The sequence below is a fragment of the Mesorhizobium metallidurans STM 2683 genome (assembly GCF_000350085.1).
Classification (GTDB): Bacteria; Pseudomonadota; Alphaproteobacteria; order Rhizobiales; family Rhizobiaceae; genus Mesorhizobium; species Mesorhizobium metallidurans.
In genome coordinates, this window is sequence record NZ_CAUM01000032.1 from 1 (window position 1) to 55,433 (window position 55,433).

Consider the following 55,433-nt stretch of genomic DNA (forward strand, 5'->3'; position numbering starts at 1 on the left):
GTGCCGCTCAATCCCCCAGCGGTTCCATTTCCTTGCCTGTCCTGTGGATCTGGGCGTTGTATTTGATGCGGCGGACCGTTTCGCGGGCCGAGCCGTCGAGCTTGTAGGCGCAAGCCACCGCCATCAGGTCGATCGCCGCCAGGAAGGCGAAGCGCGACGCTGTCGGCTTCAGCGTGTCGGGATATTCCGGCACCGCCACCGTCAGCCGGACGTCGCAGGCGCGCGCGAGGTCGGTGTCGGGCGCGGTGATGCCGATAGCATTGGCGCGGTAGTGCTTGGCGAGTTCGACCGCCTCGATCACTTCGCGCGTGCGCCCTGTCGCCGAGATGGCGATCACCAGATCGCCGGGCTTCAGGGTCGAGGCGGTCATCCGCATCAGATAGGGGTCGCATTGGGCGCTGACGGTGACGCCGTAGCGGAACAGCCGGTACTGGGTTTCCTGCGCCAGCGCCGACGAACTGCCGCCGAGGCCGAACACGGTGACCTGGCGCGCCCTGGCGATGAGCTCGGCCGCCTTGACGAGCTGCGCCGGATCGAGCTGCCGCTCGGCCTCCTGCAGCGCCTGGCGCGCCTCGCCGAACACGGCATTCCAGAACGGCATGCCATTGTCGGCGCTCGTGGGCTGCGGCTTGCTCAGATAGAGGGCGCCGACGACGAGGCTCTGCGCCAGCTTCAGCTTGAAGTCGCGCACGCCGTCGCAGCCGATGGCGCGGCAGAAGCGGGTCACCGTCGGTTCGCTGACGCCGGCGCGCTGGGCAAGTGCGGCGTTGGAGGCATCGACCGCGTATCTGACGTCGTCGAGCACGACATCGGCGACGCGACGCTCGGCCGGGCGCAGCTCGGCGTAGGAATCCTTGATCAGCGAGATGATGTCGGGGATGCGCCTGACATGATCGCGTTCGTCGGGGTCGCGCCCGCCGGGATCGTCGCTTGAGGTCCGCCCATCAGCTTCGGTCATTGAGCCTTCCCCCAACCGTTCGTGGAGCTGGAATCTCTACCATGTCTGCATGCGGTCATCACGTCTGCAATGCGGGGTGCGGATGTTGCGCTTGCCTGCCGACCGCCGGAGCCACCTTTCACGAGTATGTAGGAAAGCAACATTCTTTTCAAGCAGCAGAAAATATAATAAAAACAATATAATACTGATCGATCGCGCAAACAGTCATGTCACGTACCGCTCTTCGCTTGACAGCAAAGTAGGATAGTTACAGACTGATTTTGGCGCGATGACCCACTGGCTCATCGCGCAATCTCCGAGGGGCGCATGAACGCGGGCAGTGCAACCACCCCGAAGCTTGGCGTGCAGGCCGCGACCAAGGTCTATTACACGGCTTCCGGCGACCTTCTGGCGCTGGACCGCTGCAGCCTCGACGTTCACGCCAATGAGATCGTTTCGATCGTCGGTCCGTCCGGCTGCGGCAAGACCACGCTGCTGTGGTCGATGTCCGGACTGCACCGGCTGACCAGCGGCGGGGTGCGGCTCGACGGCAAGGAGATCAGCGGTCCGCATCCCGATATCGGCATCGTCTTCCAGGAAGCCAATCTCCTGCCCTGGCGCAATCTCGACGCCAACATCCATTTCCCGTTCGAGATCAAGGGCGAAAAGCCGGACCGAGCCTGGATCGCGCATCTCATCAACCGCGTCGGGCTCGACGGCTTCGGCGGCAAGTTTCCGCGCGAGCTGTCGGGCGGCATGCAGCAGCGTGCGGCGATCGTGCGGGCGCTGGCGCTGAAACCGTCGGTGCTGCTGATGGACGAGCCGTTCGGCGCGCTCGATAGTTTTACCCGCGAGGAGATGAACCGGCTCGTCGAGGAGATCTGGCTCGACACCAAGACCACCATCGTCTTCATCACCCACAGCATCGAGGAGGCGATCTTCCTCTCCGACCGGGTGGTGGTGCTGAGCGCGCGGCCGGGCCGCGTCGCCAAGGAATACCGCGTACCGTTCGCGCGCCCGCGCTCGCTGGAGATCATGGCGACCAAGGAGGTCTTCGACCTCACCAACAAGATCAAGATGGACATTGTCGGCGAGCGTTCCCGGCCGAAGGCGCCGGATCGGCCCACCGCCGAAATCGTGAGGATCAGGCCGTGAGCGGAGGCGACGCCATCCCGGAATTCTCGAAGGCCAAGGCCGGCGATGGGCACGATGTCAGCCTGACCAATCTTTCTGCCTTTGCCAGCGGTCCCGGCATCAGGTCGGGCAAGGAGGTGGCGGCCATCCTCATTGTGGCCGTGATCATCATCGGCGGCATCGAACTGGCGCTGCGCCTGTTCCAGGTACCGCTCTACATCATGCCGCCGCCAAGCTCGATCGCCTACGCGCTGTTCGACGAATTCCCGCTGATCGCGCCGCATCTCGGCTATACGCTGGTCGAACTGATATCCGGCTTTGCCATCGGCGCGGTCATCGGGCTGGTGCTGGCGGCCGTGATCACGCAGTTCCCCTTCGCCGAGAAGATCGTCGCGCCCTACATCCTGCTCCTGGTCACCACGCCGATGCTGGCGCTGGTGCCGCTTTTGATCCTGCGTTTCGGCTTCGGCTACACGCCGCGCATCATCGCGGTGGCGCTTGCCGCGGGGCCGATGGTGATGATCAATGCCGCCACCGGCTTTCGCCGCGTCGACAGCGCCAAGATCGCGCTGGCGCGCTCCTATGGCGCCAGCACCTTGCAGATCTTCTGGAAGATCCGCGCGCCGATGGCGCTGCCGATGATCCTGGTCGGGCTGATGATCGGCGCGATCTTCGGGCTGCTGACCGCGGTCGGCGCCGAGATGGTCGGCGGCGGCTTCGGCCTCGGCAACCGGTTGACCACCTATTCGTCGATGATCCAGATGCCGCAATTCTTCGCGGTGGTGCTGATCCTCTCGACGCTCGGCATCCTGATCTACGTGCTGTTCTTCCTGATCGGCAAGAAATGGGCGAGCTGGGAGGCGTGAGAAACTGACAGTGACGGCGCCCGGGAGGCGGGTGGAGGCAAGCGACCATCAATCAACAAAAAGGGGAATGCCATGACCAAAGAAAGTTCGATCAGCCATAGCGCGGGGATCAGCCGCCGCACTTTCCTGCAGGTGACCGGCGCCGGCCTGGTGACGGCGACCGCGCTCGGTGCTTCCGGCCTCAGGGCCAAGGCCGAGGCCTATGGAAAATTCACCTGGATCTCGCCGCGCGGCACGCTCGAAGTGCTCGACGACTATCCCTATTGGGCGGCCAAGAAAGCCGGCTATTTCGGCGACCTCGACACCGACATGCAGCCGGGGCCGTCGGACGGCACGGCGACGGTGAAGTTCGTCGATGTCGGCCAGGCCGATATGGGCTTTCCTTCGCCCGGCGTGTTTTCCTTCGCCATCCAGAACGGCATGAAGCTGAAATCCGTGTTCCACATGGGCGCGCGCGACACGTTCAGCATCGCCTTCCGCAAGGGCGAGGGCACGAACGACCTGAAGACGCTCGAAGGCAAGACCATCCTGCTCGGCTCCGCCGCCTGGCAGTCGATCACCGACCCGCTGCTTGCGGCGCAAGGCGTCGACATCAAGAAGGTCAAGTATGTCGAAGCCGGCTGGCCGACCTGGGGCACCGCGCTTGCCGGCGGCCAGGGCGATGCCGCCTTGTCATGGGAGGGCTTGCGCGCCGAATGGATCGCCAAGGGGCTCGACTTCGAATACTGGCTCGGCGTGCGGAACTCGAAACTGCCGGCCAACACCTTCGTCGTGCGCACCGTCGATCTCGAGGATCCGGACCGCAAGGCGTTCCTGGAAAAGTACCTGCGCGGCTGGGCGATGGGTCTGGAATTCGGCTACCAGAATCCGCGTGCCGCCGTCGAAGCGGTGTTCGAGCAATTCCCGACATTGGCCAAGAATCTCGGGCCGGAACTCGGCACCACCTCGATCCTGCAGCAGATCAACGTCTTCCGCGGCGACATGGACAAGCGTGGCGGCTGGGGTTCGCACGACATGGCGAGCTGGCAGGGTTTCTTCGATGAGATCCACAAGATCGGCCAGATCACCAATCCGGTGAAGGCCGAGGATGTCTGCACCAACGACCTGATCGGGCCGGCCAATACCTTCGACAAGGCCAAGGTCAAGGCCGATGCCGATGGCTACAAACTGTCGGAAGGCTTTGCCGCGCTCGATGTCGAGAAGATCAAGGCGCATCTGTTCGACTCGGCGGTGAAATAAGGGTGCAGAAAGAGGTCATGCTGTTCATTGCCCTGCCTTGGCTCCTTTCCTCTCCCTCCGGAGGGGGGAGAGGTGGCGCCGCGAAGCGGCGACGGAGTGGGGGAAGGCGTTCGCCAAACGCGTAATCGCTGCAAGACAGGCACAATCTGGCGAGCAAGAAACCTCAGGCGCGCGGCGAAGGTCGACCCCCCCTCCGTCGAGCTTCGCTCGACACCTCTCCCCCGATCGACGGGGGAGAGGAAGGGGCCGGGTAATGAGCGGCGGCGCTGACCTAAGGTGGTTGTCCCGGATAGACACACGAGCGGCGATCGATCACTGCCAATGATTGAATCAAGAAATTAGGGAGGCTGACATGGCCGACAGGGTCAAAATACTGGTGGTTGGGCTGGGCAATATGGGCGCGTCGCATGCCAGCGCCTACCATCGCTCTGACGGCTTCGAGATCGTCGGCATCATGAGCCGCTCGATCAAGAGCAACAAGAAAATCCCGGCCGAACTCGCCGGCTACCCGCTTTACGAGGATTTCGACCAGGCGCTGAAGGAGACAAAGCCGGATGCCGTCTCCATCAACAGCTGGCCGAATACGCATGCCGAATACGCACTGAAGGCGATCGCCGCCAATTGCCATGTGTTCATGGAAAAGCCGCTCGCCACCAATATCGAGGACGCCGAGAAGGTGGTCGCCGCGGCGCGGGCGAAAAACCGCAAGCTGGTGCTCGGCTATATCCTGCGCGTGCATCCCTCATGGATCAAGTTCATCGAGGTCGGCAAGACGCTCGGCAAGCCGCTGGTCATGCGCCTCAACCTCAACCAGCAGAGCAGCGGCAGCGCCTGGCACTGGCACAAGAACCTGATCGATTCGCTGATCCCGATCGTCGATTGCGGCGTGCACTATGTCGACGTCATGTGCCAGCTGACCGGCGCCAGGCCGGTGCGCGTGCATGGTATCGGCGCCAAATTGTGGGCGGAAGCCGACAAGCAGAATTACGGCCACCTGCATGTCACCTTCGATGACGGTTCGGTCGGCTGGTACGAAGCCGGCTGGGGCCCGATGATGAGCGAGACGGCCTATTTCGTGAAGGATGTGGTCGGCCCCAAGGGCGCGGTCTCGATCGTCGCCGGCCAGACGGCAGGCAGCGCGGCCGACACCGCCGAAGTCTCGAACTCCGCCGATATCGACCGCCACACCAAGACCGATGCGCTGAAGATCCATTATGCGCAGGTCGACGGCGACAAGAACTTCAAGAAGCCGGACGAGATCGTCAGCATGGAGGACGAACCCGGTCACCAGGAGCTTTGCGACCGCGAGCAGGCGTTCTTCCTGCGCGCCATCCGCGAGGATCTCGACCTCACCGAGCAGATGGATGCCGCCGTCAACAGCCTGCGCATCGTGCTTGCCGCCGAGCAGAGCATCGAGCTGGGGCGGACCGTCGAGCTGGCGTGAGGCCGCGGAAGTTGACGCCGTCGCCGAAGCTGCCGATCTCCCCCGTTGCGGGGGAGATGTCCGGCAGGACAGAGGGGGTGGGAAGGAATGAGACGCCCGTTCCAGACCGCGGCTGTGCGCGGCACTCAGGCAGCCATCACTCCGCCGCCTCTTCGATCTTCTCCATATCGTCGTCCGACAGGCCGAAATGGTGGCCGATCTCGTGGATCAGCACATGGGTGACGATGTCGCCCAGCGTCTCCTCGTTCTCCGACCAATAATCGAGGATGGCGCGGCGGTAGAGCGTGATGCGGTTCGGCCCCTCGCCGGTCTGCGGGTTCCAGCGCTCGGCGATGCCGCGCCCCTCGAACAGGCCGAGCAGGTCGAACGGCGTTTCCAGCGACAGATCGTCCATGATCTCGTCGGTCGGAAATTCGGCGATCTGGATGACGATCTCGCCGGTCAGCTTGCGGAAATCCTCCGGCAGATGGGCATAGGCCTCCAGCGCCAGGAACTCGATTTCCTCCATCGACGGCGAAAGCTCGGCGTGCCAGGTGCGGGTCTTGTAGATGCGGGCCATGCTTTGTCCTTTCCCGGGCATATAAGCTTTCGCGCCGGGCGAGGCAAATGGCCGGGACGCTCCGTGGGCAGGCGCAGGACAGGAATAAATTCCCAATTATATACTTGACGTACCACGCGGATTTTGCGATAACGAATCCAAGGAGTTACCGCAATGGTCGATCTTACCGCCGCAATTTACCACGACGCCGACAAGGCTCGCGAGCATTTGGAGGCTATCCATTGGCCCCACGGCCCGTTCTGCCCTCATTGCGGCAACGCCAATCCAGAGCGCATTACCAAGCTGGCGGGCAAGTCCACGCGCCCCGGCGTCTATAAATGCAACGAATGCCGCGCGCCGTTCTCGGTCACTGTCGGCACCGTCTTCGAACGCTCCAAGATCGGCCTGCACAAGTGGGTGCTGGCTTCGCATCTCTATGCCTCATCCAAGAAAGGCATGAGCGCTCACCAACTGCACCGTATGCTTGGCGTCACCTACAAGACCGCTTGGTTTATGGCGCATCGCATCCGCGAAGCAATGAAGGAAGATGTTAAGTCGAACGGCCCGCTTGGCGGTGAAGGCAAGACAATTGAAGCCGACGAAACATATTATGGCCGCCGCGAAGATGGCTACGTTTCCCCGCTTCGCCGTGGCCAGCCCTATCTCAAGCGCAAGAAGCCCATGAAGAACGCCGTCATCGGTCTGGTGGAGCGCGGCGGCAAAGCCCGTATGTTCCATGTCCAGCACGCCACCAAGGCCGCTGTGCGCGATATCTTGGTGCGCAACGCCGACCGTCAATCGACGCTCTACACCGACGAAAGCGCGCTCTATCCGGTTACGGGCAAAGAGTTCGCCAAGCATGACACTGTGAAGCATTCCGCCCGCGAATATGCGCGCGGCGACACCCACACCAATACCATCGAAAGCGTGTTCTCGGTCTTCAAGCGTGGCATGGTCGGCGTCTATCAGCATTGCGGCGAAGCTCACTTGCATCGCTATCTTGCCGAGTTCGATTTCCGCTATAACCGCCGCACTGCCTTGAACGTTTCGGATACGGAACGCTCGGAAGACTTGCTTCGCAATGCCCGCGACAAGCGCCTTATCTATCGGCGGATTGGTGAAGCCGATCACGCTTAAGCAGAAAGCCCGTAAATTGTTACGGAAGCGAAAGAAAAAGTCCCTGTGAATACTGGGTGTTAGCAAACATTAGGACTTGCTAAGTCCGTTCTCTTTACGTTCGAATGCAAACGGCGGCGAATCGGAAGTTCGCCGCCGTCAATGCAACCAAGCCACAGGACGGCTAGGCACATGAGAACGATCACCAAACTAAACCTACCGGTGAATCCGTCAAGCCGTCCTGTGGCCACACACAGGAAAAATACCTATGACCGGTACATTCCAAGTCACATGCCATAAACCCGATAACGCCGACAAGGACCGCCGAATGCAAGGGCTCGGCGGCCCGAGCGGCTGGTATCGAGACATTGATACGCTCATAAACAACATCGAAAATGAAAATGAAAAATACTGGACGGTAGCGCCAACCGGTGAATCGGTATGGGTTGTCGTCCGTCAGCGTCCGAACGGAAGGAAGTATCTCAAGACCGAGCCGGATGGCGTTGAGCCGAACAACCTGCTGGCTCTCCCTCACTGTCCTTAGATCCGTCTGGAGCTACAGGCTGCTTGCCCTTCCCGGTCCTATGATCGGGAGGGGTTTTCAGCAAGCGGCGTAATACCTCGTCGCCCTTTTCCTGGTCTTTGTCTTTGAGGGGTTCTGGCATGGAAGACGACCATTTCCGCAATCTGGATTTTGATCCGAAGAATATACCGCTTCGTCACCTTCAGACAATTGGGCTCGCCTGTGCCGCCTATGCGCAGACCGAAGACCATCTGCAAATGGCGATTGCCGGATGCCTTGGCGTTGATGCTGAACTTGGATGGGCTGTCACCAGCCACATGACAGCACCCCTAAGGGAGGATGTCTTAAAGTCTGTCGCGGAAATCAAACTGGACGATTTGGACGATTTAGACAGGCTCGACGAACTGATATCTGTCATCAAGCAAGCCGCAGATAAGCGGAACAACATCACACACAATCTTTGGTGCATTGATGCACACACCCGCGAAGTCTTTGTCGTTAAGACAAGCGCAAGAGGTACCGTTCGCGCCGATGTCATCCCAATGCCACTACCCAAGCTACGGGAGGACGCGGACTTCATTTACCAAGCGGGAATAGAACTGTTCCGTTTTCTCTCGGCCAAAAATCTTCTCCCTGCGCTGCCGCCTAGCGACCGCCCCGCGCTACCACAAGACCAAGGCTGCGCGAAAGAAGCGCGTTAAACAATAGCTGCTCATCGATGCCGGCCTGTCGCGAATCACTAGGCATTTTTTCCTCTGGTACGTCAAGTATATAATTGGGAATAAATTCCCCATGACTCCGCTTGACTCTTCAGTCGCCCTCTGGAATCTATAAGAACATAACAGGAACAATTGTGAGTGGAAGCTGACCGTCATGGCGATGACCGCCGTGGCGCGGGAGACTGTTTTTGCCCTGCGCCGCCAGATCGCGAAGATCGAGGGAACGCTGCCCGACCGCCTGCAGGCGCCGGCCGGCACGGCCCCGGCTGGCTCGCCGCCTGATGCCGATGTCACCTCCCGGAACCTGACCATTGTCCGGCGCGGTCTTGCCGTGGTGCCGTCCGATGCCTTCCTGCGCACCGGCGCCGAGCCTCTCGATGCCGCGCTCGGCGGCGGCCTGCCGAAAGCGGCACTGACCGAGATCCATGGCACTGAAACCCGCGATGCCGGAGCCGTCGCCGGCTTTGCCCTTGCGCTTGTCAGCCTGATCCTGAAGCAGCAACAGCCTCGATTGCCCGTTCTCTGGATCGGCACATCGGAGATTTTTCGCGAGGCCGGCTTTCCCTATGCCAGGGGGCTTCATGGCCTGTTCGGCATCGAACCCGGAGAATTGCTGTTTTCCGAGGCGCCGAGGCTTGTCGATGCTTTGTGGGTCGCCGAGGAGGCCGCCCGGATGACGGCGCTCGCCGCCGTCATCCTTGAAATCCGCGGCAGCCCGCAGCGGCTCGACCTCACCGCGACGCGGCGCCTGCACGCCCGGGCACAAAATGCCGGCCGGCCGGTGTTCCTGCTGCGCCAGGCCGGCGAGGCCGAACCGACGGCGGCACCCGTGCGCCTCATTGTATCGGCGGCGTCTTCCGCAAGCCGCGCGACGATCGCCGGGCCGCTCGCCGGTTCGATCGGCCGGCCTGCCTTCACCGTCAGCATTGGCAAGAGCCGCACCGCCTTGCCTGGCCAATTCACACTGGAGTGGAACCCCGATGAGCATGTTTTCGAGCAAAGAAGGGCCGGGGGGGCAAAGAATCCTGTCCCTGTGGTTCCCGCATCTCGCCGCCGAAAGGATCCTGCGCCAGCGTCTGGGGCGGTCCTGGCGTTCGCGGCCGTCGGATCACCTGCCGCCATCTCACCCACCGCTCGTGATCAGCCATCGCGACCGCAACGCCCAGCGCATATCGGCCCTCGACGAGCGGGCTGAGGCGCTTCACCTGAAGCGTGGCATGGGCATTGCCGATGCCCGCGCCATGCATCCCTCGATCGAAATCGTCGAGGCCGATCCGGAGGCTGACCGCCGCCTGCTTGAAGGCCTTGCCGACTGGTGCGACCGCTACACCCCGCTGGTGGCGATCGACGGGATCGACGGCCTGTTCCTCGACGTCACCGGCTGCACCCATCTGTTCGGCGGCGAACGCGCGATGCTGGACGACATACTGTCGCGCTTTTTCCATCAGGGTTTTGACGTCCGTGCCGGCCTTGCCGCCACGCCGGGCGCCGCCTGGGCGGCGGCGCGGTTCGCCGGCGACCACATCGTCCAGAGCGGCGAGGAGGAGGCGCTTCTGGTCCCCCTGCCGCTGGCCGCACTTCGCATCGAGCCCGAAATCCGCGCCAGCCTGGAAAGCGTCGGCCTGCGCACGGCGGGCGCCGTCATGGCCGCACCCCGCGCCCCGCTTGCCCGCCGCTTCGGCGCAACCCTGCTCTTGCGCCTCGACCAGGCGCTTGGCCGTCTCGACGAGGCCGTCTCGCCGCGCCTGCCGGTGGCGCCGCTTTCGGTCGAACGCCACCTCGCCGAACCCATCATGCTGACCGACGACATAGAGCGGCTGGTGAGCCTGCTGGCGACGACGTTGAAGGCCGATCTCGAGCGTCGCGGCGAGGGCGCGAGACGGCTGGCGCTGCTGCTTTTCCGCGTCGACGGCGCCGTCAGCCGCATCGCTGTCGGCACCTCGCGTCCCCTGCGCGAACCGCTGCTGATCCAGAAATTGTTCCACGAAAGGCTGGCCGCGCTCGAACAGGATATCGATGCCGGCTATGGCTTCGACCTCGTGCGTCTCTCGGTGCTGTCGGCCGCCGCCTTCGACATGCAGCAGGCGGATCTGACCGGCGAGACGGATGATTGCGACGCCGATATCGCGCTGTTCGCCGACCGCATCCGCGCCCGCCTCGGCGAAGGCGCGGTTTTGCGATCGGTCACTGTCGAAAGCCATCTGCCGGAGCGCGCCGTCGCCACTGTGCCTTTCTCGGAAGTCCCGCAAAGGACCTCGCCGCCGAGGAGGCCGGTCAGAAATCCGCCCATGACGATCTATCCGCCGGCCACGATCTACCCACGGGAACGCCCGATCCGGCTGTTCCGTTCGCCCGAGCCGATCGAGGTGCCGGCTACCGAAATGCCTGAGGGACCGCCGATGAATTTTCGCTGGCGGCGGGCCTTGTATCGCGTCGCGCGCGCCGAAGGGCCCGAACGCATCGCGCCGGAATGGTGGCGGGGGCAGGGCGGCGAAGACGCACCGACCCGGGATTATTTCCGCATCGAGGACAGCGACGGCCGCCGCTACTGGCTCTACCGCCAGGGCCTTTACGGCGCCTCGCAGGCTTCGCCGCGCTGGTTCATGCATGGGGTTTTCGCATGAACGCGCTGACCGTCGTTCCCTATGCCGAATTCGGCATCCAGTCGAATTTCTCCTTCCTGCGCGGCGCCTCCAAGCCGGAAGAACTGGTGGTCGCGGCCAAGTTCCTCGGCTTCGCGTCGATCGGCCTTGCCGACCGCAACACGGTGGCCGGCGTCGTGCGCGCCTGGCAGCAGGCCAGGGTCGAGAAGCTGCCTTACCATCCCGGCTGCCGCCTGGTTTTTTGCGACGGCACGCCTGATATTCTCGCCTATCCGCAGGACCGCAAGGGCTGGGGTCACCTCTGCCGCATGCTGACGCAAGCCAATCTGCGCGACGAAAACGAGAAGGGCGCCGCCCTTTTGAAGCGAAGCGACCTTCTCGAATGGGGCGATCTGCTGTCGCTGGCCGTCCTGCCCGAATTGACGGCAGGCGCGGAGGACCGTCTCGCATTGCTTAGCCAGCTTCGGGATCGCTTCGGCGGGAACCTGCGGCTTGCCGTTGCGCCGGATTATCGCGGCAATGACCGCTTCCGCATCGAGCAGGCGGCGGCGATGGCCGAGGCATCAGGCATTCCGCTGATGGCGACCAACGACATTCTCTATCACAGCGCCGAGCGGCGGCCGCTGCAGGACGTGCTGACGGCGATCCGCCTCAATATGCCTGTCGGCGAGGTCGGGCTGGAGCTGGCGGCCAATGCCGAGCGTCATCTGAAGCCGCCGGTCGAGATGGCCCGCCTGTTCCACAGGCATCCGCGGGCGCTGGCGGAGACGCTGCGCTTTGCCGGCGAACTGACCTTCTCGCTCAGCGACCTCCAGTACAATTATCCCGACGAGCCGACGGAATCGGGCCTCGGGCCACAGGCCGAGCTCGAACGATTGGCCAGGGAGGGGGCCGCCACGCGCTATCCGGCGGGCGTCCCCGCTTCCGTAATGCAGCGCATCAGCGAAGAGCTCGCCTTGATCGAGCGCCTGAACTACGCGCGCTATTTCCTGACCGTCCATGACATCGTCAAATTCGCCCGCAGCCAGGACATTCTCTGCCAGGGGCGCGGCTCCGCCGCCAATTCGATCGTCTGCTTCTGCATCGGCATCACCGAAGTCGGCCCCGACAGGATCGACACGCTGTTCGAGCGTTTCATTTCCGAGGAAAGGAACGAGCCGCCCGACATCGATGTCGACTTCGAGCATGAGCGGCGCGAGGAGGTGATCCAGTATATCTATACGAAATACAGCGCCAAGCGCACCGCGCTGGCGGCTGCCGTCATCAGCTATCGCGGCCGCTCGGCGCTGCGCGAAGTGGCCAAGGCGATGGGCCTGTCCGAGGATGTCCGCAGCGCACTGTCCAGCTCGATCTGGGGCTGGTCGACCTCGGAGCTCGGCGAGAAGGAGGCCCACGCCGGCGGCATCGACCGCACCGACCCGCTGGCAAGGCAGGTGATCGAACGTGCCAACGAGATCATGGGCTTTCCCCGGCATCTGTCCCAGCATGTCGGCGGCTTCGTCATCACCAGGGACCGGCTCGACGAGATCGTGCCCATCGTCAAGACGGCGATGGACGAGCGCAAGATGGTCGAGTGGGACAAGGACGATCTCGACGCGGTGAAGATCCTCAAGGTCGACGTGCTGGCGCTCGGCATGCTGACCTGCCTGAAGCGCGCCTTCACCCTTCTGCACAGCCACTACGATGTCCGGGACGAGTATGAGCGTCCGCTGGGGCTGGCGACACTGCCGGAGAGGGACGAAAGGGTCTACGACATGATCTGCCGCGCCGACACGCTCGGCGTCTTCCAGATCGAATCCCGCGCCCAGATGTCGATGCTGCCGCGCTTGAAGCCGCGCACCTTCTACGATCTCGTCATCGAGGTGGCGATCGTGCGGCCGGGCCCGATCCAGGGCGACATGGTGCATCCCTATCTGCGCCGCCGGCAGGGCAAGGAGAAACCCGAATACCCCAAGCCGGAGCTGGAAAAGATCCTCGGCAAGACGCTGGGCGTTCCCCTGTTCCAGGAACAGGCGATGAAGATCGCCATCGTCGCCGGCGGCTTCCGGCCGGGCGAGGCCGATGAATTGCGTCGCGCCATGGCCACCTTCAAGCGCACCGGCACGATCGGAAATTACCGCCAGCGCATGATCGACGGCATGGTCGGCAGGGGTTACGAGAAGGACTTCGCCGAGCGCTGCTTCAAGCAGATCGAAGGGTTTGGCGAATACGGCTTTCCCGAAAGCCACGCAGCCTCCTTCGCTCTGCTGGTCTATGCCTCCTGCTGGTTCAAGACCTTCTACCCGGATGTGTTCTGCGCCGCGATCCTGAATTCGCAGCCGATGGGGTTCTACCAGCCGGCCCAGCTCGTCCGCGACGCGCGCGACCATGGCGTCGACATCCGCGAGGCCGACGTCAATTTCTCCGGCTGGGACTGCGCCCTGGAGGCATCCGCCTTCGATCCGGCCCGCACCCTCGCCCGCCATGCCGAAATGCGTGGTGTCATACGGACCAATCATGCCGTGCGGCTGGGTTTCCGCCAGACCAAGGGGCTTTCCAAGGATCGCATGGACACATTCGTAGCGAGACGCGGCGAAGGTTACGAAACCGTCAGGGATGTCTGGCTGCGCTCGGGCCTCGACGTCGACGAGATCGAGAAACTGGCGCAGGCGGACGCCTTCCGCTCGATCGGCCTCGACCGTCGCGCGGCCCTGTGGGCGGTCCGCGCGCTCGATGGCAAGAGCGCCGCCGAGATGCTGCCGCTGTTCGACCAGAAGCATATCCGACTGCGCGATCTCGAGCCCGAGACCAGGCTGCCGAAAATGCCGCTCGGCGAGCATGTCATCCATGACTACCGCTCGCTCGGCCTGTCGCTGAAGGCCCATCCCGTCGCCTTCCTGCGTGAACGGCTCGATCGGATCGGAGTGACGCCCAATGCGCGCCTGCCTTCGGTTCGGGATGGCAGGCGGGTCTCGGTCGCCGGCCTGGTGCTCGTGCGCCAGCGCCCGGGCAAGGGCAATGCGATCTTCCTGACGCTGGAGGACGAGCAGGCGGTCGCCAACGTCATTTTCTGGGAACGGACCTTTACCCGCTACCGGCCCATTGTCATGGGCGCGCGCTTCGTAAAGGTCACCGGCAAGTTGCAGTCGGAATCCGACGTCATCCATATCGTCGCCGAGAAGATCGAGGATCTGACGCCCTGGCTGGCAACGCTGCTGGAGGAAAACGCACCTGTCGTGCAAAACGACCGGCGGGAGATTGCAACGCTGTCGGGGAAGGCGGAAAGGGTCATGCCCAGGGGGCGCAATTTTCAATGATACATGGCGCAATCCTGCGAGATGTCGGCGGGACAGCGCCGACCCGATGTGTTCAACCCGGTCCACCCAGGCGCGGCGGAGGCGGGGACAGCACATCCTCGGCCGAGATCGCCCGCGCTTCCGAGGGCAGCATGATCGGGATGCCGTCGCGCACCGGATAGGCAAGCTTGGCTACCCTCGAGATGAGCTCGCCGCGTTCCGGATCCCAGGCCAGCGGACCCTTGGTCAGCGGGCAGGCCAGCAATTCCAGCAGCCTGGGATCGACATCGATCTTCTTGCCGTCACGCCCATCCGTCGCCATCCGATCCATCCTTCTCCAGGGCAATCGCTAGTTTGAGCGGCCCTCCCTTCTCCCACAAGGGGAGAAGGACAGTTCTTCCTTACTGCAAACTCGAACCGAAATCCTCGTTCTCTCGCGCCAGCGCCATTTCGGTGATGGCGATCAGCGTTTCGGCGCGCGTCTTCAGATCCGCCGCTTCGAGCAGCGCCTGTTTCTCGGCCGGTCCATAGGGCGCCATCATCGACAGCGCATTGACCAGCATGGCGTTTTCCGCACGGCTGACGCTTTCCCAGTCGGCTTCCAGATCATTGGCCTGCAAATAGGCCCGGAACGCCCTCAGCAGCGCCGGCCGGTCGATCCCGGCCTCCGCCTGGTCTTCGTCCAGGTCGGTGAGAAAGGGCGCGAAACGGCACTGGCGAAACGGTGTCTTGACGGACAGTTCATGCACGATGCGAAACCGGCACACGCCTTGCAGCGAAATCAGATAGCGGCCGTCGCCGCTCTCGGAGAGCGCGATGATGCGCCCGGCGCAGCCGACATTGCAGAGTTCGGGCTCGCCATGGGCACGCAGCGCCCCGTCGAGGCTGGGCTGGATCATGCCGATCAGCCGCGGCCCGGCGATCGCCTCGTCCACCATCTGCAGGTAGCGCGGCTCGAAGATGTTGAGCGGCATGCGGCCTCCCGGCAGCAGCAGCGCGCCTTCGATCGGAAAGATCGGGATCGTCGACGGCAGATCCGTGCCCAGCCGGTAATGCGCGTTTCCCGCTTGCACCTCAATCCTCCCGACGCTTCCAATGCATGTTGCGCAAAAGTGCGTAAAGCGCATCAAACCCGTAACGCCCCCCACCCGACACGCGCGAGCCTGTCGTCGGGAAAACGAAACGGACCATCGGCCTGACCTATCGGTGCTATCTGGCGCAGCCGTCGCCGGCCGCAAGGCCAACGGTCAAAAACAGCGCCGGCTCAGGAAAACAACAGTGACGACAATTTGCGCCGCGCCGACAGCGTCGCCTCGTCGGTCATCCCCCAGGCCTCGAAGAATTGCAGCAACTGGTTCCTGGCGCCATCGTCGTTCCACGAACGGTCCGCCTTGACGATCGCCAGCAGATTGTCGGCCGCCGCCATGCGCTCGCCCCGGGCGTTCTGGATCATGGCAAGATCGAACCGTGCCTGGTGGTCGCCTGGATTGTCGGCCAGGCGCCGCTCGAACTCGGCCGGATTGCCAAGCGCTGACGCCTGCGCGGCAAGCGCCATCTTGGCGCGCACCGCGGCGAGCGGCGGGGCATCCTTCTTTGCCTCCGGCGCCCGCGCCAGCACGGCTTCCGCGCCCTCGGCATCGCCGCCCTCGAACAAAAGATCGGCCAACCCGGCGAGCGCCTCGATCGTTTCCGGCGCCTGCTCCAGGATCGCATCGTAGATGTCGGCCGCGGTCTGCGCGTCACCGGCCTCGCGCGCCTCGGCCGCCGCCGCAAGCGCCTCGGCAACTTGCGGCGCACCGCCATTCTTGCCGCCAACCTTCTCGATGAATTGGGTGATCTGGCTCTCGGGAATGGCGCCCATGAAGCCGTCGATGGGCTGGCCGTCCTTGAAGGCGATGACCGCCGGTATCGACTGGATGCCGAGCTGGCCGGCGATCGACGGATGGTCATCGATGTTCATCTTGACCAGCTTGACCTTGCCGCCGGCCGCCTTGACCGCCTTTTCCAGCAACGGCGTCAATTGCTTGCAGGGGCCGCACCATGGCGCCCAGAAATCGACCAGCACCGGCTGACGGCGCGATTCCTGGATGACGTCGGCGGCGAATGTAGCGGTCGTGGTGTCCTTGATGACATCTGCCGGCGCCTCGCCAAGTGCTGCTTTCGCGGGCGCCGCCTCGGTGCCGCCATACTGCACCGATGTGGCATACTGACCGCCATTGCTGCCGAATTGGCCGCCAAATGGATTGTTATCGCTCATCTCATCGCCCTTTCGGTCGCGCCGCCGGCTTCGGCCTGGTGCAACGTCTTTCTCCAGAAGTCGGTTTTTCAGCCATCCCGGCTTTTCCGCCATCCATGTGGCGCTTATGCCGAGACTTTCAAGATAGCAGCATCATGCCCGGTTGCCTCGACGAATCTGACGAGGTCGGCGGCGGCAATCGACGTCGTTGCCTCATTGGTCAGCGGATGGGCGTTGATCATCGCATGGCCCATCAACGCCTGGTCGAGAACCACTTTGACCCTTTGCCCGGTATCGTTGATCAGACCGAAAACTGTGACCGCGCCCGGAACGACACCGAGCAGCTCCATCAGCATCTCCGGTCTGCCGAAGGAGACGCGGCCGGCGGCGCCGATCACCTGATGGATCTGCTTCAGGTCGACCACCGCCTCCTCGCCGACGCTGACCAGGAAGAAATTGTCCTTCTTGTCCTTGAGGAACAGGTTCTTGGTGTGGCCGCCGGCGATTTCCCCGCGCAACGCTTGCGAATCGGCGACGGTGAACAGCGGCGGATGGCGCCGCGTGGAGACGTCAATCCCGAGATCGGCGAGAAAGGCGAAAAGCTCTGCTTCGGTTTTCGGCATCAGGCATCCTGTCGACGCGGTTCCGGTCACGCCGTTTACGGCCAATGGCGCCGTCGAGACAAGACCGTTGCGCCGGGAGACGATGATACTGTCAATGCATGTCGCGCAAAAGTGTGTAGCGGTTTTGCGATAACGACATGCATACAAGAACACCGTCACCGCTGCGAAGGCCCTGTTTGCGTCGCCGGGCGTAGCCGAAAAAGCCTGCGATTTCCCTGTTGCAATCGCCGCGCTCTTCAGCCATATAGGCGCGGCTTGCGGCCCAAAAGCCGCGCGAGCGGGTGTAGCTCAGGGGTAGAGCACAACCTTGCCAAGGTTGGGGTCGAGCGTTCGAATCGCTTCACCCGCTCCAGTTTCCTCCCAGGGAATCAAGCAGTTGCGAACAGGCCGGATCCCCTTCCGGCCTTTTTCGTTTCTGCCGGGCAATGCGTTGCCAGATCGAAATTCCAGCCCGGCGGAGGGCTCCTTCATCCGTTCGGCCGATGTCCCTGGCCAGGGAAAATCCGACATTAGAACCGATCCTTAGGGATCATTGGACTGTCCTGCCCCTATAGACTGTCCAGGGAGCACCGCCGGCTCCGGCCGGCGGTGCTTTTAGCACGTCGCCCCACAGCGGTTTTAGGACAGCGACAGGCACGAAAACAATGACTTGACGCGCCAGTCGGGGTCCGTCCGACATATTGTCCATCCGGTGCGGCAGGCCGCCTCAGTGCGGAAAATCGCTTTTAAATGCGGCACAGATTATTAATCGTTGTTCACCAACAATATCTGTCGGGGTTGTTGTATTCTGGAGTTGATTTTTTTGGCCGTCCTTGGCGCTCTCCCTCCCGATCTTCGCTGTCGACCAATTTGCGAAGCTGACTGGGAAGGAGTGGTCGACTGCCTGTGCAGGGGCTTTCCCGAGCGGAACCGCAGTTATTGGACACAGGCGCTGATCCGTTTGTCGCAGCGGCCTGCCGTGGACGAATTCCAGCGATACGGCTTTGCTTTGGAGAAGGCTGATCGGATCGTCGGCGTCGTCCTGACCCTTTATACCCGTTATCAAGGGCAGGAAGGCGACGAGATCCGCTGCAACCTTTCAAGCTGGTCCGTCGATGCGGAGTTCCGTCCCTATGGCGCCATGTTGGTTGCGACGGTTCTCAAGCGAAGGGATGTGACCTACACGAACATCTCGCCGGCGCCCGCGACATTGAAGGCCAACCGGGCGCTCGGCTTTCGCCTCTTTTCCAATGGACAATTTGCCTTCTTGCCGGCTTTGAATTCGGTGCAGCGGTCACGTCGCGTGCTCGAAGTTCGTCCCGATCTTGCGGAAATGGCGATGCTGCCCGACAGCGAAAGATACATACTCCTGGAACACGCCGCGCTGGGCTGCCTGTCATTGATTTGCATTTGCGACGGAGCAGCGTTTCCCCTGGTGTTGATGCCGCGCCGAATATTGCGTGGTCTTGTCCCATGCTATCAGATCATCTATTGCCGCTCTCTCGCGGATCTGAGCCGGTGCGCCGGTGCCATGGGGCGCTTTCTCTTGCGGAGCGGAATCCTGCTTTGCCTCGTCGACGCCAAGGAGCCGATTGCAGGTCTGGTCGGGTGGTACCGACCCAACAAGGGGCTGAAATACTTCAAGGGCCCCAAGCCACCCTCGCTTGGCGATCTGACGTTCACCGAACTTGTGGTATTCGGTCCCTGAACGAAGGCGCAGCGTCGTGAACTACCTGACGCCGGCCTTGCGAAAATCCGACGGCGACATACCGGCGAGCTTGCGGAATGATTTGTTGAAGGCGCTGAGCGAGCCGAAGCCGCTCTCCATGGCCACGCGCAGCACATTGGCGTCCTGGTGCATCAAAAGCGCCTGCGCGTAGCTCAGCCGCAACAGGTTGACATATTCGTTGAGCGTCATCCCCGTCGATTTCTTGAACAGGCTCATGGCGTATTTGGGGTGGATGTCGGCGGCGGCGGCGATGGTCACGCAATCGATGTCATAGAGAAAATTCTCGGCGATGAAGTCGCACATGCGCCCGACATTGCGCGACGATTGCTGATCGAACGGGCTGCCCGTTTCCTGCCCGGCCGGCGTTTGCGGCACCAGCCGGTAGGGCTCGAACCGCACCCGCTCCAGCCGCAGCAGAAGCTCGTTCACGGCGTGCTCGGTCCTGGCCGGATCGCCCGAGCGGACATAGCGGTTCCAGCGCTCGAAACTGTCATTGTCGGACCGGTCGGTGGCCGATGTCACCAGTGTTGCACCCGTCATCAGCCGGTGCCTGATGTCAGCGGGCAGATGCAGCCGGAAGAAGTGCACCAGCGGCAGATGCGCGCCGGCATAGATGGCATCGTCGCTTAGATCGTCCATCTGGTGCGGCAGGCCGCCCCAGAACAGGCACATCTCGCCGGCCGAGAGCGATATCTCGTGATCGTTCATGCGGTAGTGGACGGTGCCGCGTACGATGAAGTTCACTTCGACCTGGGCATGCCAATGCGGCTTGAGCATCACCAGCGGATGGTTGTGGAACATCTGCAGGGCCAGCGGCAGGCCTTCCACGCTGCTGGCGCCAGGCTGATAAAACGGCCGTTCCGGCATCTTACTTTCCGCCAATTTCTTATTCCCTTTGACGGGGACAAGCCTTCCGCGCTGCTTAGTCTAGCCATGCTCACAGTGAGAGAGCAAATGAAATGGGAGGATTTCAATGCGCACCACACTGACCTGCGCCGCGCTCGTGCTTGCCCTGGGCTCCGGCCCGGCTCTTGCGCAGTCCGGCGAAATCACGATCTGGAGCTGGAACATCGCCGCTTCGTCGCTGAAGGCCACCGTAGAAGGCTTCAACAAGCAATTCCCCGACATCAAGGTCACGGTCCAGGATCTCGGCAACCAGCCGACCTATGACAAGTCGATCGCCGGCTGCGCCGCCGGCGGCGTCGGGCTGCCCGACATCGTCTCGATCGAGAACGGCGAGGCCGAGAACTACTGGAGCCAGTTCCCCGACTGCTTCGTCGACCTGCGCACGCTCGGCTACAGCGCCGAGGACCAGAAAAAATTCCCCGATTTCAAGCGCACCGAGCTTGAAGTCGGCGACAAGGCCTATGCCATGCCATGGGATTCCGGTCCGGTCGCGGCCTTCTACCGCCGCGATTTCTATGAGAAGGCCGGCGTCGATCCCGCCTCGATCAAGACCTGGGACGATTTCATCGCCGCCGGCAAGAAGATCCAGGCCGCCAATCCGGGCGTGACCATGACCAACGCCGATTTCAACGGCGACACCGAATTCTTCCGCATGATCTCCAACGAGCAGGGCTGCGCCTATTTCGCCGCCGACGGCCAGTCGATCACGGTCAATCAGCCCAAATGCGTCGATACGCTGGCCAAGATCAAGGAGATGAAGGACGCCGGCATCATCACCTCGGCCGACTGGAGCACCAAGATCACCAACAACACCGCCGGCACGGTCGCCACCCAGGTCTATGGCGGCTGGTATGAGGGCACCATCCGCACCGAATCGGCCGGCGAAAACGGCAAATGGGGCGTTTATCCTATGCCGAGCCTGACCGCCGACGGCCCACGCGCCGCCAATCTCGGCGGCTCCTCGCTCGCCATCACCGCGGCGTCGAAGAACAAGGAAGCCGCCTACGCCTATCTGAAATACACGCTGGAGACCAATGAAGGCCAGATCGCCATGCTGAAGGGTTTCGGCCTGGTGCCCTCGCTGATCTCCGCGCTCGACGACCCCTATGTCTCCGAAGGCCTGCCCTACTGGGGCGGCCAGGCGGTGTGGAAGGACATTCTCGCCACCCTGCCCAAGGTGGCGCCGAGCCGCGGCACGCCGTTCCAGAGCGATGCCGAGATCATCATGCGCGCGGTGCAGACCAAATATCTCGGCGGCGGCTATCCCGACGCCAAGGCGGCGCTCGACGACGCCGCCAGCCAGATCGCCTCGGCGACCGGCCTGCCGGTCAAGGAGTGAGCTGGCGAGCTGGATAACGTTGGCGCTGCCCCTCACCTGCCTGCCGGCATCCTCTCCCCGTATAGTGACGGGGAGAGGGGTGCTGTCATCAACGGTTTCGCCAATCAGCAATGATGCAGGACAGGTACCGAGGTTGCGGCCAGCTTCTTTCTCCCCGTTTACGGGGAGAAATGCCCGGTAGGGCAACGAGGGGCGGCGCCGGTCTCGACAATTGATCCCCCAGCGGGCGCGATACAGAACGGAAGGAGGTAACAATGCGCACTCAAAATGCCACGGCCTACCGCTTCCTCGCGCCCTATCTCCTGATCTTCTCGGTCTTCTGGGTATGGCCGATCATCAGTTCCTTCCTGATCTCCTTCCAGGCGACGCGCACCGTGCCGTGGCGATTCGCGCCCACCTTCAACTGGGGCCGCCTGATCGGCGACCCCGCCTTCTTCAACGCGCTGAAAAACACGCTGCTCATCCTCGTCATCCAGGTGCCGGTGATGATTTCGCTGGCGATCGTCATGGCGGTGCTGTTGAACTCGCCACTGCTGAAAGCGCGCGGCCTCTACCGCTTTGCCTTCTTCGCCCCGGTCGTGGTCGGCGAGGTCGCCTATTCGGCGGTGTTCAGGCTGATGTTCAACCTCGATTTCGGCATCGTCAACAAACTCTTGAACAGCGTCGGCGTGCCCAAGATCGACTGGTTTTCCAACGTCACGCCGGCGATGGCCGTCATCATGATCGCGGTAACCTGGCGCTGGGCCGGCTACAACGCCATCATCCTGCTGGCCGGCCTGCAATCGATCCCCGATGATGTCTACGAGGCGGCGACGCTCGACCGCGTCAGCAAGGTGAAGCAGTTCTTCTACATCACCTTGCCGCTCTTGAAGCCGGTCATCGTCTTCTGCGCCGTGCTGTCGATCATCGGCACCATGCAGCTCTTCACCGAGCCGTTCCTGATCACCGAACGCGGCGGCCCCGGCGGCGGCACCGAAACGCTCGGCTTGCTGCTTTACCGCCAGGGTTTCCGGTCGCTCAATTTCGGCTACGCCTCGGCCATCGCCTACACAATGGCCGGGCTGGCGATCGCCATCACGCTGGTGCAGCTGTGGCTGACGAGGGACCCGAAATGAGTTCGCTGTCCCAGGCCCGGCTCGCGCGCAGCATCGCGCTGCATCTGTTCCTGACGCCGCTGGCGCTGCTCTGGCTGTTTCCGCTGTGGATGATGGTGGTGTTTTCGACCATGCCCGACAATGGCATCTTCAGCCCCGGCATCCAGCTTCTGCCGCATGACGGTTTCCTCGACAATTTCAACAATCTGCAGCGCGGCACCAATTTCGTCGGCGCCATCAGCATCTCGGTGTCGGTGGCGGTGACCTACACCTTCCTCTCCGTGCTGCTCACCTCGATGGCCGGCTGGGCGCTGGCGCGCTACCAGTTCTTCGGCAAGGGCATGGTCGTCGCCATCATTCTCGGCACCATCACGCTGCCCTATGCGGTGGTGCTGATCCCGCAATTCATCATGGTGGCGCGCGACTTCCAGCTCGCCAACACCTGGGTGGCGCTGATCGTGCCGCCGCTGTTCAATTCGCTGGGCGTGCTGTTCATGCGGCAGGCCTTCTCGATGATGCCGCATGAGCTGTTCGATGCCGCCCGCGTCGAAGGCGTCAAGGAATGGCGCATCTTCCTCTTCGTCGCGCTGCCGCTGGCGCGGCCGATGCTCGCCGCGCTCGCCATCATCCTGTTCCTGGCTTCCTGGAACAACTATCTCTGGCCGCTGCTGATCAACAGCCAGCCCGGCGCGATGACGGCGCCCGTGGCGCTCGGCACGCTGATCGGCCTGACCAAAGTGTCGTGGGGCGGCATCATGGCAGGCGCCGTCATGCTGACGGTGCCGATGCTGGTCGTCTTCGTGCTCCTGCAACGTCATTTCATCGCCGGCATCGCCGCCGGCGCGGTCAAGTAAGGGTCGGCATGGCAGGCGTCACACTCAACAATGTCGTCAAGCGCTTCGGCGTCTACGAGATCGTCCATGGCGCCAGCATCGACATCAAGGACGGCGAATTCGTCGTCTTCGTCGGCCCCTCCGGCTGCGGGAAATCGACGCTCCTGCGCATGATCGCCGGACTGGAGGACATCAGCGGCGGCGAGATAGCCATCGGCGGCAAGGTGGTGAACGATGTCGAGCCGGCCGATCGCGGCATCGCCATGGTGTTCCAGTCCTACGCGCTCTATCCGCACATGACGGTCGAGCAGAATCTGAGCTTCGGTCTCAGGATGAACGGCAACCCGAAGGCCGACACCGACCGGCGCGTCAGCCGAGCCGCCGAGATCCTGTGCATCGCCGAACTGATGCAGCGGCGCCCGAAGCAATTGTCGGGCGGCCAGCGCCAGCGCGTCGCCATCGGCCGCGCCATCGTGCGCGAACCGCAAGTGTTCCTGTTCGACGAGCCGCTGAGCAATCTCGACGCCGAACTCAGGGTGCAGATGCGGGTCGAGATCTCGCGCCTGCACAAGGAATTGGGAACGACGATGATCTACGTCACCCACGACCAGACCGAGGCGATGACGCTGGCCGACCGGATCGTCGTGCTCAAGGCCGGTTACATCGAGCAGATCGGCGCGCCGCTCGATCTCTACGACGACCCCGCCAACCGCTTCGTCGCCGGTTTCGTCGGCTCGCCGAAGATGAATTTCATGGCAGCAAAAGTGATCGGTATCGAGAACGGCGCGGCGACCATCGAACTCGTCAACCATCACGGCGCCCGGCTGTGCAAGCCGCTTGCGCAAGCTCCACCCAAAGTCGGCAGCGATGTCGTTCTCGGCGTACGGCCGGAGCACTTTTTCGACGCCGGCCAGGGCGACTGCGACATATCGGTCAAGGCCGATGTCGCCGAGCACCTGGGATCGGTGAGCTACGTCTACGCCGACGCTGGAGACGAGGAATTGATCATCGAGCGCGAGGCCTCGCGGCAGCGGGCGAGCGGCGACCATTTGGTGGTGTCGATCAAGGCCGGCAAGTCGCTGCTCTTCGACACGTCAGGCGCACGCATTCGCTAAGCGCCAATTTTACCCGATCGCGCCAGCGATCTCAGGAGATTTGACATGAGTTCCAGACTGGAAAAAATTCGCTGGGGCATTCTCGGGCCCGGCAGCATCGCCAAATCCTTTGCCGGCGGCGTGGCGCAGTCGCGCACCGGCACGCTGGTGGCGCTCGGCGCCCGCAACCCCGGCAAAGCAGGCCTCGCGGAGACTTTCCCCGGCACGCGCATTCTCGACGCCTACGAAGCCTTGCTCGCGGACCCGGATGTCGACGCCGTCTACATTTCGATACCGCATCCCGGCCATGCCGAATGGGCGATCAAGGCGGCCGAAGCCGGCAAACATGTGCTTTGCGAAAAGCCGCTTGCGTTGACCGCCTTCGAAGCCGACGCGATGGTCCATGCGGCGCGCAAGGCCGGCACGTTTCTCGGTGAAGCCTTCATGTACCGGCTGCATCCGCAGACGCTGAAGCTGGTCGATCTGGTCCAGTCGGGCGCGATCGGCGAGATCAGGATGATCAAGTCGAGCTTCGGCTTCGCCATGCCGGGCTTCATGCCGGAACACCGGCTCTATGCCAACGATCTCGCCGGCGGCGGCATCCTCGATGTCGGCGGTTATCCCGTCTCGATGGTGCGGCTGATTGCCGGGGTAGCAGCGGGAATGCCTTTCGCCGAGCCGGACAAGGTGGTGGGCACCGCCCATCTCGGCCAGTCCGGCGTCGACGAATGGGCCTCGGCGCTGCTGCATTTCCCCGGCGGCATCGTCGCCGAGGTCTCCTGCAGCATCTCGCTCGATCAGGACAATATGCTGCGCATCCTCGGCACCAAGGGCAGCATCGAAGTGCCGGACTTCTGGTTCGCCGGGGGGAACCGCGAAATTGGCCTGGGCAAGATCGACCTGATCCGGCCCGACGGCACGCGCGAAACCATCAGCGTCAACGAAACGCGTCACCTCTATTCCTTCGAGGTCGATGGCGCCGGCGAAGCGATCCTTGCTGGGCAGCAGGAGTTCGCCTGGCCGGGCATGGGCTGGGCCGACAGTCTCGGCACTCTGCGCGTGCTCGACAGATGGCGCGCTGCTGTCGGCCTCGAATATGAAATCGAAAAGCCGGCAAAACGCCTCAATACGATTTCCGGCCGGCGGTTGCGCACCGACGGCGCCTCCATCCCGAAACGCCAGATTCCGGGCCTGCGGCGACCGGCTTCCTGTCTGGCGCTCGGCTTCGAGGATTTCAGAACTTTCTCCTCGGGCTCGATCCTGCTCGACGCATTTTTCGAGGCCGGCGGCAATCTGTTCGACACCGGCTACGTCTACGGCGCCGGCTATACCGAGACGCTGCTTGGCGAGTGGCTGAGGAATCGCGGCGTGCGCGAGCAATCGGTGGTAATCGCCAAGGGCGCGCATTCGCCGCTCTGCTATCCCGATGTCATCGGCAAGCAACTCGCCCAGTCGCTCGACCGGCTGCAGACCGACCATGTCGACATCTATTTCATGCACCGCGACAATCCGGATGTACCGGTCGGCGAATTCGTCGACGCCATGGACCGGGAAGCCAAGGCCGGCCGCATCCGCGGTCCGTTCGGCGGCTCCAACTGGACGATGGAACGCATGGACGAGGCGATTGCCTATGCCGAGCGCACCGGCAAGCAGAAGCCCGGCGCGCTGTCCAACAATTTCTCGCTGGCCGAAATGCTGGAGCCGATCTGGGCCGGCTGCGTCACCGCCTCCGGCGACGATTGGAAGGCGTGGCTGAGCGCCCGGCAAATGCCGAATTTCGCCTGGTCGAGCCAGGGCCGAGGCTTCTTCACCGAGCGCGCCGGGCGCGACCGGCTGGACAATGAGGAACTGGTGCGGGTCTGGTATTCGGAGAAGAATTTCGGCCGCCGCGACCGGGCGATCGAGCTCGCCGACAGGCTGGGCAAGGCGCCGATCCATGTCGCGCTCGCCTATGTCCTGGCGCAGCCCTTTCCATCTGTTCCGCTGATCGGCCCGCGCACGCTCAGTGAACTGGACGACAGCCTGCAAGCGCTCGACATCGCGCTGTCGCCGGATGATCTGGCCTGGCTGGACAGCGGTTCGGACCGGCCGCGCGCGCGGGGTAGGGGGTGACACCAGAAGGTTGGCGAAGACATTGGTGACAGCCGATCTCCCCCTGCGGAACCTTGCGGGGGAGATGTCCGGCAGGACAGAAGGGGCGCTGTCCCGCCGGCCTTTCGAAGGGATGTGCTTAGTATGGCCGCCTACCAGTCGCTGAGCTTGGTGTCCGGTCCGTATTCCTGGCCCTCGACATCCTTCACCACGGCCTGGCCGCAGCGCATGGACTCGGTCTTCTTGTCATAGGCATAGGTCGGCGAGCCGAACAGGTGCCAGCCCTTGTTCAGCGCCGCCGTCACCTTGTGGCAGAAGCTGTTGTCGTCCGGAGCGGACAAAAAGCGGTAGAGTTTCATTCTTCGACCCTGTCGTGGTTGCCATCGCCCGCTAGCCTATGATGCCCCGATGGCGGCGGCCTTTGCCAGCAGTTTTTCGGCCTGCGCCAGATGCAGCCGCTCGACCATTTTTCCATTCAGCGCAATCACGCCCTTCCCAGCATTCTCAGTCAGCGCGAAGGCGTCCTTCACCGCGCGCGCCTCGATTAATGCTTCGACGGACGGCGCAAAGGCGCGGTTGGCCGCCTCGATCTGGGCCGGATGGATCAGCGACTTGCCGTCGAAGCCCATGGCGGCCGCTTCCGTGCATTCGCGCGCAAAGGCATCAAGGTCGCGAAAATCGTTGGACACGCCGTCGAGCATATCGAGGCCGCCGGCGCGCGCGGCCAGCACCATCTGCATCAGCCACGCCACGAGATAGCGCCGGTCCGGCGTGGCCAGAATGCCGGTGTCCTTCACCAGATCATTCGTTCCGGCGACGAAACAATTAAGCCGCGAGGCCGGATCGAGGCCGAGTTCGGCGATGGCGCCGATGTTGAGCAGCGCCTTGGGCGTCTCGATCATCGCCCAGAGTTTCACCTCGTCCGGGGCAAAATTGTCGTCGAGCACATCGCCGGCCTCCAGGATGTCGCGCGGCTTGTCGACCTTGGGCAGAAGGATGCCGTCCGGCTCGCATTTCGCCGCGGCCAGCAAATCGTCGGCGCCCCATTCACTGGGCAGCGCATTGACGCGCACGACCATCTCGCAACGCCCAGGACGGTCGGCGAAAATGCCCGCCAGTTTTTCACGCGCGGCGATCTTGTCGGCCGGAGCAACGGCATCCTCGAGATCGATGATGACGGCATCGCAGGCCAGCGACGGCAGCTTGGCCAGCGCCTTGTCGTTCGAGGCCGGGATGTAGAGCACCGAGCGGCGCGGGCGATAGGTTTGCGTCATGTCCGATCTATGCCGCCTGAGGCGGGCTGAGGCAAGCACGCAGGTTCCTGTATGGATTGGCGAAAGCCGTAGCGACATCCGATCTCCCGCTTGCAGGCAGGGCGACCGCATTTGGATTCTTGCGAAGAGGAACCCCACCCTAACCCTCCCCACAAGGGGGATGGAACGCTGCCGCGCGCCCTTACTTCCTATTTAGCGCTGAAAGACAGGCAATTGCCCGAGGTCAGCGCCAACGGAAGTCTCCCTCCCCCTTGTGGGTTAGGGGTGGGGTACATCGTAGAGCGAAAGCCTAGATCGGCAGCTTCGCCGACAGTGCCTACTCTTGCCTGCACAAAAACTGCACTTCCTTGCAGAAAATCTCCTCCGGTCCGCCCCGCCGCGTCCTTGCCGGCGCGCGAAAGAGGCAAGCATGCAAGATCAAGAAAATCCCCGCTGGCAGCTGCCGTATCGGCTCCGAAACGAAGGCTGGTGGCTTATCGATCCACCTGGGACGCGCCTCGCCACCCTTCTCCCTTTCCTCCCAACGCTCGCGCCCAGATATCCCGGCCGGGCGATCACGAAAGTCCGGTCATGACATCGTATCTCGCGCCGAGCTATTGCAGCCGTTTCGGCGTCGCCGTCGTGCTTGCCGCACTGGCGGATTTCCTCTTCTACGGCCAGCCCGCCGGCATCAACTTCTTCCTGTTCGCCATCCTGATCGCCGGTGCGGTCGTGGCTGTCCATCCTTCCGCTCTCAGCGACATCAGGGTCTGGTTGAAGCCAGCCGCCCTGCTGGCCGCGCTGCTGCCGCTCATCGAAAATGTCAGCGTCCTGTCCGTTTCGATCGGGCTTGCGGCTCTGGCCGTCTTTGCGCTTTCGCTAACCCAGCGGCTGCGGCGCAACCTTGCCCGCATTGCCGGTCAGCTTCTGGCCTTCGCGCTCGCAGCACCCTTTCGGTTCGCCCATGACTTCTTGCGCTGGCGCAAAGCGACGCGGTGGCTTGGCCAGCGCCGCATCCGCTTCGCGGCAATCGCCGTGTGGATCATGCCGCTGGTGCTCGGCGTGGTGTTCGTCGCGCTGTTCGGCGCCGCCAATCCGGTCATCGAATACTGGTTTTCGCTGATCGACCGCTTCGCACTGCTCAAGCTCATCCAGTTGCCCCGGCTGTTCTTCTGGCTGGTCGTTCTCGCCGGCGTCTGGGCCTTCCTGCGGCCGCGCCTGCCCCGCTTTGTCCGGCGCATTCCGCGTCTGATGCCGGCCGCCAATGTGCGGCCGTCGGCAAAAGCCGTCACCACGATCGAGGACATCGTCTTCGGCAAGGCCGCGATTTTGCGCGCGCTCATCATCTTCAACATCCTGTTTGCGGTGCAGACCGCGCTCGACGCCACCTATCTCTGGGGCGGCATCGCGTTGCCCGATGGCCTGACTTATGCCGCCTATGCGCATCGCGGTGCCTATCCGCTTGTCATCACGGCATTGCTTGCCGCCGGCTTCGTGCTGGCGGCGCTGAGGCCTGGCAGCGAGACATCAGGCGATCCGCTGATCCGGTATCTGGTCTATGCCTGGGTGGCGCAGAACATCGCGCTGGTCGTCTCGTCGATCCTGCGGCTCGACCTCTATATCGGCATCTATGCGCTGACCTACTGGCGCGTCGCCGCCTTCGTCTGGATGGGGCTGGTGGCGGCGGGCCTTGCCCTCATCATTGCCCGCATCGCGCTGGAAAAACCCAATGAATGGCTGCTTTCCGCCAATCTTCTGACGCTTTCAGCGACGCTCTATGGCTGCTGCTTCATCAACTTCGCCGCGCTGATCGCCAGCTACAATGTCGACCATTCCCTCGAAATGACCGGCTCCGGCACGCCGCTCGACACGCAGTATCTGCGCTCGCTCGGCGCCGTCGCCATGCCGGCCCTCGACCGCTACTACATCCATAAAAACGGAATCCTGACCACCTATCTGGCCGACCAGGTGATGATCGACGACTATATCGCCGAACAGAAGAAGTGGCGCGCCTGGAGCTTTCGTGGCTGGCGGCTCGCGCAGGTTCTCGACAAGAGAGGCCCGCTCGTGCTTCCTCCACCTGCGCAACCCTCGCAACCTTCAGTGCCGGACCGCTGATCCATGCCGCATCACATCCTCGTCGCCGACGACGACCCGCATATCCGCGAGATCATCTGCTTTGCGCTGGAAAAAGCAGGGATGAAGACGCTTCCCGTCGCCGACGGCGCGGCCGCCTTGCAGGCGATCGAACGCCGAGCGCCCGATCTTGTCGTGCTCGACATCGGCATGCCCGAGATGGACGGGCTGGAGGTGTGCCGGCGGCTCAGGCAGCGATCCGATGTGCCGGTGCTGTTCCTGTCCGCGCGCGATGAAGAGATCGACCGGGTGCTCGGGCTGGAAATGGGCGGCGACGACTATGTCACCAAGCCGTTCAGCCCGCGCGAACTGGTCGCCCGCGTCAACGTCATCCTGCGGCGCGCCCGCCCGGCGCCGGTCGAGATCGACGACCGGCTCTTCTCCCATGGCAGGCTCACTCTGGTGCCGGCCAGCCATACCGCCAGCTTCGACGGCAAGACGTTGGCGCTGACCGCAATCGAATTCTCGATCCTGAAAGGGTTTTTGGCGCGCCCTGCGCATGTGCTCGACCGCGAGAGGGTGATGGCCAGCGCCTATGCCGCCAACATCCATGTCGCCGGCCGCACCGTCGACAGCCATATCCGCAACATCCGCGCCAAGCTGGCGGCGGCCGGCTGCGAGGATGCGATCGAGACCGTGCACGGCGTCGGCTTCCGCCTCGGCAAATGCGGCGCGTGAGCGCGCAAAAATGGATCGGCGGCAAATGGCGGCCGCGGCTGGCCACGATCGTCGTCGCCATCCTGATCATGGTGATGGCGCTGCCGCTGGTCGGCCTGTTCTTCTTCAGGCTCTACGAGAACCAGCTGATCCGCCAGACCGAGGCCGAGCTGATCGCGCAAGGCGAGGCGCTCGCCGCGATCTATGCGTGGGATGTCCGCGAGGCCGGCATTCCGGCCGAGAGGCTCGGCGCGCCGATGCCCGCGGAGGCGAGTGAATATCCGAGCAGGAGCACCGAGCCGGACCCCCGTTACCGGCCGATCGAGCCGAGCCTAGATCTCGCCTCCGACAGCGTTCTTCCGACCCGGCCCGCCGCCGTTGCCGCCAGTCTCGACCCAGTCTTTGCGGCGATCGGCGCGCGTCTGTCGGGCATTCTCGACGCCACACAGAAAACCACGCTGGCCGGGTTCCGGCTGCTCGATCCCAGGGGCGTCGTCATTGCCGGGCGCGAAGAGGTCGGCCAGTCACTCGCCGGCGTCGAGGAGGTGCGCGAGGCGCTCGCCGGCCGCTATGCCAGCGCGCTCAGGCCGCGGATCCCCGACCAGCCGGCGCCGCCGCTCTATTCGGTGAGCCGGGGCACCAAGGTGCGCGTCTTCGTCGCCATGCCGGTCGCCGTCGACGGCAAGGTCGCAGGCGTCGTCTATCTGTCGCGGACGCCGAACAACATCGTCAAGCATCTCTATGGCGAGCGCGGCAAGGTGACGCTCGCGGCCATCGCCATTCTCGGCGGTACGCTGCTCATCGGCTTCGTCTTCCTGCGCACCGTCAGCCGGCCGATCTACGCGCTGATGGAGCGGACAGAGCGGATCGCTGCCGGCGACCGTACGGCGATCAGGCCGCTCGACCATCACGGCACGCGCGAGATGGCCGAGCTTTCGGCGGCTTTCCTCGACATGGCCGAAAAGCTGCATGCGCGCTCCGACAGCATCCAGACCTTCGCCACCCACGTCTCGCACGAGCTCAAATCGCCGCTGACGGCGATCCAGGGCGCGGCGGAGCTGCTGCGCGATTCGGGCACCGCCATGGACGAGGCCGAGCGGAAGCGGTTTTCGAACAATATCGTCACCGATGCCGGACGGCTCAATCTGCTGGTGCGCCGCCTGCTCGACCTGGCGCGCGCCGAAAACCTCGCCCCCAGCGGCGAAACCACATCGATGGGCGCCGCACTGGCGCTTTTGCCCGTGGACAAAAGACTGGCGGTCCATGTCGAGGCGGGCGGCGATACCGGCCTGCGCATCTCGGGCGAGAGCGCGGCAATCGTGCTTGCCAATCTGATCGACAATTCGGCGCGGCACGGCGCGAGCGCGGTTTCGCTCACGGCAAGCAGCGCGGACGGCAAGGCGACGGTTCTGGTGAGCGATGACGGCGCCGGCATTTCGCCGAGCAACCGGGACCGCATCTTCGAGCCGTTCTTCACCACGCGCCGCGATTCCGGCGGCACCGGCATGGGCCTGGGCATCGTGCTGGCCCTCCTGAAAGCGCATGATGGCACGATCCGGCTGGTTGACTCCGGGCGCGGCACGCGCTTCGAGATCATTTTGCCGGTTGCGTGAGGCGCCGGCGGATCGGAGAAAAAAGTGCGCTACGACGTCATCATCATCGGTGGAGCCATCGTCGGCTCCTCGGTCGCCTATTATCTGCGCGAGGAGGGGTTTTCGGGCACGATCGCGCTGGTCGAGCGCGATCCGCAATTCGCCCATGCGGCGACGACGCTGTCCTGCGCCTCCATCCGCCAGCAATTCTCGATCCCCGAAAACATCCGCCTGTCGCAGTTCACGCTGGAACTGTTCCGGCGGCTGACGGAGGTTTTTGGCGCCGATGCCGATATCGGCTTTCGCGAAGGCGGCTATCTCATCCTGGCCGGCGAGAACGGCCTGCCGATCCTCAAGGCGAATCACGAGGCGCAGATGGCCGAGGGCGCCGACATTGTGCTGGAAGATGCCGACCAGCTCACGCGCCGCTTCCCCTGGCTGTCGACTGAGGGCATCGCCGCCGGCGCCTATGGCCGCAGCGGCGAGGGCTGGTTCGACGCCCATGCGATGCTGATGCTGTTTCGCAAGGCGCTGCGCGAGAAAAAGATCGATTTCATCACGGCCGATGTCATCGGCATCGAGCGGCAGGGCGATCGCGTCACCGGCGTCAGCCTCGACAATGGCAAGAGGCTCGAAGCCGGCATCGTCATAAACGCCGCCGGGCCGAATGCCGGCAAGGTGGCCGGCATGGCCGGGCTTTCGCTGCCGGTCGAGCCGCGCAAACGCAACGTCTTCGTCTTCGAGGCGCGCGAGAAATATGCCGACATGCCGCTGCTGGTCGATCCCTCAGGTATCTATGTCCGGCCGGAAGGCTCGGTCTACATCACCGGCGGCGCCGAGCCGGAAGAGGGCGACGGCCCGGCCGATCCAAAGGATTTCGAGCCGGACTGGCCACTGTTCGAAGAGGTGATCTGGCCGGTGCTGGCGACCCGTATTCCAGCCTTCGAAGCAATCAAGCCGACACGGGCGTGGGCCGGGCACTACGACTACAACACGCTCGACCAGAACGCGGTGATCGGCCCGCATCCGCAGGTCGCGAATTTCCTGTTCGCCAATGGCTTTTCCGGCCACGGCCTGCAGCAGGCGCCGGCGGCCGGCAAGGCGCTGGCCGAGCTGATCGTGCATGGCGGCTACCGTACGGTGGACTGCGCGGCGTTTGGGTACAGCCGGGTTGCCGAGGGAAGGGCGTTTCGGGAGTTGAATGTGATTTAACACTGGCGGGCCGTGCTGGATAAAGCCGTCGATCGAGTTCCCGCCCACCCCCCTCTGGCCTGCCGGCCATCTCCCCCGCAAGGAGGGAGATCGAAGCTTGACTGGCGGCTCCAACCTTCCAACGCTGGTGATTGGCGAAAGCCGGGATGACAGCCAATCTCCCTCCTTGCGCCGCGGCCGGATTCCACCAGCACGCGGCAGAACTCGGCCGCATCGAGGGCCGGCTCGCTGGCATAAAGGATGTGGGAGTGTTTGCTCGTGGCCCCCAGATTGCACCAAGGAGCGGCGATTTCGAAGCCGTTTTCGCTCGACGCCTTGTGCTCCATGGGCCGTGCACAAACAGTTGCCTTTTATTTGCCCGCGGCTTTGTGTAAACCGGGCGGCAGCAAAATCCCCGCAACGAAACACGGGCAAAAACCATGGAAAAATTCACCAGGCTCACCGGCGTCGCGGCACCCATGCCGATCGTCAATGTCGACACCGACATGATCATCCCCAAGGACTATCTCAAGACGATCAAGCGCACCGGGCTGGGCACCGGCCTGTTCGCCGAGATGCGCTACAAGGACGACGGCTCGGAAAACCCGGATTTCGTGCTCAACAAGCCGGCCTATCGCAAGGCGCAGATCCTGGTCGCCGGCGACAATTTCGGCTGCGGCTCGAGCCGCGAGCATGCGCCGTGGGCGCTGCTCGATTTCGGCATTCGCTGTGTCATCTCGACCTCGTTCGCCGACATTTTCTACAACAACTGCTTCAAGAACGGCGTGCTGCCGATCACCGTCAGCCCCGAGGATCTGGAAAAGCTGATGGACGATGCCTCGCGCGGCTCCAACGCCACGCTGTCGATCGATCTCGAAGCCAAGGAGATCCGCGGGCCGGATGGCGGCGTGGTCAAGTTCGACCTCGACGACTTCAAGCGGCACTGCCTGCTCAACGGCCTCGACGACATCGGCCTGACCATGGAGAAGGCCGGCGCCATCGCCTCGTTCGAGAAGAAGAACGCCGAGCTGCGCCCCTGGGCCTGAGCGGTACGGTCTAACGGATAGCCCGGCCGCCACAAGCCGGGTTCGTGGCGGAGGAAAGTCATGACACGCTCGCTTCTTGTCGGCGCTTGCGCCGTTGCGGTGATGCTGGGACCGGTGGCGAGCGCCTATGCGCAGACCGAGACGCCCACTACGCAGCTGGCGCCAGCGGCCGAGAAGCCAGTCGCCGACCAGGGCACGGGGACGGATGCCGCCGACGCCGATGACGACAAGCAGGCGCCGATCCCGTTCGCGGGCGGCCAGCTGACCATCACGCAACAGGAGCAGTATGGCGAAAAGGTGCTGGCCTTCGACGGCAAGCAGCTGGCGAGCAATTACGACGTGTTCTTCGACAGAATAGTCAAGGTCGGCGGCGTCGATGTGGCTCTGGTCGATGTCGGCGACGGCGGCAACCAGTGCGGGCCGGCCAAGCTGATCGTGTGGAAGCCGGAAGGCGGCACGATCCAGTCGACGACGGTCGAACAGGACGAATGCGGCGCGCCGCCGGCGGCGGTGTCCGACAACGCCATCTATTTCGTGCCTTATCTGCTGCCCGGCGATTCGAAGCCGGCGCTGCAATGGTCGCCGACCGGTGGGCTGACGATTTCCGGCAATCTCGCTTACATGCCGGAACCCGGTACCGACTGGAAGGACATCGACCCGGCGAAATACGACAACATCATCGATGCTTTCCACAATGAGGCCGTCTACAAGGAGGCCGAGAAACTGCTCGGCAAGGAAATGACCGACATGGCGACCAGCCTGCTGGTCGGCGGCGGCACCGAGAAGATGGCGTCGGGCGCGTTTTACGCCAGCGGCTGCGTGCCGCATGATTGCGGCGGCAATGACGGTTTCATGGCGGTCGACCCGGCCAGGCAGACGCTCTATTTCGCCCGGCAAGGTGACAATGGCGAGCCGGACGCGTGGCCGGCGATGAAGACCTGGCCGGCTGACATCAAGGAGGCGCTGGACAAGGCGCTGGGGTCGGCGAACTAAGGTTTTGTCCGGCGGCGGCGACCGCAACGTCGTGCCGCAGAAACTGTTCCGCCGCGATCCGTCCCACCCCCCTCTGCCCTGCCGGGCATCTCCCCCGCAAGGAGGGAGATTGGCAGCTTCGTCGTTCCGCCTATCTTGCAACGGCGATGATCGGCGAAAACCGTCGCGACCGCCGATCTCCCTCCTTGCGGGGGAGATGGCCGGCAGGCCAGAGGGGGGTGCTGTCCCGCCGACATCAACCGCTTTGGCCCATGGTCAGCCCTGCCTTTTCCGCGCAAAATGCCGGCAACCACCGCGAGGAACCCATGCGAAAACTCATCTCCACCGGATCGCCCTTTGAAAAAACCGCCGGCTATTCGCGTGCGGTCGTACAGGGCGACTGGTGTTTTGTCTCCGGAACGACCGGTTACGACTATGCCACCATGACGATGCCGGAGACGGTCGAGGCGCAGACGCGCAATTGCCTGGCGACGATTTCCAAGGCGTTGCGGGATGGCGGCTTCGACATGGCCGATGTCGTGCGGGCGCACTACTACATCACCGACCAGGCTTTCGTGGATATCGTCTTCCCGATCCTTGGCGAGGCGTTTGGCGAGATCAGGCCGGCGGCGACGATGATCGTCTGCCAGCTCAACAAGCCCGAGATGAAGATCGAGATCGAAGTCACGGCGCTGCGGCGGACGGTTCGATGAAAGTCCGGCGCATCGTTGCAAACATAGACACGCAGGATATCGCTGCGGCAAAGCGCTTCTACCAGGACGTGCTCGGCCTCGATCTCAAGATGGATCTGGGCTGGATCGCCACCTATGGCGCGCAGGAGACAATGACCGTGCAGATCAGCTTCATGGCCCAGGGCGGCTCCGGCACGCCGGTGCCGGACCTGTCGATCGAGGTCGACGATGTCGATGCGGCGCTCGACGCGATGAAGACCGCCGGCTTCGCCATCGAATACGGGCCAGCCGACGAGCCCTGGGGCGTACGGCGCTTCTATGTGCGCGATCCGTTCGGCCGGCTGGTCAACATTCTCGCGCATCGGTGACCACGCTTCCCATGCGCAGGCTTGCGCGCCGGGCGCTTGGCGTTTAGCAAGGCCGCGGTTTCTCCGAACAATATTGGGACGGTTCTCCATGGCTTCGAAAAATCTTCTCCTGCTTGCCGGCGACGGCATCGGCCCCGAGGCGATGGCCGAAGTGAAGAAGCTGATTGCCGCCATGAACGACAAGCTCGGCAGCAGTTTTACCACCGACGAAGGCCTGGTCGGCGGCTGTGCCTACGACGCGCATGGCGCGGCGATCTCCGATGCCGACATGGAGAAGGCGATGGCGGCGGATGCCGTGCTGTTCGGCGCCGTCGGCGGGCCGAAATGGGATGCGGTGCCTTACGAGGTGCGCCCGGAAGCCGGACTGCTGCGGCTGCGCAAGGACATGGAGCTGTTCGCCAATCTTCGACCGGCGATCTGCTATCCGGCGCTGGCGGCGTCATCCTCGCTCAAGCAGGAGGTGGTCGAGGGTCTCGATATATTGATCGTGCGCGAACTCACCGGCGGCGTCTATTTCGGCGAGCCGAAGCAGATCATCGACCTCGGCAACGGCCAGAAGCGCGGCATCGACACCCAGGTCTACGACACGTTCGAGATCGAGCGCATTTCCGGTGTTGCGTTTGAGCTGGCGCGGACGCGCAAGAACCATGTCACCTCGATGGAAAAGCGCAACGTCATGAAGTCGGGCGTGCTGTGGAACGAGGTCGTCACTCAAACCCACAAGGCCAGATATGCCGACGTCAAGCTGGACCACATGCTGGCCGATGCCGGCGGCATGCAGCTGGTGCGCTGGCCGAAACAGTTCGACGTCATCGTCACCGACAATCTGTTCGGCGACATGCTGTCCGACATCGCCGCCATGCTGACCGGCTCGATCGGCATGCTGCCTTCGGCGTCGCTCGGCGCGCCGGATGCCAAGACGAAAAAGCGCAAGGCGCTCTATGAACCGGTGCATGGCTCGGCGCCCGACATATCAGGCAAGGGCATCGCCAACCCGATCGCCATGATCGCCTCCTTCGCCATGTGCCTGCGCTATTCCTTCGGCATGGCGGCGGAAGCCGACAGGCTCGAAGGTGCGATCGCCGCCGTGCTCGACGATGGGCTGCGCACCAAGGACATCCTGTCCGAGGGCATGACCGAGGTCGGCACCGTTGAGATGGGCGATGCGATCATCGCCAGGTTCCTGGGCTGATCCATGGCGGTCGACGTCCGCTGGGCGACGACCGGTGATGCGGCGGCACTCGCTACCATCCTGTGCGAGATGGCGGTGCATTACCGCCAGCCGCCTCTCGATCATGAGCGGGCACTGTCTGCGGCGCACAAATGGCTTGGCGAGGAAAGCCCAGCCTATCCGCATTTCGCGCTCGCCTTCTTCGATGGCGAGGTGTCGGGTCTGGCCTCGGTCGCCATCGCGCATCCCGGCATCGATCTCGAGCGGCTCATGTTCCTCAAGGATCTGTTCGTGCGCGGTGGCGCCCACAACGAAGGCGTCGGCCGGGCGTTGATTGGCTTTCTCGCCGGCCATTGCCTCAGCCAAGGCATCGGCCGCATCGACCTGACCACGGAGGACTGGAACGAAGGCGCGCTACGTTTCTATGCCAGGCTCGGCGCTGAGCGTCACGACCAGAAGGTCTTTCTCAGGCTGTCCGGGGAGGCGCTCAAGAAAGTCCTGGCTAGATCCTGACGCCTGCCGGCACCGGACCCCACTGGTTCTCGCGGCCTCGAGTCGGGAACAGTGCGAAGACCAGCAGGATCAGGCCGCCGAAGGTCGGGATCAGGAAAAGCAGGACGAGCCAGCCGGTCAGGCCGAGATCGTGCAGGCGACGCACGTTGAGTCCGAGCCATGGCAGTACTGTCGCCAGCAGGAAGAGGCCGCAAAGGCCGACCGTCACTGCCGGCAATTCGTCGAGATTGGCCATGGCGTCGTCGATGAAGACGCCGATGCCGCCAATCACCAGCAGCGCGATCGTCCAGAACAGGCAATAGCCCCAATATTCCTTGCGGCGGGCGCGACCGGCGAAGTTGAAGTAATTCTCGATCAGACCCCGCCAGAAGTAATCCCATAATCCGGTGGCCGCAGCGGACTCGTTCTCGGCGAACCGGCCGAAATGTTGCGGCTTGGGCGCTTCGGGGGTGCTGGTGGACTGAGACGGTGCGGCGTCAGCGGCCGGATCGGCTGTTTGCTCGCGGACCGAAAAAACGTCGCGCGCTTTTCCGCCACCCGGCTGGAACTCGACCAGCGTGCCCTTGGCCATCGACGTCTCGCGGCGCAGATTCTCGCGCGCGAAAGTGTAGCGATTGCCGTCCGCTCCGGTGATAAAACCGAAGCCCTGGTCTTCGTCATAGTGAAGAACCTCGCCGCGCATGCTTTGCCCACCCCATTCGCGTCTTGCCCAGACTGTTCAAAGTTCCAGCGAACCGCAAGGGGTGTGTGAAAATGGAGAAGCAATCGCTCCAGGCAGTGATAGCGCCCCACTTGTGTTGAAGACGACCGATCGTCGAAGTCGGCGCCGCCTCTCATCGCCATGCCCGTCCTCCGCAGCAGCTGCGCTGCAGCTGCGGAGAGTGGACCGGGCACTTCTCCCCGTATAGTGACGGGGAGAAGTGAGCCGTCATCGCCGGTTTCGCCAATCACTGGCGTTGCGGAAAGAACGCCGAGGCTTGCGACCAGCCGGCTTCTCCCCGTTTACGGGGAGCGGCAGGCGGATGAGGGGCAGCGCAAACCTGAATCGATTGCCTTGGCGGAAGACAGCCCTTTGCAGGCTATGACAGGATACCAACGATGGCGTGCAGATCGCTACGCCGGTCGCGTCTTCGATTTCTTGTGTTTCGCCGGTCCGGCCTTGTCGAACTTCGGCTTGCCCGGCTTCTTTGCCCAGGGCTTTGCCTCGAAGGTGCCGGCATCGTGCTGCCCGGCCGGCGCGCGCTTTTCGAATTTCGGCTTGGGCGCGTTCGGATCGAACGCTCCCTTGCCGCGATGCGGCTTCTTGTCGGGCTTCGGCGGCTGATAGCCGGCCCGCGACAGATCGGGCGTGCCTTCGAGCCGCTTCACCGCGATGTTGTTCTGCAGCTTGCGATCCGGCCCGATCGCGGCGAGGAAGCGGTCGGCCCAATCGGCTGATATCTGCACGAAGGTTTCCTCCGGCTGCATCTTGATGGCGCCGATCTCGCGCTTGGTGATGCTGCCGGTGCGGCACAGCATCGGGATCAGCCAGCGCGGCTCGGCATTTTGCCGGCGGCCGACCGACAGCGAGAACCAGACGCTGGCGCCGAAATCGTCGCGGCGACTGGGTTGCTCGTCGCGCCGCGCAAACTTCTCGCCGGACGGGGTGAATGGCGCGATGTCCAAAAGATCCTCCGGCGCCGAGCGGCTGGAGCGGCACATGCGCACGAAAGCGGCCGCCACCAGTTCGGCGCCATGTCTCTCCAGAAGCGTGTCGACGAAGCCGCGCTCGTCATCGCTCACCGGTTCGCTGAAGGCCGGATCGGCGAGGATGCGCTCGTCGTCGCGCCTGAGCACGTCGTCGGCCGAGGGCGGGCTCGCCCATGTTGCCTTGAGCCCGGCGTTCTGCAAAAGCCGTTCCGTGCGCCGGCGGGCGCTGTTGGGCACGATCAGCGCGCTGACGCCCTTTCGCCCCGCGCGTCCCGTGCGCCCGCTGCGGTGCAGCAGCGTCTCCGGATTGGTTGGCAGGTCGGCATGGATGACCAGTTCGAGATTGGGCAAGTCGATGCCGCGCGCCGCGACATCGGTGGCGATGCAGACTTTTGCGCGGCCGTCGCGCATCGCCTGCAGCGCGTGGCTGCGCTCGTTCTGGCTGAGCTCGCCCGACAGCGCCACGACGGAGAAATTGCGGTTGTTGAAGCGCGCGGTCAGATGATTGACGGCGGCGCGGGTGTTGCAGAACACCAGCGCGTTCTTGGCCTCGTAGTAGCGCAGCACGTTGATGATGGCGTTTTCCCGGTCGGCCGGGGCGACGCTCAACGCCCGGTACTCGATGTCGAGATGCTGCTTCTCCTCGCCGGCGGCCGAGATGCGCACGGCATTGCGCTGGTAGCCCTGGGCGAGCGTGGCGATGGAGCGCGGCACGGTGGCGGAAAACATCAAGGTGCGGCGCTCGGCCGGAGCGGCGTCGAGGATGAATTCCAGATCCTCGCGAAAGCCGAGGTCGAGCATCTCGTCGGCCTCGTCGAGCACCACGGCCTTCAACGCCGACATGTCGAGCGAGTGCCGGGTGATGTGGTCGCGCAAGCGTCCGGGCGTGCCGACGACGATATGCGCGCCGCGCTCGAGCGCGCGCCGCTCGGTGCGCATGTCCATGCCGCCGACGCAGGACGCCACCGTGGCGCCGGTCAGCTCGTAAAGCCATTCCAGTTCGCGCGTCACTTGCAGGGCGAGCTCGCGTGTCGGCGCCACGGCCAGCGCCAGCGGTGCAGCGGCGTGGGGAAAGCGCTCGGCGCCGCCGAGCAGGGTCGGCGCCAGGGCAAGGCCGAAGGCGACAGTCTTGCCGGAGCCGGTCTGCGCCGAAACCAGTGCATCGGCCTCGCCGAGCTCGGGGGCCAGAACCGCCTTCTGCACCGGCGTCAGCGCGACATAGCCGCGTTTTTCCAGCGCCGCTGCCAGCGCAGGAACAATACTATCGAAATTGGACATCTTGCTCTTTCGGAATCGGATACTTCTGTGCCCGGCAATGGGCTTTCGTCGGCGGGCACAGAGACGCTCAATGAGCCGGACGGTCCCGCCGTTCGTACTTCGCGCCGCTGTCATTGTACAGGGCAAGCGCGGTGCTCGTTGCAATTGACTCTTTGCGCAAAGCGCGTAAAAGCCCGCATCGAACGGGATCGTCCTCGATGCGCGGCCTTTTGATGGCTCTTCTTGCAGTCGATGCCCCCAGCAACGATGCGCAGCATTGGGCCGGGTGCTTCGGCGTGTCTTACCGTTCCGCCAAAACCCCATTCTTGGCCAAAGAAATCGGCAAAACCACCACCAAAACGGTGTGATTCCCTTGGCCTAACCACCCTCTCCCGGGTCCGGCCCGGGGGTTGAAACCCGCATCGGCCGGCGGGTTTTCTCCAAACCAAAGCGGAGAGGGACAGGAGATTTCTGATGAGTTTCAAGGTTGCGATCGTCGGCGCCACAGGCAATGTGGGCCGGGAAATGCTCAACATACTGGAAGAGCGCGGTTTTCCGGTGAGCGAAGTGGTGGCGCTGGCCTCGCGGCGCAGCCAGGGCACGGAAGTGTCGTTCGGCGACCGCACGCTGAAGGTCAGGGCGCTCGACCAATATGACTTTTCCGACACCGACATCTGCATCATGTCGGCCGGCGGCAATGTCTCGAAGGAATGGTCGCCGAAGATCGGCAAGCAGGGCTGCGTCGTCATCGATAATTCGTCAGCCTTCCGCTACGACCAGGACGTGCCGCTGATCGTGCCGGAAGTGAACCCGGATGCGATCTCGCTGTTTACCCGCAAGAACATCATCGCCAACCCCAACTGCTCGACGGCGCAGCTCGTGGTGGCGCTGAAGCCGCTGCATGACGCCGCCACCATCAAGCGCGTCGTCGTCGCCACCTACCAGTCGGTATCCGGCGCCGGCAAGGAAGGCATGGACGAATTGTTCACGCAGACGCGGGCCGTGTTCGTCGCCGATACCGTCGACGTCAAGAAGTTCACCAAGCGCATCGCCTTCAACGTCATCCCGCATATCGACGTCTTCCTCGACGACGGCTTCACCAAGGAAGAGTGGAAGATGGTGGCCGAGACCAAGAAGATGCTCGATCCCAAGATCAAGCTGACGGCGACCTGCGTGCGCGTGCCGGTGTTCATCGGCCATTCGGAAGCGGTCAACATCGAGTTCGAAAAGCCGATCACCGCCGACGAGGCGCGCGATATCCTGCGCGAGGCGCCGGGCTGCCAGGTCCTGGACAAGCGCGAGGACGGCGGCTACATCACGCCGCTGGAATCGGCTGGCGAGGACGCCACCTTCATCTCGCGCATCCGCGAGGACTCGACCATCGACAACGGCCTGTCGATGTGGATCGTCTCCGACAATCTGCGCAAGGGCGCGGCGCTCAACGCTGTGCAGATCGCCGAGTTGCTGGTCGAGCGCGGACTGATCCAGCCGAAGAAGAAGGCGGCTTGATTCTCGCTCACGGGCCGCACCGCCGCTACCGCGGCTGGCCCTGCGCGGGCGCGCCGGACGACCGGCGGCCCGCAGTCGCGGGCTCGGCCTTCGGCCGTCAGCTCCCCTTCTCCCCGTTCACGGGGAGAATATCCCGGCAGGGGGATGAGGGGCGGCGCCGGCGTTTCAGACTTCGCATTGGCCGGCATCACCTCCGGCTCTCCTCCGCCAGCTTTTCCAACATCGCCAACGCCTCTTCCGCCCTGTCGGCCGGCACGAACAGGTGGTCGTGATAAAAAGCCGAGACCGGGTTGACGCCCATGCCGGCGGCCGCCAGCCGTGTGGTGACGGCGGCGAGGAAGCCGACGTCTTCGAGTGAGGAATGGATGTTCAGGGTGATCATGCGGCTGGGGAATACGCCGTCCAGGCCGGCCGCCCTTGCCTGATCCTCGAGCACGATCAGCGTCGTGCCCTCGTGCTCGCGAAACAGCATCACCGGGTCGAGCCTGCCGGGAACCGGCTCACCGGGTGGCAAGGTGACGAAGACATGGATGCCGGCAAGCAATTGCGGTGTCATCGTCGCCAGAAGTTTCTTCAGGTCGGTCTCGCCGCTCATTGCTGTCCTCCCACCGATGTTCTTGCAACATCCGTCTGCGATCTCACTATCCGTGGTGGGGAAAGGCCGATAGTCCCGGTGCACAGGCGACATGGTCATGTCGCTGGCGGCTGAGCTTACATATCTACTGCATCGCACAATAGAGAGGTTCAAGACCACGTCCGGTCGCAAAGGCTTCCTCAAATGATCGTTCGTCCTCGGCCCACGTTCCTGCAGCTGTTCTTCGTCATGCGCGGTTCGGTGGTGCCACGCATCCTGCCGCAGATTTTCGGTTTTGCGATCTATTCCGCCGTCATTCTCGCCCTGGCACGCTGGTTCCAGCTCGATCTCGGCGTCTTCAACATCACGCCTTTCGGCCTGGTGGGCGTGACATTGTCGATCTATCTCTCGTTTCGCAACAATGCCGCCTACGACCGCTGGTGGGAGGCACGCAAGCTGTGGGGCACGCTGGTCTTCGAAATACGCAACCTGGCGCGCGCCACGACCAGCCTGATCTCCGACCAGACAGAACAACGCGCCTTGCTCATGGAGGCGCTTGCCTTCTGCCATTTCCTGCGCGGCCAATTGCGCAAGATCGACAGCGTGAAAGACACCCGCGCCTTCATCGATGCCGAGGCGGATACGGTCGCAAGCTTCGCCAACCCGGCGGACGAGATGGTCAGGCGCATGGGCCGGCGCGCCAATGCGCGGCGCCGGGCAGGCGAGATCGATTCGATCGGCTTCCGCATCCTGGATGAAAGGCTGGCATCGATCACCGCCATCCAGGCTGGCTGCGAGCGGATCGCCGGCACGCCATTGCCCTTCGCCTACACGCTCCTGGTGCATCGCACGGCCTACATTGTGTGCCTGCTTCTGCCTATTGGGCTGATCTCGACCACCGGCTGGGCGACGCCGCTGTTCATGGCGCTGATCGCCTACACCTTCTTCGGCCTCGACGCGCTTTCGGAAGAGCTCGAGGATCCGTTCGGCACCGAGGCCAACGACCTTGCCCTCGACGGACTCTGCCGCGTCTGCGAAATCTCGGTGTTCGAGGCGCTGGGCGAAACACCGCCGAAAATGATCCCGGCCGAAAAGTTCTATTTCTCGTAGGTTCGACATGGGCGGGGTTCTGCTCGCTGTGACATCCACTTGTCGCGGCGGTGTGGGAACCTTGAGGCTGGAGGGACAGCACCCCCCTCTGACCTGCCGGCCATCTCCCCCGCAAGGAGGGAGATTAGCAGCTTTGCCGCCTCACTTACCTTCCAACATTGGCGAAAGCTGAAGTGACATCCAATCTCCCCCTTGCGGGGGAGATTGTCCGGCAGGACAGAGGGGGGTGTGACGGATCGCTACAGAACGGCTTTCGCTGCGCCGGCGCCAGAAAGAATCCGACCCCTGTAGGATCGTCGCTTGGTGCCGCGTCCTTGGTTCGAAACCCGGCAAAGGGTTCTAACACTCAGGAGGAACACCATGAGCATTTCCGAAACCGCATCCCTCTCACCGCGCGCGCTGTGGACCGGCCGCGTGCTCAGCGCCGTCATCGTGCTGTTCATGGTCTTCGACGGCGTCATCAAGCTGCCGCCGCTCGATGTCGTCACGCAGACCATGGTGCCGCTTGGCTGGCCGGCCGACGCAAACGTCGCCCGCATGCTCGGCGTCATCGGGCTGATCTCGACGGCGCTCTACGCCTTGCCGCGCACCTCGGTGCCCGGCGCCATCCTGCTTACCGCCTATCTCGGCGGCGCCATCGCCACCAACATGCGTGTCGGCAGCCCGCTATTGTCGCACACGCTGTTCGGCGTCTATCTCGGCATCATCCTGTGGGGCGGCCTGTATCTGCGCGACCCACGGGTGCGCGCGCTGATCCCGTTCAGCCGATAAGCGCAAGCAAAGGAGAAGCAGATGCGCTGAGAACGCTGGCTCCCGGATCAATTTCCCACATCCGTGCGTTATCGGCACATGGCAGGTGGACTTATTTTGCTCCCGGAGGAACGACAATGAGAAAGACGATGCTTTTGCTGGCTCTGCTGATACCGCTCGGCGCCTGCTCGCAGACAGAGAAGGGGGCGGCGGTCGGTGGACTGGGCGGCGCGGCGATAGGCGCTGCCGTGGCAGAGGATCCGGTGGAGGGGGCTGTCGTCGGTGGCGCTGCTGGCGCCGTCGCCGGTGCGCTGATCGGTCGCGCCAGTGAAAGCGGCCAGTGCCGCTACCGCGACCGCTATGGGCGCGTCTATGTCGCCCGTTGCCCGCAGGGTTATTGATCGATCCTCAAAGGAAACGGCGGGCAAAGGGCCGCCGTTTCCGCAAAGGACAGAAAGCGGATTATTCCGCGGTCGCGGCTTCCGCCTCGGCCGGGGCGGCCGCAGCGGCGGCAACAGCGGCAGCGGCATCGTCCTGCGCCTTCTTCAGCAGGGCGGCGCGTTCCTGCGCCTTCTTGCCGGGCTCGGCCTTCTTCGGGTTGGAGCGGGCCTCGCGCTTGGCAAGGCCGGCCTCGTCGAGGAAGCGCAGCACGCGGTCGGTCGGCTGGGCGCCGTGCGACAGCCAGTGCTTGACGCGGTCGGCGTCGACCTTGACGCGTTCGCCGTCCTTCGGCAGCAGCGGGTTCCATGAGCCGAGCGACTCGATGAACCGGCCGTCGCGCGGCGAACGGGCGTCGGCGACGACGACGTGGTAATAGGGACGCTTCTTCGAGCCCGCACGGGCCAGTCTGATCTTCAGTGCCATTGTTTTCTCCTAAAAAGCTCTGATTTCGTTGATCGGTTTTTCGGTTAAAATCTCTGGTTATGCATGTCGCCCAAAACCGCTGCGCACTTTTTGGGCGACATGCACTTAGCCGGCTTTGGTTATGCCGTTCGAGGCGGCGATCTGCTCATGATGCCGGATCACTTCGCGGACGACGAAGTTGAGGAATTTCTCCGCGAAATCCGGGTCGAGATGGGCGTCCTTCGCCAGTTGGCGAAGACGGGCGATCTGCTGCTGCTCGCGCGCCGGATCGGCCGGCGGCAGGCCATGTTCGGCCTTCAGCACGCCGACCGCCTTGGTGCAGCGAAAGCGCTCGGCCAGCATATGGATGAGGGCTGCGTCTATGTTGTCGATCGAAGCGCGGTAGCCGGCCAGAATCGTCCGTGCGTCGGCCATGTCCTTTTCTTCGTTCATCGTATTCTCACTTCTTCTTGCCAAGACCGGGCAGTCCGCCGCCGGGCAAGCCGGGCAGCTTCATGCCGCCGGGCAGGCCGGGAAGGCCACCGCCACCGGGCAGACCGGGCAAGCCCTTCATGCCGCCGAGACCGGCGGCCTGCGCCTGCTTCTGCAAGGCTTCGAGCTGCTTGGGGTCCATCTTCGACAAATCGGGCATACCCCCCATGCCGCCCGGGCCCCCCATACCCCCTGGCATCATGCCGCCGAGGCCCATCTTCTGGGCGAGGCCGCCCATCATGCCGCGCATGAGGCCGCCTTTGCCCTTGCCGCCCATCGCCTTCATCATGTCGGCCATGCCGCGATGCATCTTGAGCAGTTTGTTGATCTCGGCCGCGTCGGTGCCGGAGCCGGCGGCGATGCGCTTCTTGCGCGAGTGCTTCAGGATGTCGGGATTGGCGCGCTCGGCCTTGGTCATCGACGAGATGATGGCGAGCTGGCGCCCGAACATCCTGTCGTCGAGGCCAGCGGCAGCCATCTGGTCCTTCATCTTGCCCATGCCCGGCATCATGCCCATGATGCCGCCCATGCCGCCCATCTTCGACATTTGCTGAAGCTGGCCGGCGAGGTCGTTCAGGTCGAACTTGCCCGACTGCATCTTCCTGGCCATCGCCGCCGCCTGCTCGGCGTCGATGTTCTCGGCGGCCCTCTCGACGAGGCTGACAATGTCGCCCATGCCGAGGATGCGGTCGGCGATGCGCTTGGGATGGAACTCCTCCAGCCCGTCCATCTTTTCGCCGGTGCCGATCAGCTTGATCGGCTTGCCGGTGACGGCGCGCATCGAAAGGGCAGCGCCGCCGCGGCCATCGCCGTCCATGCGGGTGAGCACCAGGCCGGTGATGCCGACGCGCTCGTCGAAGCTCTTTGCCAGATTGACGGCGTCCTGGCCGGTCAGCGAATCGGCGACCAGCAGAATCTCGTGCGGCGACGACACTTTCTTGATGTCGGCCATCTCGACCATCAGTGGCTCGTCGATATGGGTGCGGCCGGCGGTGTCGAGGATGACGACGTCATGGCCGCCGAGCTTGGCCGCCTGCACGGCGCGCCGCGCGATGTCGACGGGGCCCTGGCCGGCGACGATCGGCAGCGTCGCGACCTTGACCTGCTCGCCGAGCTGGCGGAGCTGCTCCTGTGCGGCGGGGCGCCGCGTGTCGAGCGAGGCCATCAGGATCTTCTTGCTCTGACGCTCGGAAAGCCGCTTGGCGATCTTGGCCGATGTCGTCGTCTTGCCGGAGCCCTGCAGGCCGACCATCATGATGACGACAGGCGCCGGCGCGTTGAGGTCGATGGCGACGCCTTCGGCGCCCAACATTTCGACCAGTTCGTCATGGACGATCTTGACGACCATCTGGCCGGGCTTGATCGACTTGACCACGGCGGCGCCGACGGCCTTCTCGCGCACCTTGTCGGTGAAGGAACGCACCACTTCCAGCGCCACGTCCGCCTCGAGCAGCGCGCGGCGCACCTCGCGCAGCGCCGCCGAGACATCCGCCTCCGACAGGGCACCGCGGCCGGTCAGGCCGTTCAGGATCGAACCAAGGCGCTCTTGTAGGGACTCAAACATTGGTCAACCCGCCGCGCGACAGCGTCTTGGATTCATTTTGATCCCTGTCGGGCCGATGGCCCTCCACGCCTCTTGTGCGCTCCTGTAGCGATTCAAACATTCTTTTTCCTTTTCCCTGGCACCCGGATAGTGCCCGAGAGGTAGTGCGTTCGCGTCAAGTGTCCAAACAAAAGCCGGTGCAAGCGCAAAGCCAAAAAGCACCCGGGGGCGCACTGCGCTGCCGGGTGTTGGCCTCCAGGATCGATTTACAGCACCCGCCTCAAAGAGGTTTCGGCGTCCTGGTCGGCTTGCTCGGAGGGATACTCGTCGCGGAATTCGAGGGCTGTAGACAGGAAATCGGCCGCGGAGTCAAGGTGTGGTCAGAATACGGTTACGTTCGGCTCGGGATCATGATCTGTCCGGCTCGACCTTCAGCGGCGAGCGCGGATGCAGGAGGAGCAGGATCGTCAGCAGGCTGCAGGCGATGCCGATCGCGGCGATGAGAGCCGCGTCAAGCGTCGTCCAGCCGGAACCTTCGAGCGGCTTGGCGTTGAACAGGGCGAAGGAATTATAGCTCTGCTGATGCGAAATCAGCAGAAACCCGGTCAAATTGTTGCCGAGATGGACGCCGAAGGCGGCACCGAGATTGCCGGTGGCATAGACGAGAAGCGTCAGGAGCAGCGTAAAAGCGGCGATCGAGGCCAGCACGCAGGCGTTGATGGCGGCGCTCGAGCTTGGGCTCCAATGCATCGAGGTGAACAGAAGCCCCGGCAGCAGCGCCCAGATGAAGGGATTTTGAAACCGGCTGGCGAGGCCCCTCAAGAGATAGCCGCGGAACAGCACCTCTTCGGACGAGGCCTGCAGCAGAGTCAGCACAGCGATCGGGATCAGAAAGACAAGCCAGGTCGAGAAGTCGATCGCACCGCGTGCAATATCGGGCTGCAAGATATAGAGCAGGATCTCGGAGAGCGCCGAGGTGATCAGCACCGCGGCCAATCCCTTGAGGAACCCCGAGCGCGAGACATGGCGGCTCGCGCCGAGCAGCGCCGTCAGCGACTCGCGATGGACCCAGCGCATGGCAACCCACAGGCCGATCCAGATGCCGGCGAAGGAGGCGAGCGCGGCAAGAATCCCGGCGGGCGACGCCATGAAGTCCTGCACTGTGCCCGCCGATGCCTGCCACAGCGCAAAAAGATAGGCGCCGCCGAGCAGCACGACCATGGTCGTCGCGACCCAGAACAGGATGACGATCGCCGATCCGAACAGCAGGCGCGGCAGGGTCGTCTTGTCGTTGGGGGTGCTTCGGTAGCGCTCGAAGGCGGATGGATCTGATATCACGCGGGTTCCCTTGACGAACGCATTCAGGCCGCATGATCTATGGGATTGGCGCCTCGCGCGCAATCATCCTCGTCGATGTACAGACGCGCGGCCGACTTGAGAACGCCGGCCGGCAACAGGCTGGAAGCGTCGAAGAGCGATCGGGCTGGTCAGCATTCGATCCGCAAACGACCAATTCCGGATTTGCTTCCGGTGGGTGGAAGGCGGCGCCGAGGACGTAGAAATCGCCGACTACAGCCAGGAGCTTTACAATGTTGAACCTCGACGTACCAATCCACCCGGGCGAACACCCTTGCCAAGAAGCTGCACGTGCCCCCGCACCCGCATCGAGCGTCTGGTGCACGAAACCACGCCGATAACGTCGGATACCGCGCTTCGTCTTGCCAAGTCTTCGGCACGACGCCGAGGTTCTGGATGAATATGCAGGCCAGCCATGACCTTGCGGTTGAAAGCCAGGCCAAGAAGGCAGAAATCGACGCCATCGAGCAGATGCAAGCTGCCTGAAGCGTCGCGACGGGCGGCGGTTACCGCCGCCCGTCGATGATCTCGTCAGCGCACGACGTACATGATGCGCCGCGTGGCCGGATCGACCAGCGCCGGCTGGCCGTTCACATAGACATAGCGATAGTCGTAGTCCGGAATCTCACGCAGTTCGACGCTGTCGGGCAAGGTTGCGCCGGTCACCACCTCGCCATCGAGATAGACCGGATCGAGCCGATTGGTGTCGACGTAAGTGCGCACCTCGGCCGGCAGTCGTCTTATAGGTTCGATCGGCTCGCCGGCGACGATCGCGCCGGTATAGGTGTCGGAATACTCGTCGCTGTCCGCCGGCGGCGTCACGATGGTGATGTCGGCGTCGGCCGGACGCCGCGTCAGCACGACCCGATCGCCGCCGAAATCGGCGGTCACGTAGTCGGAATAGATCCAACCCTGGCCGCCTGCCTCGGCGATGGTGCACCATTTGCTGTTTTCGATGCAGCCGTCGAGCGTCGCCGACTGGCCTGCGGTGAGCACGCCGATGACCGGGTATTGCGGGCCGGGGCCGGCGCGCACATTGAGATCGGCAATGGCCGAAACGGCAGTGTCGGCCAAGGCCGTCCCCGACATGGCGGCAAGCGCGCCGGCTATGGCAGGAAACAGTAGGCGTTTCATGGTTTCGCTCCGTTTTTCACAATCCCTCGCGAACGGAAACGAGGCAAACCCCTCATGCGTTCCGGCTAAAATGCCCCGGCCGGCTCACGATTTATTCCGATTTCTTTCGTTACCCCGGTCAGAAGGTCGTGGATAAAGGCCAGCTTTTGCGCCGTTCGATCCGAGATGACGAAGGGATAGAGGTCGGGCAGGCCCATGCAGCGATTGATCGAGTTGGACGCCTCCGACAGCACCAGCCAGCGGGCCAGGATCTTTTCAAAGGGTTCCGGCGTGGCGGCGGGTTCGGCAGGCGCCGCCTGCAGCTTGCCGCCGGTATCGCCCTGCGGCAGAGCGTTGGTTTCCACGGTTTCCAGCCGGCCGAGCGGGAAATTCAGCGCATGCACCATTTCCAGCGTATCGGTGATGTGCAGATGGTGCGCCCATGTTTCGGCCCAGTCCTCCCAGGGGTGGGATGTGGCATAGGCCGAGATGTGGCCCTGCTGCCAGTCGGGCGCAGCGCCATTGGCGTAGTAGACCTTCAGCGCCTGCTCGTAGTCGGGGCGTTCGTCGCCGAACAAAGCGCGGAAGGCGACAAGCCTCTGCGGATCGTCGCGGATCAGGCGGTCCCAGTAATAGTGACCAAGCTCGTGGCGGAAATGACCGAGCAAGGTGCGGTAGTTCTCGCCCATCTCGACGCGCCGCTTTTCGCGTTCGGGCGAATCCGCCTCGGCGACGTTGAGCGTGACCAAGCCATTGTCATGGCCGGTCAGAATACGCTCGCCGCCAGGGCCACCACCGATCGGATCGCCGAGGAAGTCGAAGGCGAGGCCGGTTTCGTCACCGACATTCTGCTTGGGCGCGACCGGCAGCCCAGCGGCAAGCAGCGAATAGATCGCCCGCTTCTTCGCCGCCTCGACGCGGATCCAGCGGCGACGGTTGCCATCGACCGAAAGGTCGGGGATCAGTTGGTTCAGCACGCAGGCACGGCAGAAGGCATGGCCCGGCTCCGCCATCCAGTTGCAGGCGCACTCGTCGGCATTGGTGCATTGGAAGACGCCGTCCGCGCCCGACAGGGCAAAGCGCGCATGCCCGGGATCGTAGAGCACGAGACTGGCGCAGTTGAGGCACTGGGCGTTCTCGAAATACAGGCGGTGGCCGCAATGCGGGCAGTCGAAGAGCTTCATCTCGGTCTCAAATCATCAGGGGGTCCGCATCCCGGACCAGGGTGACGGATATAGTGCGGGGCCATCCGGTGCCCAAACGCCTGTCGGCGGCCAGCGTTCCCGCCAACGCTATTTTGCCGCAAGCCGGGCGACGACCTGCCGCGCCACCGCCTCGCCAGACAGCCGCGCGCCGCCGCAGGTCTGCATCAGCGGACCGGCCAGATGCTCGCCGGCGAAGAAGATCTTTTCAGCCACCGGCTGCATCGGCGTGGCGCGCCTCCGAACGGAGGGGGCCGCCGCAGAGGCGCCGCGCACAAGCGCTCGCCGCCCCAATTGGTCATCATGGCGCGTCCGACATGCTTTCTTGTATCGGTGCCGAAGATGCCGCATAGCCGGTCGACGACGAAATCGACGCCCGCCGCCGACATCTCCCAGGCGAAATCGCCGCCGAAACAAGGATTGCGGTCGGCGGCATGCAGCCAGGCGCAGCCGATGTCGAAGGGCACGCCGAAATGCTGATCGCTGGTCCAGGCGCGGCCGCCGGTGCGGTTCATCGCTTCGAACAGCTTGAAGGAAAGACCGGCTGCGCCAAGGGTCCTGGCGGCGGCAGGCTCGGCCGAGCCGGCGCCAACGATCACGACATCAACGTCTTCCATGAATATCTATCCCCGCCACAAATAATCGCTTGATCGTAGGCAAGTTCTGCGGCATTCGCCAGCAGGGCGCAGGGGACGCGTAAACGACTTCTTACCGCATCTGCCCGAAAATCGGAGTCGACTTTCGGAAAGCATGATAAGCGGGTTCAAAGTGTCGGAGTGTACTTCGTGCGTGCGAATGGACCAGAAGTGACAAACGTGCGTTTCGCTGGCAAATTCGCAACCGGGATGTGATTCAGGCAATCAGGAGAACAGCATGGCATTTCTTGCCAAGGGAAAAATGTTTGCAGCGGCCACGGTGGTGGCGGTGCTTGCGCTGGCGACGGGCGCGCAGGCGGCCAGCTGTGGCAAGAGCGGCGCCGGCTTCGCTGCTTGGAAGCCGGAGTTTGCCGCGGAGGCCAGGGCCAACGGTGTGGGCGCGAAGGGGCTGGCCGCTTTGGCCAGCGCGACCTACGCAACGAGGACGATCGCCGCCGACCGCGCCATCCACAAGGCCTTCAGTGGCTCGGTGGAAGCTTTCATGAAGCGCCGTGGCGCGTCCGCGATCATTGCCAAGGGCCGCGCGCTGAAGAAGGCGAATGCAGGGATGTTCGACAAGATCGAACGGACCTACGGCGTGCCGCCGGGCGTGTTGCTCGCCATCTGGGGTATGGAGACCGGCTTCGGTTCCTCCATGGGCAACCAGAATACGGTCTCCGCCATTTTAACGCTTGCCTATGATTGCCGCCGCCCGGAATTCTTCTACCCGCATGCCATCGCAGCGCTGAAGCTGGTCGATCGCGGAGCTTTGAGCGCCTCGTCGGTCGGCGCCATGCATGGCGAGATTGGCCACACGCAGTTCCTGCCCGGGAATGTCATGAAGTATGGCGTCGGCAGCAGAAATCTGCGCGACAAAAGCACTGCGCTGGCTTCCACCGCCAACTTCCTCAAGGGTCAAGGTTGGCGGGCCGGTGCGAGTTACGAGGCGAATATGGGCGCAATTGCCGGCTGGAATTCGGCGGGCGTCTACCAGCAGGCCATCGCCCGCATCGCCACGGCGATCGATGCCGACTGATAGAAATTCTCTATTCGACAGAATAGCCCGGCCATGCGCCGGGCTTTTTTGTTGGTCTAGAGATCCGGCGAAAGCCGGGTTTTTGGATATGATGGTCAGCTTCTGCGGTTGCGCGCCGCCAGCGTGCGCAGCCGTAGCGCGTTGAGGCGGATGAAGCCTTCGGCGTCCTTCTGATCGTAGGCGCCGCGGTCGTCCTCGAAGGTGACCAGCGCATCGGAATAGAGCGTCTTCTTCGACTTGCGCCCGGTGACGATCACATTGCCCTTGTAAAGCTTCAGCCGCACCGTGCCTTCGACGTCTTCCTGGCTCTTGTCGATCATCGCCTGCAGCATCAGCCGCTCGGGCGCGAACCAGAAGCCATTGTAGATCAGCTCGGCATAGCGCGGCATGAACTCGTCCTTGAGGTGGGCGGCACCGCGATCGAGCGTGATCGATTCGATCGCCCGGTGGGCGGCGATCAGGATCGTGCCGCCGGGGGTTTCATAGACGCCGCGCGATTTCATGCCGACGAAGCGGTTCTCGACCAGGTCGAGGCGTCCGATGCCGTTGTCGCGGCCGAGATCGTTGAGCGCGGCAAGCATCGTGGCCGGCGACAGTTTCTTGCCGTCGAGCGCGACCGGATCGCCCTTCAGGAATTCGATCTCGATCTCGGTGACCTTGTCCGGCGCGTCCATCGGCGAAATCGTACGTTGGTGGACGAATTCCGGCGGCTCGGTCCACGGATCCTCCAGCACCTTGCCCTCGGAGGAGGAATGCAAAAGGTTGGCGTCGACGGAAAACGGCGCGTCGCCCTTCTTGTCCTTGGGCACCGGAATCTGGTGCTGCTCGGCGAAGTTGATGAGATCGGTGCGCGACTTGAACGACCAGTCGCGCCAGGGCGCGATAACCTTGATATCGGGGTTCAGCGCATAGGCCGAGAGCTCGAAACGAACCTGGTCGTTGCCCTTGCCGGTGGCGCCATGGGCAATGGCATCGGCGCCGGTCTCTTTTGCGATCTCGACCAGGTGCTTGGAGATCAGCGGCCGCGCGATCGAGGTGCCGAGCAGATAGGTGCCTTCATAGACGGTGTTGGCGCGGAACATCGGGAAGACGAAGTCGGCGACGAACTCCTCGCGAACATCGACGATGCGGATGTCCTTGATGCCCATCATCTCGGCCTTGCGGCGCGCCGGCTCCAACTCGCCGCCCTGGCCGAGATCGGCGGTGAAGGTGACGACTTCGGCGCCGAGTTCGGTCTGCAGCCATTTCAGGATGATGGAGGTGTCGAGGCCGCCGGAATAGGCGAGTACGACCTTCTTGACGTCTTTTATCTTGCTGGGGGACATTTTGGCGGTTCCGCGCGAAAGGTTTCGCGGGCGAGGTATCACGGCGTTTCCGGCCTGCGCAAGAGACGAACGGTGCCTGGACCAGATGCTGCATCGGCCAGAAGCTGGCAAGGGCACGGCTCTTGCGGTATGGCTGCGCCGTCTTTTGCCGCCACGAGCCATATTTGCTGCCACGAGATCGGCCATGTCCTTCATTCCCGACACCACGACGCTGATCCAGTTCGCCATCGCCACCGTGATCCTGGCGATCACGCCGGGGCCCGACATGACGCTGTTCGTGTCGCGCACGCTGAGCCAGGGCCGCGCCACCGGCTTTGCCTCGATGGCCGGCGCGCTGTGCGGCACGCTGATCCACACGACGCTGGTGGTGGTCGGCGTCTCGGCGCTGATCGTCGCATCGCCGATGGCCTTTTTCGTGCTCAAGCTGTTCGGCGCCGGCTACCTCGTCTTCCTGGCATGGCAGGCCATCGCCAAGGGGTCGGCCTTTTCGCCGGAGAAGAAGAGCGGCCCGCAAATCTCGCTGTTCCGCAGCTGGGCGGCCGGGCTGGGCGTCAATCTGCTCAATCCGAAAATCATCCTGTTCTTCATGACCTTCCTGCCGCAATTCGTCTCCGCGCACGATCCGAACGCGCCGGGAAAACTGTTCTTTCTCGGCGCGATGTTCGTCGTGCTGTCGATCCCGGTGACTGCGCCGATGGTCTTTGCGGCGGAGAAGTTTTCGGCGGCGATGAAGGCCAGCCCGCGGGTGACGCGCGTCGTCGACTATCTGTTCGCCGGGGTGTTTTCGGCCTTCGCGCTCAAGATCCTGACGGCCCAGGCGAAATAGGGTTTATTCCTGCTTGACCATGATCCTTTCCGAAAACCGGCCTCCACTTTTCGGGATCATGGTCCAATCTGACGCCAGCTTCCGGCCCAGCGCCCGGCGCTCAGCCAGTAAAAGATACCGCCGATCATGCCGCAGCCGATCACCGCCAGCATGACGCTGGTGCTGGTGACCTCGAAATTGGCGTCGGCCGTCTGGTGGACGAAGCCGAGGAAAACCGCGGCGACCGCAGCACCCGCCAGCGCATAGAACAGCCAGTCGCGCCGG

Annotated in this window: 55 protein-coding genes, 1 tRNA gene and 1 pseudogene (1 of these 57 running past the window's edge); 35 read left to right on the forward strand and 22 right to left on the reverse strand. The window is 63.6% G+C overall.

From position 1 onward, the window contains the following. Positions 1 to 7: 7 nt before the first annotated feature. On the reverse strand, positions 8 to 958 hold the full coding sequence (locus tag MESS2_RS06225) for a MurR/RpiR family transcriptional regulator (RefSeq protein WP_008873289.1): 951 nt from the start codon (positions 956 to 958) through the stop codon (positions 8 to 10). Positions 959 to 1,264: 306 nt separating this feature from the next. On the opposite strand from MESS2_RS06225, the gene MESS2_RS06230 reads away from it, so the two are divergent. The 4 genes from MESS2_RS06230 (at position 1,265) to MESS2_RS06245 (ending at position 5,620) form a co-directional block, all read left to right on the forward strand. Further along, positions 1,265 to 2,092 carry an ABC transporter ATP-binding protein gene (locus tag MESS2_RS06230; protein ID WP_008873291.1) on the forward strand — a complete coding sequence of 276 codons (828 nt, stop codon included), beginning with the start codon at positions 1,265 to 1,267 and terminating at the stop codon, positions 2,090 to 2,092. Continuing rightward, complete coding sequence (locus tag MESS2_RS06235; RefSeq protein WP_008873292.1) at positions 2,089 to 2,937, forward strand: ABC transporter permease; 849 nt, start codon at positions 2,089 to 2,091, stop codon at positions 2,935 to 2,937. The genes MESS2_RS06230 and MESS2_RS06235 overlap by 4 nt, the downstream gene beginning before the upstream one ends. A gap of 72 nt (positions 2,938 to 3,009) precedes the next feature. Further along, entirely contained in the window at positions 3,010 to 4,176 is a 1,167-nt protein-coding gene (locus MESS2_RS06240; RefSeq protein ID WP_008873293.1) for an ABC transporter substrate-binding protein, read from the forward strand. Between the two features lie 352 nt (positions 4,177 to 4,528). Beyond that, a complete protein-coding gene (locus MESS2_RS06245; RefSeq protein ID WP_008873294.1) occupies positions 4,529 to 5,620 on the forward strand; it encodes a Gfo/Idh/MocA family protein in 1,092 nt (363 codons plus the stop codon). Positions 5,621 to 5,756: 136 nt separating this feature from the next. Here the strand turns inward: MESS2_RS06245 and MESS2_RS06250 are convergent, their stop codons facing one another. Next, positions 5,757 to 6,179 carry a metallopeptidase family protein gene (locus tag MESS2_RS06250; protein WP_008873295.1) on the reverse strand — a complete coding sequence of 141 codons (423 nt, stop codon included), beginning with the start codon at positions 6,177 to 6,179 and terminating at the stop codon, positions 5,757 to 5,759. A 153-nt stretch (positions 6,180 to 6,332) separates the two neighbouring features. Here MESS2_RS06250 and MESS2_RS06255 point away from each other — a divergent pair, with 153 nt between their 5' ends. From MESS2_RS06255 to MESS2_RS06275, 6 genes are all read left to right on the forward strand, one after another. Continuing rightward, positions 6,333 to 7,295 carry an IS1595 family transposase gene (locus MESS2_RS06255; protein ID WP_008873296.1) on the forward strand — a complete coding sequence of 321 codons (963 nt, stop codon included), beginning with the start codon at positions 6,333 to 6,335 and terminating at the stop codon, positions 7,293 to 7,295. Positions 7,296 to 7,542: 247 nt separating this feature from the next. Further along, positions 7,543 to 7,818, forward strand: coding sequence for a DUF3892 domain-containing protein (locus MESS2_RS30675; RefSeq protein ID WP_008873299.1), 276 nt, complete (start codon positions 7,543 to 7,545; stop codon positions 7,816 to 7,818). Between the two features lie 119 nt (positions 7,819 to 7,937). Then, positions 7,938 to 8,498, forward strand: a complete 561-nt coding sequence (locus tag MESS2_RS06260) for a hypothetical protein (RefSeq protein ID WP_008873300.1) — start codon at positions 7,938 to 7,940, stop codon at positions 8,496 to 8,498. A 172-nt stretch (positions 8,499 to 8,670) separates the two neighbouring features. Further along, positions 8,671 to 9,711, forward strand: coding sequence for an ImuA family protein (locus tag MESS2_RS33205; RefSeq protein ID WP_008873301.1), 1,041 nt, complete (start codon positions 8,671 to 8,673; stop codon positions 9,709 to 9,711). After that, the gene (locus tag MESS2_RS06270) at positions 9,653 to 11,140 is read left to right on the forward strand and encodes a DUF6504 family protein (RefSeq protein WP_040592316.1); all 1,488 of its coding nucleotides are present in this window, start codon (positions 9,653 to 9,655) and stop codon (positions 11,138 to 11,140) included. Before MESS2_RS33205 ends, MESS2_RS06270 begins: the two co-directional genes overlap by 59 nt. After that, a complete protein-coding gene (locus MESS2_RS06275) occupies positions 11,137 to 14,415 on the forward strand; it encodes an error-prone DNA polymerase (RefSeq protein WP_008873303.1) in 3,279 nt (1,092 codons plus the stop codon). Before MESS2_RS06270 ends, MESS2_RS06275 begins: the two co-directional genes overlap by 4 nt. Before the next feature lie 52 nt (positions 14,416 to 14,467). Here MESS2_RS06275 and MESS2_RS06280 read toward each other — a convergent pair whose 3' ends face one another. The 4 genes from MESS2_RS06280 to MESS2_RS06295 form a co-directional block, all read right to left on the reverse strand. Continuing rightward, the gene (locus MESS2_RS06280; RefSeq protein ID WP_008873304.1) at positions 14,468 to 14,716 is read right to left on the reverse strand and encodes a Trm112 family protein; all 249 of its coding nucleotides are present in this window, start codon (positions 14,714 to 14,716) and stop codon (positions 14,468 to 14,470) included. 79 nt (positions 14,717 to 14,795) lie between these two features. After that, positions 14,796 to 15,467, reverse strand: a complete 672-nt coding sequence (locus MESS2_RS06285; protein ID WP_008873305.1) for an LON peptidase substrate-binding domain-containing protein — start codon at positions 15,465 to 15,467, stop codon at positions 14,796 to 14,798. 191 nt (positions 15,468 to 15,658) lie between these two features. After that, complete coding sequence (trxA, locus tag MESS2_RS06290) at positions 15,659 to 16,651, reverse strand: thioredoxin (protein WP_008873306.1); 993 nt, start codon at positions 16,649 to 16,651, stop codon at positions 15,659 to 15,661. A gap of 104 nt (positions 16,652 to 16,755) precedes the next feature. Beyond that, positions 16,756 to 17,253: a prolyl-tRNA synthetase associated domain-containing protein gene (locus MESS2_RS06295; protein ID WP_008873307.1), complete on the reverse strand. Its 498-nt coding sequence runs from the start codon at positions 17,251 to 17,253 to the stop codon at positions 16,756 to 16,758. A 277-nt stretch (positions 17,254 to 17,530) separates the two neighbouring features. On the opposite strand from MESS2_RS06295, the gene MESS2_RS06305 reads away from it, so the two are divergent. Together MESS2_RS06305 and MESS2_RS06310 are read left to right on the forward strand one after the other, a co-directional pair. Then, positions 17,531 to 17,605, forward strand: a tRNA-Gly gene (locus MESS2_RS06305). Positions 17,606 to 18,124: 519 nt separating this feature from the next. Continuing rightward, positions 18,125 to 18,940: a hypothetical protein gene (locus tag MESS2_RS06310; protein WP_008873311.1), complete on the forward strand. Its 816-nt coding sequence runs from the start codon at positions 18,125 to 18,127 to the stop codon at positions 18,938 to 18,940. 21 nt (positions 18,941 to 18,961) lie between these two features. Here the strand turns inward: MESS2_RS06310 and MESS2_RS06315 are convergent, their stop codons facing one another. Further along, positions 18,962 to 19,828, reverse strand: a complete 867-nt coding sequence (locus MESS2_RS06315) for a helix-turn-helix domain-containing protein (protein ID WP_008873312.1) — start codon at positions 19,826 to 19,828, stop codon at positions 18,962 to 18,964. Between the two features lie 106 nt (positions 19,829 to 19,934). Here MESS2_RS06315 and MESS2_RS06320 point away from each other — a divergent pair, with 106 nt between their 5' ends. The 5 genes from MESS2_RS06320 (at position 19,935) to MESS2_RS06340 (ending at position 26,339) form a co-directional block, all read left to right on the forward strand. Beyond that, a complete protein-coding gene (locus tag MESS2_RS06320) occupies positions 19,935 to 21,206 on the forward strand; it encodes an ABC transporter substrate-binding protein (protein ID WP_008873314.1) in 1,272 nt (423 codons plus the stop codon). 254 nt (positions 21,207 to 21,460) lie between these two features. Beyond that, positions 21,461 to 22,321, forward strand: coding sequence for a carbohydrate ABC transporter permease (locus tag MESS2_RS06325; RefSeq protein ID WP_008873315.1), 861 nt, complete (start codon positions 21,461 to 21,463; stop codon positions 22,319 to 22,321). Continuing rightward, complete coding sequence (locus MESS2_RS06330; protein WP_008873316.1) at positions 22,318 to 23,154, forward strand: carbohydrate ABC transporter permease; 837 nt, start codon at positions 22,318 to 22,320, stop codon at positions 23,152 to 23,154. Before MESS2_RS06325 ends, MESS2_RS06330 begins: the two co-directional genes overlap by 4 nt. An 8-nt stretch (positions 23,155 to 23,162) precedes the next feature. Further along, positions 23,163 to 24,248 (forward strand): ABC transporter ATP-binding protein, encoded by a 1,086-nt coding sequence (locus tag MESS2_RS06335; RefSeq protein WP_008873317.1) that lies wholly within the window; start codon positions 23,163 to 23,165, stop codon positions 24,246 to 24,248. Between the two features lie 45 nt (positions 24,249 to 24,293). Next, complete coding sequence (locus MESS2_RS06340) at positions 24,294 to 26,339, forward strand: aldo/keto reductase (RefSeq protein WP_008873318.1); 2,046 nt, start codon at positions 24,294 to 24,296, stop codon at positions 26,337 to 26,339. 131 nt (positions 26,340 to 26,470) lie between these two features. Here the strand turns inward: MESS2_RS06340 and MESS2_RS06345 are convergent, their stop codons facing one another. Together MESS2_RS06345 and MESS2_RS06350 are read right to left on the reverse strand one after the other, a co-directional pair. Continuing rightward, a complete protein-coding gene (locus tag MESS2_RS06345) occupies positions 26,471 to 26,677 on the reverse strand; it encodes a DUF1737 domain-containing protein (RefSeq protein WP_008873319.1) in 207 nt (68 codons plus the stop codon). Positions 26,678 to 26,713: 36 nt separating this feature from the next. Next, positions 26,714 to 27,592, reverse strand: a complete 879-nt coding sequence (locus MESS2_RS06350) for an HpcH/HpaI aldolase/citrate lyase family protein (protein ID WP_008873320.1) — start codon at positions 27,590 to 27,592, stop codon at positions 26,714 to 26,716. Between the two features lie 570 nt (positions 27,593 to 28,162). On the opposite strand from MESS2_RS06350, the gene MESS2_RS06355 reads away from it, so the two are divergent. The 10 genes from MESS2_RS06355 to MESS2_RS06400 all read left to right on the forward strand — a co-directional run bounded on the left by MESS2_RS06355 (position 28,163) and on the right by MESS2_RS06400 (position 37,909). Beyond that, positions 28,163 to 29,689, forward strand: a complete 1,527-nt coding sequence (locus MESS2_RS06355) for a DUF4153 domain-containing protein (RefSeq protein ID WP_008873322.1) — start codon at positions 28,163 to 28,165, stop codon at positions 29,687 to 29,689. Between the two features lie 3 nt (positions 29,690 to 29,692). Further along, positions 29,693 to 30,385 (forward strand): response regulator transcription factor, encoded by a 693-nt coding sequence (locus tag MESS2_RS06360; RefSeq protein ID WP_008873323.1) that lies wholly within the window; start codon positions 29,693 to 29,695, stop codon positions 30,383 to 30,385. Then, positions 30,373 to 31,977, forward strand: coding sequence for an ATP-binding protein (locus tag MESS2_RS06365; RefSeq protein WP_040592323.1), 1,605 nt, complete (start codon positions 30,373 to 30,375; stop codon positions 31,975 to 31,977). The genes MESS2_RS06360 and MESS2_RS06365 overlap by 13 nt, the downstream gene beginning before the upstream one ends. A 24-nt stretch (positions 31,978 to 32,001) precedes the next feature. Then, positions 32,002 to 33,168 carry an NAD(P)/FAD-dependent oxidoreductase gene (locus MESS2_RS06370; protein WP_008873325.1) on the forward strand — a complete coding sequence of 389 codons (1,167 nt, stop codon included), beginning with the start codon at positions 32,002 to 32,004 and terminating at the stop codon, positions 33,166 to 33,168. Positions 33,169 to 33,587: 419 nt separating this feature from the next. Then, the gene (leuD, locus tag MESS2_RS06375; RefSeq protein WP_008873326.1) at positions 33,588 to 34,193 is read left to right on the forward strand and encodes a 3-isopropylmalate dehydratase small subunit; all 606 of its coding nucleotides are present in this window, start codon (positions 33,588 to 33,590) and stop codon (positions 34,191 to 34,193) included. Positions 34,194 to 34,253: 60 nt separating this feature from the next. Beyond that, on the forward strand, positions 34,254 to 35,186 hold the full coding sequence (locus MESS2_RS06380; protein ID WP_008873327.1) for a hypothetical protein: 933 nt from the start codon (positions 34,254 to 34,256) through the stop codon (positions 35,184 to 35,186). A gap of 305 nt (positions 35,187 to 35,491) precedes the next feature. After that, positions 35,492 to 35,878: a RidA family protein gene (locus MESS2_RS06385; RefSeq protein WP_008873328.1), complete on the forward strand. Its 387-nt coding sequence runs from the start codon at positions 35,492 to 35,494 to the stop codon at positions 35,876 to 35,878. After that, positions 35,875 to 36,225, forward strand: coding sequence for a VOC family protein (locus tag MESS2_RS06390; protein ID WP_008873329.1), 351 nt, complete (start codon positions 35,875 to 35,877; stop codon positions 36,223 to 36,225). The genes MESS2_RS06385 and MESS2_RS06390 overlap by 4 nt, the downstream gene beginning before the upstream one ends. A gap of 88 nt (positions 36,226 to 36,313) precedes the next feature. Beyond that, complete coding sequence (gene leuB, locus MESS2_RS06395; protein WP_008873330.1) at positions 36,314 to 37,417, forward strand: 3-isopropylmalate dehydrogenase; 1,104 nt, start codon at positions 36,314 to 36,316, stop codon at positions 37,415 to 37,417. Between the two features lie 3 nt (positions 37,418 to 37,420). Further along, positions 37,421 to 37,909: a GNAT family N-acetyltransferase gene (locus MESS2_RS06400; RefSeq protein WP_008873331.1), complete on the forward strand. Its 489-nt coding sequence runs from the start codon at positions 37,421 to 37,423 to the stop codon at positions 37,907 to 37,909. On the opposite strand, the gene MESS2_RS06405 is transcribed toward MESS2_RS06400, so the two are convergent. Together MESS2_RS06405 and MESS2_RS06410 are read right to left on the reverse strand one after the other, a co-directional pair. Continuing rightward, positions 37,899 to 38,591 carry a DUF805 domain-containing protein gene (locus tag MESS2_RS06405; RefSeq protein ID WP_008873332.1) on the reverse strand — a complete coding sequence of 231 codons (693 nt, stop codon included), beginning with the start codon at positions 38,589 to 38,591 and terminating at the stop codon, positions 37,899 to 37,901. The two genes, MESS2_RS06400 and MESS2_RS06405, sit on opposite strands and share 11 nt — an antisense overlap. 431 nt (positions 38,592 to 39,022) lie before the next feature. Next, positions 39,023 to 40,876 (reverse strand): DEAD/DEAH box helicase, encoded by a 1,854-nt coding sequence (locus MESS2_RS06410; protein WP_008873333.1) that lies wholly within the window; start codon positions 40,874 to 40,876, stop codon positions 39,023 to 39,025. Between the two features lie 197 nt (positions 40,877 to 41,073). On the opposite strand from MESS2_RS06410, the gene MESS2_RS32145 reads away from it, so the two are divergent. Together MESS2_RS32145 and MESS2_RS06415 are read left to right on the forward strand one after the other, a co-directional pair. Next, a complete protein-coding gene (locus MESS2_RS32145) occupies positions 41,074 to 41,223 on the forward strand; it encodes a hypothetical protein (protein WP_157357628.1) in 150 nt (49 codons plus the stop codon). Between the two features lie 106 nt (positions 41,224 to 41,329). Next, positions 41,330 to 42,364, forward strand: a complete 1,035-nt coding sequence (locus MESS2_RS06415) for an aspartate-semialdehyde dehydrogenase (RefSeq protein WP_008873335.1) — start codon at positions 41,330 to 41,332, stop codon at positions 42,362 to 42,364. 187 nt (positions 42,365 to 42,551) lie between these two features. Here MESS2_RS06415 and MESS2_RS06420 read toward each other — a convergent pair whose 3' ends face one another. Further along, positions 42,552 to 42,959 (reverse strand): ACT domain-containing protein, encoded by a 408-nt coding sequence (locus MESS2_RS06420; RefSeq protein ID WP_008873336.1) that lies wholly within the window; start codon positions 42,957 to 42,959, stop codon positions 42,552 to 42,554. A gap of 183 nt (positions 42,960 to 43,142) precedes the next feature. On the opposite strand from MESS2_RS06420, the gene MESS2_RS06425 reads away from it, so the two are divergent. The 3 genes from MESS2_RS06425 (at position 43,143) to MESS2_RS06435 (ending at position 45,199) form a co-directional block, all read left to right on the forward strand. Further along, a complete protein-coding gene (locus MESS2_RS06425; RefSeq protein WP_008873337.1) occupies positions 43,143 to 44,048 on the forward strand; it encodes a bestrophin family protein in 906 nt (301 codons plus the stop codon). 360 nt (positions 44,049 to 44,408) lie between these two features. After that, complete coding sequence (locus tag MESS2_RS06430; RefSeq protein ID WP_008873338.1) at positions 44,409 to 44,819, forward strand: DoxX family protein; 411 nt, start codon at positions 44,409 to 44,411, stop codon at positions 44,817 to 44,819. Positions 44,820 to 44,935: 116 nt separating this feature from the next. Next, a complete protein-coding gene (locus tag MESS2_RS06435; protein WP_040592326.1) occupies positions 44,936 to 45,199 on the forward strand; it encodes a YMGG-like glycine zipper-containing protein in 264 nt (87 codons plus the stop codon). 61 nt (positions 45,200 to 45,260) lie between these two features. Here MESS2_RS06435 and rpsP read toward each other — a convergent pair whose 3' ends face one another. The 4 genes from rpsP to MESS2_RS06455 form a co-directional block, all read right to left on the reverse strand. Beyond that, positions 45,261 to 45,662, reverse strand: coding sequence for a 30S ribosomal protein S16 (gene rpsP, locus MESS2_RS06440; RefSeq protein ID WP_008873340.1), 402 nt, complete (start codon positions 45,660 to 45,662; stop codon positions 45,261 to 45,263). A gap of 105 nt (positions 45,663 to 45,767) precedes the next feature. Then, a complete protein-coding gene (locus MESS2_RS06445) occupies positions 45,768 to 46,094 on the reverse strand; it encodes a chorismate mutase (protein WP_006326941.1) in 327 nt (108 codons plus the stop codon). Positions 46,095 to 46,101: 7 nt separating this feature from the next. After that, on the reverse strand, positions 46,102 to 47,697 hold the full coding sequence (gene ffh, locus MESS2_RS06450) for a signal recognition particle protein (protein WP_008873341.1): 1,596 nt from the start codon (positions 47,695 to 47,697) through the stop codon (positions 46,102 to 46,104). 387 nt (positions 47,698 to 48,084) lie between these two features. After that, entirely contained in the window at positions 48,085 to 49,014 is a 930-nt protein-coding gene (locus tag MESS2_RS06455) for a CPBP family intramembrane glutamic endopeptidase (RefSeq protein ID WP_008873343.1), read from the reverse strand. Between the two features lie 93 nt (positions 49,015 to 49,107). Between MESS2_RS06455 and MESS2_RS33210 the strand changes: the two are divergent. Continuing rightward, a pseudogene (locus MESS2_RS33210) lies at positions 49,108 to 49,249 on the forward strand (type II toxin-antitoxin system RelE/ParE family toxin); the annotation flags it as partial. 314 nt (positions 49,250 to 49,563) lie between these two features. On the opposite strand, the gene MESS2_RS06470 reads toward MESS2_RS33210, so the two are convergent. The 4 genes from MESS2_RS06470 to MESS2_RS06480 form a co-directional block, all read right to left on the reverse strand. Then, complete coding sequence (locus MESS2_RS06470; protein ID WP_008873345.1) at positions 49,564 to 50,166, reverse strand: DUF1236 domain-containing protein; 603 nt, start codon at positions 50,164 to 50,166, stop codon at positions 49,564 to 49,566. 65 nt (positions 50,167 to 50,231) lie between these two features. Next, entirely contained in the window at positions 50,232 to 51,329 is a 1,098-nt protein-coding gene (locus tag MESS2_RS06475) for a zinc-binding metallopeptidase family protein (RefSeq protein WP_008873346.1), read from the reverse strand. Positions 51,330 to 51,437: 108 nt separating this feature from the next. After that, positions 51,438 to 51,563: an FAD-dependent oxidoreductase gene (locus MESS2_RS33215; protein WP_244439888.1), complete on the reverse strand. Its 126-nt coding sequence runs from the start codon at positions 51,561 to 51,563 to the stop codon at positions 51,438 to 51,440. Continuing rightward, positions 51,515 to 51,964, reverse strand: a complete 450-nt coding sequence (locus MESS2_RS06480) for an FAD-dependent oxidoreductase (RefSeq protein WP_008873348.1) — start codon at positions 51,962 to 51,964, stop codon at positions 51,515 to 51,517. Before MESS2_RS06480 ends, MESS2_RS33215 begins: the two co-directional genes overlap by 49 nt. Before the next feature lie 256 nt (positions 51,965 to 52,220). Here MESS2_RS06480 and MESS2_RS06485 point away from each other — a divergent pair, with 256 nt between their 5' ends. Beyond that, entirely contained in the window at positions 52,221 to 53,018 is a 798-nt protein-coding gene (locus MESS2_RS06485) for a lytic murein transglycosylase (RefSeq protein WP_008873349.1), read from the forward strand. Between the two features lie 95 nt (positions 53,019 to 53,113). Here the strand turns inward: MESS2_RS06485 and MESS2_RS06490 are convergent, their stop codons facing one another. Then, entirely contained in the window at positions 53,114 to 54,343 is a 1,230-nt protein-coding gene (locus MESS2_RS06490) for an argininosuccinate synthase (RefSeq protein WP_008873350.1), read from the reverse strand. Between the two features lie 184 nt (positions 54,344 to 54,527). Here MESS2_RS06490 and MESS2_RS06495 point away from each other — a divergent pair, with 184 nt between their 5' ends. After that, positions 54,528 to 55,169 (forward strand): LysE family translocator, encoded by a 642-nt coding sequence (locus MESS2_RS06495; RefSeq protein ID WP_008873351.1) that lies wholly within the window; start codon positions 54,528 to 54,530, stop codon positions 55,167 to 55,169. A gap of 56 nt (positions 55,170 to 55,225) precedes the next feature. Here the strand turns inward: MESS2_RS06495 and MESS2_RS06500 are convergent, their stop codons facing one another. Beyond that, a protein-coding gene (locus tag MESS2_RS06500) for a hypothetical protein (protein WP_008873352.1) crosses the window boundary here: on the reverse strand, positions 55,226 to 55,433 show its final stretch. The gene runs 245 nt beyond the window's last position; only the last 208 of its 453 coding nucleotides appear in the window; the start codon falls outside the window, past its right edge — the gene reads right to left on this strand; its stop codon occupies positions 55,226 to 55,228.

Bases quoted from the DNA above. Each gene is read 5' to 3' on its own strand.
- MESS2_RS06225 (WP_008873289.1), bottom strand. From the start codon at position 958: ATGACCGAAGCTGATGGGCGGACCTCAAGCGACGATCCCGGCGGGCGC.
- MESS2_RS06230 (WP_008873291.1), top strand. From the start codon at position 1,265: ATGAACGCGGGCAGTGCAACCACCCCGAAGCTTGGCGTGCAGGCCGCG.
- MESS2_RS06240 (WP_008873293.1), top strand. From the start codon at position 3,010: ATGACCAAAGAAAGTTCGATCAGCCATAGCGCGGGGATCAGCCGCCGC.
- MESS2_RS06245 (WP_008873294.1), top strand. From the start codon at position 4,529: ATGGCCGACAGGGTCAAAATACTGGTGGTTGGGCTGGGCAATATGGGC.
- MESS2_RS06250 (WP_008873295.1), bottom strand. From the start codon at position 6,179: ATGGCCCGCATCTACAAGACCCGCACCTGGCACGCCGAGCTTTCGCCG.
- MESS2_RS06255 (WP_008873296.1), top strand. From the start codon at position 6,333: ATGGTCGATCTTACCGCCGCAATTTACCACGACGCCGACAAGGCTCGC.
- MESS2_RS30675 (WP_008873299.1), top strand. From the start codon at position 7,543: ATGACCGGTACATTCCAAGTCACATGCCATAAACCCGATAACGCCGAC.
- MESS2_RS06260 (WP_008873300.1), top strand. From the start codon at position 7,938: ATGGAAGACGACCATTTCCGCAATCTGGATTTTGATCCGAAGAATATA.
- MESS2_RS33205 (WP_008873301.1), top strand. From the start codon at position 8,671: ATGGCGATGACCGCCGTGGCGCGGGAGACTGTTTTTGCCCTGCGCCGC.
- MESS2_RS06275 (WP_008873303.1), top strand. From the start codon at position 11,137: ATGAACGCGCTGACCGTCGTTCCCTATGCCGAATTCGGCATCCAGTCG.
- MESS2_RS06280 (WP_008873304.1), bottom strand. From the start codon at position 14,716: ATGGCGACGGATGGGCGTGACGGCAAGAAGATCGATGTCGATCCCAGG.
- trxA (WP_008873306.1), bottom strand. From the start codon at position 16,651: ATGAGCGATAACAATCCATTTGGCGGCCAATTCGGCAGCAATGGCGGT.
- MESS2_RS06295 (WP_008873307.1), bottom strand. From the start codon at position 17,253: ATGCCGAAAACCGAAGCAGAGCTTTTCGCCTTTCTCGCCGATCTCGGG.
- MESS2_RS06315 (WP_008873312.1), bottom strand. From the start codon at position 19,828: ATGCCGGAACGGCCGTTTTATCAGCCTGGCGCCAGCAGCGTGGAAGGC.
- MESS2_RS06320 (WP_008873314.1), top strand. From the start codon at position 19,935: ATGCGCACCACACTGACCTGCGCCGCGCTCGTGCTTGCCCTGGGCTCC.
- MESS2_RS06325 (WP_008873315.1), top strand. From the start codon at position 21,461: ATGCGCACTCAAAATGCCACGGCCTACCGCTTCCTCGCGCCCTATCTC.
- MESS2_RS06330 (WP_008873316.1), top strand. From the start codon at position 22,318: ATGAGTTCGCTGTCCCAGGCCCGGCTCGCGCGCAGCATCGCGCTGCAT.
- MESS2_RS06335 (WP_008873317.1), top strand. From the start codon at position 23,163: ATGGCAGGCGTCACACTCAACAATGTCGTCAAGCGCTTCGGCGTCTAC.
- MESS2_RS06340 (WP_008873318.1), top strand. From the start codon at position 24,294: ATGAGTTCCAGACTGGAAAAAATTCGCTGGGGCATTCTCGGGCCCGGC.
- MESS2_RS06345 (WP_008873319.1), bottom strand. From the start codon at position 26,677: ATGAAACTCTACCGCTTTTTGTCCGCTCCGGACGACAACAGCTTCTGC.
- MESS2_RS06350 (WP_008873320.1), bottom strand. From the start codon at position 27,592: ATGACGCAAACCTATCGCCCGCGCCGCTCGGTGCTCTACATCCCGGCC.
- MESS2_RS06355 (WP_008873322.1), top strand. From the start codon at position 28,163: ATGACATCGTATCTCGCGCCGAGCTATTGCAGCCGTTTCGGCGTCGCC.
- MESS2_RS06360 (WP_008873323.1), top strand. From the start codon at position 29,693: ATGCCGCATCACATCCTCGTCGCCGACGACGACCCGCATATCCGCGAG.
- MESS2_RS06365 (WP_040592323.1), top strand. From the start codon at position 30,373: ATGCGGCGCGTGAGCGCGCAAAAATGGATCGGCGGCAAATGGCGGCCG.
- leuD (WP_008873326.1), top strand. From the start codon at position 33,588: ATGGAAAAATTCACCAGGCTCACCGGCGTCGCGGCACCCATGCCGATC.
- MESS2_RS06380 (WP_008873327.1), top strand. From the start codon at position 34,254: ATGACACGCTCGCTTCTTGTCGGCGCTTGCGCCGTTGCGGTGATGCTG.
- MESS2_RS06385 (WP_008873328.1), top strand. From the start codon at position 35,492: ATGCGAAAACTCATCTCCACCGGATCGCCCTTTGAAAAAACCGCCGGC.
- MESS2_RS06390 (WP_008873329.1), top strand. From the start codon at position 35,875: ATGAAAGTCCGGCGCATCGTTGCAAACATAGACACGCAGGATATCGCT.
- leuB (WP_008873330.1), top strand. From the start codon at position 36,314: ATGGCTTCGAAAAATCTTCTCCTGCTTGCCGGCGACGGCATCGGCCCC.
- MESS2_RS06400 (WP_008873331.1), top strand. From the start codon at position 37,421: ATGGCGGTCGACGTCCGCTGGGCGACGACCGGTGATGCGGCGGCACTC.
- MESS2_RS06405 (WP_008873332.1), bottom strand. From the start codon at position 38,591: ATGCGCGGCGAGGTTCTTCACTATGACGAAGACCAGGGCTTCGGTTTT.
- MESS2_RS06410 (WP_008873333.1), bottom strand. From the start codon at position 40,876: ATGTCCAATTTCGATAGTATTGTTCCTGCGCTGGCAGCGGCGCTGGAA.
- MESS2_RS32145 (WP_157357628.1), top strand. From the start codon at position 41,074: ATGCGCGGCCTTTTGATGGCTCTTCTTGCAGTCGATGCCCCCAGCAAC.
- MESS2_RS06415 (WP_008873335.1), top strand. From the start codon at position 41,330: ATGAGTTTCAAGGTTGCGATCGTCGGCGCCACAGGCAATGTGGGCCGG.
- MESS2_RS06420 (WP_008873336.1), bottom strand. From the start codon at position 42,959: ATGAGCGGCGAGACCGACCTGAAGAAACTTCTGGCGACGATGACACCG.
- MESS2_RS06425 (WP_008873337.1), top strand. From the start codon at position 43,143: ATGATCGTTCGTCCTCGGCCCACGTTCCTGCAGCTGTTCTTCGTCATG.
- MESS2_RS06430 (WP_008873338.1), top strand. From the start codon at position 44,409: ATGAGCATTTCCGAAACCGCATCCCTCTCACCGCGCGCGCTGTGGACC.
- MESS2_RS06435 (WP_040592326.1), top strand. From the start codon at position 44,936: ATGAGAAAGACGATGCTTTTGCTGGCTCTGCTGATACCGCTCGGCGCC.
- rpsP (WP_008873340.1), bottom strand. From the start codon at position 45,662: ATGGCACTGAAGATCAGACTGGCCCGTGCGGGCTCGAAGAAGCGTCCC.
- MESS2_RS06445 (WP_006326941.1), bottom strand. From the start codon at position 46,094: ATGAACGAAGAAAAGGACATGGCCGACGCACGGACGATTCTGGCCGGC.
- ffh (WP_008873341.1), bottom strand. From the start codon at position 47,697: ATGTTTGAGTCCCTACAAGAGCGCCTTGGTTCGATCCTGAACGGCCTG.
- MESS2_RS06470 (WP_008873345.1), bottom strand. From the start codon at position 50,166: ATGAAACGCCTACTGTTTCCTGCCATAGCCGGCGCGCTTGCCGCCATG.
- MESS2_RS06475 (WP_008873346.1), bottom strand. From the start codon at position 51,329: ATGAAGCTCTTCGACTGCCCGCATTGCGGCCACCGCCTGTATTTCGAG.
- MESS2_RS06480 (WP_008873348.1), bottom strand. From the start codon at position 51,964: ATGGAAGACGTTGATGTCGTGATCGTTGGCGCCGGCTCGGCCGAGCCT.
- MESS2_RS06485 (WP_008873349.1), top strand. From the start codon at position 52,221: ATGGCATTTCTTGCCAAGGGAAAAATGTTTGCAGCGGCCACGGTGGTG.
- MESS2_RS06490 (WP_008873350.1), bottom strand. From the start codon at position 54,343: ATGTCCCCCAGCAAGATAAAAGACGTCAAGAAGGTCGTACTCGCCTAT.
- MESS2_RS06495 (WP_008873351.1), top strand. From the start codon at position 54,528: ATGTCCTTCATTCCCGACACCACGACGCTGATCCAGTTCGCCATCGCC.